The organism is Thermoactinomyces sp. DSM 45891, assembly GCF_900119485.1.
Lineage (GTDB): Bacteria > Bacillota > Bacilli > Thermoactinomycetales > Thermoactinomycetaceae > Baia.
Map to the genome: position 1 here is coordinate 1 of NZ_FPJZ01000008.1, position 55075 is coordinate 55075.

Annotated in this window: 69 protein-coding genes and 1 other annotated feature (1 of these 70 cut by a window edge); of the genes, 47 read left to right on the forward strand and 22 right to left on the reverse strand. The window is 41.9% G+C overall.

Going from position 1 to position 55075, the window contains the following annotated elements; genetic code table 11:
* The 5 genes from BT147_RS08130 to BT147_RS08150 all read left to right on the forward strand — a co-directional run.
* A partial coding sequence (locus BT147_RS08130; protein WP_143187951.1) for an IS3 family transposase occupies nt 1–312 on the forward strand: 312 nt, incomplete at its 5' end.
* Nucleotides 313–347: 35 nt separating this feature from the next.
* Complete coding sequence (locus tag BT147_RS08135; protein ID WP_072333440.1) at nt 348–659, forward strand: nucleoside/nucleotide kinase family protein; 312 nt, start codon at nt 348–350, stop codon at nt 657–659.
* 89 nt (nt 660–748) lie between these two features.
* Nucleotides 749–2371, forward strand: coding sequence for an amidohydrolase (locus BT147_RS08140; protein WP_072333443.1), 1623 nt, complete (start codon nt 749–751; stop codon nt 2369–2371).
* Nucleotides 2372–2445: 74 nt separating this feature from the next.
* A complete protein-coding gene (locus BT147_RS08145) occupies nt 2446–2871 on the forward strand; it encodes a cell wall hydrolase (RefSeq protein ID WP_072333446.1) in 426 nt (141 codons plus the stop codon).
* Nucleotides 2872–2894: 23 nt separating this feature from the next.
* Nucleotides 2895–3224 carry a spore coat protein GerQ gene (locus BT147_RS08150; RefSeq protein ID WP_072333449.1) on the forward strand — a complete coding sequence of 110 codons (330 nt, stop codon included), beginning with the start codon at nt 2895–2897 and terminating at the stop codon, nt 3222–3224.
* 60 nt (nt 3225–3284) lie between these two features.
* Here BT147_RS08150 and BT147_RS08155 read toward each other — a convergent pair whose 3' ends face one another.
* A complete protein-coding gene (locus tag BT147_RS08155) occupies nt 3285–3992 on the reverse strand; it encodes a S1C family serine protease (protein ID WP_083426473.1) in 708 nt (235 codons plus the stop codon).
* Nucleotides 3993–4150: 158 nt separating this feature from the next.
* Here BT147_RS08155 and BT147_RS08160 point away from each other — a divergent pair, with 158 nt between their 5' ends.
* The 8 genes from BT147_RS08160 (at nt 4151) to BT147_RS08195 (ending at nt 9435) form a co-directional block, all read left to right on the forward strand.
* Nucleotides 4151–4615, forward strand: a complete 465-nt coding sequence (locus BT147_RS08160; RefSeq protein ID WP_072333452.1) for a hypothetical protein — start codon at nt 4151–4153, stop codon at nt 4613–4615.
* 132 nt (nt 4616–4747) lie between these two features.
* Complete coding sequence (locus BT147_RS08165) at nt 4748–5338, forward strand: biotin transporter BioY (RefSeq protein WP_083426468.1); 591 nt, start codon at nt 4748–4750, stop codon at nt 5336–5338.
* Between the two features lie 127 nt (nt 5339–5465).
* Nucleotides 5466–6206: a pseudouridine synthase gene (locus BT147_RS08170; RefSeq protein ID WP_072333455.1), complete on the forward strand. Its 741-nt coding sequence runs from the start codon at nt 5466–5468 to the stop codon at nt 6204–6206.
* A gap of 33 nt (nt 6207–6239) precedes the next feature.
* A complete protein-coding gene (locus tag BT147_RS08175; RefSeq protein ID WP_072333460.1) occupies nt 6240–6908 on the forward strand; it encodes a hypothetical protein in 669 nt (222 codons plus the stop codon).
* Between the two features lie 130 nt (nt 6909–7038).
* Nucleotides 7039–7734 carry a tetratricopeptide repeat protein gene (locus BT147_RS08180; RefSeq protein WP_072333463.1) on the forward strand — a complete coding sequence of 232 codons (696 nt, stop codon included), beginning with the start codon at nt 7039–7041 and terminating at the stop codon, nt 7732–7734.
* A gap of 311 nt (nt 7735–8045) precedes the next feature.
* Entirely contained in the window at nt 8046–8441 is a 396-nt protein-coding gene (locus BT147_RS08185) for a DUF309 domain-containing protein (RefSeq protein WP_072333466.1), read from the forward strand.
* Between the two features lie 156 nt (nt 8442–8597).
* Nucleotides 8598–9167, forward strand: coding sequence for a hypothetical protein (locus BT147_RS08190; protein ID WP_072333470.1), 570 nt, complete (start codon nt 8598–8600; stop codon nt 9165–9167).
* A gap of 25 nt (nt 9168–9192) precedes the next feature.
* Complete coding sequence (locus BT147_RS08195; protein WP_072333473.1) at nt 9193–9435, forward strand: hypothetical protein; 243 nt, start codon at nt 9193–9195, stop codon at nt 9433–9435.
* 353 nt (nt 9436–9788) lie between these two features.
* Here the strand turns inward: BT147_RS08195 and BT147_RS15845 are convergent, their stop codons facing one another.
* Nucleotides 9789–9914 carry a hypothetical protein gene (locus BT147_RS15845; protein WP_286119256.1) on the reverse strand — a complete coding sequence of 42 codons (126 nt, stop codon included), beginning with the start codon at nt 9912–9914 and terminating at the stop codon, nt 9789–9791.
* A 38-nt stretch (nt 9915–9952) separates the two neighbouring features.
* Nucleotides 9953–10078 (reverse strand): sporulation protein YjcZ, encoded by a 126-nt coding sequence (locus tag BT147_RS15750; RefSeq protein ID WP_207896825.1) that lies wholly within the window; start codon nt 10076–10078, stop codon nt 9953–9955.
* A gap of 564 nt (nt 10079–10642) precedes the next feature.
* Between BT147_RS15750 and BT147_RS08200 the strand changes: the two genes are divergently transcribed.
* A complete protein-coding gene (locus BT147_RS08200) occupies nt 10643–10930 on the forward strand; it encodes a hypothetical protein (protein ID WP_072333476.1) in 288 nt (95 codons plus the stop codon).
* A gap of 146 nt (nt 10931–11076) precedes the next feature.
* The gene (locus BT147_RS08205) at nt 11077–11838 is read left to right on the forward strand and encodes a hypothetical protein (protein WP_072333479.1); all 762 of its coding nucleotides are present in this window, start codon (nt 11077–11079) and stop codon (nt 11836–11838) included.
* 79 nt (nt 11839–11917) lie between these two features.
* Here the strand turns inward: BT147_RS08205 and BT147_RS08210 are convergent, their stop codons facing one another.
* Nucleotides 11918–12976, reverse strand: coding sequence for an isocitrate/isopropylmalate family dehydrogenase (locus BT147_RS08210; protein ID WP_286119269.1), 1059 nt, complete (start codon nt 12974–12976; stop codon nt 11918–11920).
* Between the two features lie 227 nt (nt 12977–13203).
* On the opposite strand from BT147_RS08210, the gene BT147_RS08215 reads away from it, so the two are divergent.
* The 8 genes from BT147_RS08215 to acsA all read left to right on the forward strand — a co-directional run bounded on the left by BT147_RS08215 (nt 13204) and on the right by acsA (nt 20585).
* Complete coding sequence (locus BT147_RS08215; protein WP_072333485.1) at nt 13204–13635, forward strand: DUF948 domain-containing protein; 432 nt, start codon at nt 13204–13206, stop codon at nt 13633–13635.
* Nucleotides 13636–13650: 15 nt separating this feature from the next.
* Entirely contained in the window at nt 13651–13935 is a 285-nt protein-coding gene (locus BT147_RS08220) for a YtxH domain-containing protein (protein ID WP_072333488.1), read from the forward strand.
* Nucleotides 13936–13986: 51 nt separating this feature from the next.
* Complete coding sequence (locus BT147_RS08225; RefSeq protein ID WP_143187953.1) at nt 13987–15075, forward strand: bifunctional 3-deoxy-7-phosphoheptulonate synthase/chorismate mutase; 1089 nt, start codon at nt 13987–13989, stop codon at nt 15073–15075.
* Between the two features lie 100 nt (nt 15076–15175).
* Complete coding sequence (locus tag BT147_RS08230) at nt 15176–16636, forward strand: hypothetical protein (RefSeq protein ID WP_072333492.1); 1461 nt, start codon at nt 15176–15178, stop codon at nt 16634–16636.
* A gap of 91 nt (nt 16637–16727) precedes the next feature.
* Nucleotides 16728–17756, forward strand: a complete 1029-nt coding sequence (gene ccpA / locus BT147_RS08235) for a catabolite control protein A (RefSeq protein ID WP_072333495.1) — start codon at nt 16728–16730, stop codon at nt 17754–17756.
* A gap of 19 nt (nt 17757–17775) precedes the next feature.
* Nucleotides 17776–18471 carry a 5'-methylthioadenosine/adenosylhomocysteine nucleosidase gene (locus BT147_RS08240; protein ID WP_072333498.1) on the forward strand — a complete coding sequence of 232 codons (696 nt, stop codon included), beginning with the start codon at nt 17776–17778 and terminating at the stop codon, nt 18469–18471.
* Between the two features lie 98 nt (nt 18472–18569).
* Complete coding sequence (locus tag BT147_RS08245; protein WP_072333501.1) at nt 18570–18731, forward strand: DUF1540 domain-containing protein; 162 nt, start codon at nt 18570–18572, stop codon at nt 18729–18731.
* A 135-nt stretch (nt 18732–18866) separates the two neighbouring features.
* On the forward strand, nt 18867–20585 hold the full coding sequence (gene acsA / locus BT147_RS08250) for an acetate--CoA ligase (RefSeq protein ID WP_072333504.1): 1719 nt from the start codon (nt 18867–18869) through the stop codon (nt 20583–20585).
* A 134-nt stretch (nt 20586–20719) separates the two neighbouring features.
* Here acsA and BT147_RS08255 read toward each other — a convergent pair whose 3' ends face one another.
* The 3 genes from BT147_RS08255 to BT147_RS08265 form a co-directional block, all read right to left on the reverse strand.
* Nucleotides 20720–21229, reverse strand: a complete 510-nt coding sequence (locus tag BT147_RS08255; protein ID WP_072333507.1) for a thermonuclease family protein — start codon at nt 21227–21229, stop codon at nt 20720–20722.
* A 153-nt stretch (nt 21230–21382) separates the two neighbouring features.
* Complete coding sequence (locus BT147_RS08260; protein ID WP_072333510.1) at nt 21383–23662, reverse strand: transglycosylase domain-containing protein; 2280 nt, start codon at nt 23660–23662, stop codon at nt 21383–21385.
* Nucleotides 23663–23812: 150 nt separating this feature from the next.
* Nucleotides 23813–26203: a transglycosylase domain-containing protein gene (locus BT147_RS08265; RefSeq protein ID WP_072333513.1), complete on the reverse strand. Its 2391-nt coding sequence runs from the start codon at nt 26201–26203 to the stop codon at nt 23813–23815.
* Between the two features lie 46 nt (nt 26204–26249).
* Nucleotides 26250–26468, forward strand: a binding site (T-box leader).
* 41 nt (nt 26469–26509) lie between these two features.
* Here BT147_RS08265 and tyrS point away from each other — a divergent pair.
* From tyrS to BT147_RS08280, 3 genes are all read left to right on the forward strand, one after another.
* Entirely contained in the window at nt 26510–27778 is a 1269-nt protein-coding gene (gene tyrS / locus BT147_RS08270; RefSeq protein WP_072333516.1) for a tyrosine--tRNA ligase, read from the forward strand.
* A 188-nt stretch (nt 27779–27966) separates the two neighbouring features.
* Nucleotides 27967–28212, forward strand: coding sequence for a hypothetical protein (locus BT147_RS08275; protein WP_072333519.1), 246 nt, complete (start codon nt 27967–27969; stop codon nt 28210–28212).
* Between the two features lie 24 nt (nt 28213–28236).
* Nucleotides 28237–28506: a hypothetical protein gene (locus tag BT147_RS08280; RefSeq protein WP_072333522.1), complete on the forward strand. Its 270-nt coding sequence runs from the start codon at nt 28237–28239 to the stop codon at nt 28504–28506.
* Here the strand turns inward: BT147_RS08280 and BT147_RS08285 are convergent.
* The 3 genes from BT147_RS08285 to BT147_RS15480 are packed head-to-tail and all read right to left on the reverse strand — an operon-like array spanning nt 28492 to nt 29417.
* Nucleotides 28492–28806 (reverse strand): hypothetical protein, encoded by a 315-nt coding sequence (locus BT147_RS08285; protein WP_072333524.1) that lies wholly within the window; start codon nt 28804–28806, stop codon nt 28492–28494. The two genes, BT147_RS08280 and BT147_RS08285, sit on opposite strands and share 15 nt — an antisense overlap.
* Nucleotides 28807–28840: 34 nt before the next feature.
* A complete protein-coding gene (locus BT147_RS08290; RefSeq protein WP_072333526.1) occupies nt 28841–29218 on the reverse strand; it encodes a hypothetical protein in 378 nt (125 codons plus the stop codon).
* A gap of 25 nt (nt 29219–29243) precedes the next feature.
* Nucleotides 29244–29417 (reverse strand): hypothetical protein, encoded by a 174-nt coding sequence (locus BT147_RS15480; protein WP_177239744.1) that lies wholly within the window; start codon nt 29415–29417, stop codon nt 29244–29246.
* A gap of 80 nt (nt 29418–29497) precedes the next feature.
* Here BT147_RS15480 and BT147_RS08295 point away from each other — a divergent pair, with 80 nt between their 5' ends.
* Entirely contained in the window at nt 29498–29947 is a 450-nt protein-coding gene (locus tag BT147_RS08295; protein WP_143187954.1) for an Hsp20/alpha crystallin family protein, read from the forward strand.
* A 111-nt stretch (nt 29948–30058) separates the two neighbouring features.
* On the opposite strand, the gene rpsD is transcribed toward BT147_RS08295, so the two are convergent.
* Both rpsD and trmB read right to left on the reverse strand, forming a co-directional pair.
* Nucleotides 30059–30658 carry a 30S ribosomal protein S4 gene (rpsD, locus tag BT147_RS08300; protein WP_072333530.1) on the reverse strand — a complete coding sequence of 200 codons (600 nt, stop codon included), beginning with the start codon at nt 30656–30658 and terminating at the stop codon, nt 30059–30061.
* Between the two features lie 275 nt (nt 30659–30933).
* Nucleotides 30934–31584 (reverse strand): tRNA (guanosine(46)-N7)-methyltransferase TrmB, encoded by a 651-nt coding sequence (gene trmB / locus BT147_RS08305; protein ID WP_072333533.1) that lies wholly within the window; start codon nt 31582–31584, stop codon nt 30934–30936.
* A 144-nt stretch (nt 31585–31728) separates the two neighbouring features.
* On the opposite strand from trmB, the gene BT147_RS08310 reads away from it, so the two are divergent.
* Nucleotides 31729–32151, forward strand: a complete 423-nt coding sequence (locus BT147_RS08310) for an NUDIX hydrolase (RefSeq protein WP_072333536.1) — start codon at nt 31729–31731, stop codon at nt 32149–32151.
* A 148-nt stretch (nt 32152–32299) separates the two neighbouring features.
* Nucleotides 32300–34093 (forward strand): N,N-dimethylformamidase beta subunit family domain-containing protein, encoded by a 1794-nt coding sequence (locus BT147_RS08315; RefSeq protein WP_072333539.1) that lies wholly within the window; start codon nt 32300–32302, stop codon nt 34091–34093.
* Nucleotides 34094–34152: 59 nt separating this feature from the next.
* On the opposite strand, the gene msrC is transcribed toward BT147_RS08315, so the two are convergent.
* Nucleotides 34153–34650 (reverse strand): free L-methionine (R)-S-oxide reductase MsrC, encoded by a 498-nt coding sequence (gene msrC / locus BT147_RS08320; RefSeq protein WP_072333542.1) that lies wholly within the window; start codon nt 34648–34650, stop codon nt 34153–34155.
* 147 nt (nt 34651–34797) lie between these two features.
* Between msrC and BT147_RS08325 the strand changes: the two genes are divergently transcribed.
* Both BT147_RS08325 and BT147_RS08330 read left to right on the forward strand, forming a co-directional pair.
* Nucleotides 34798–35922, forward strand: coding sequence for an aminopeptidase (locus tag BT147_RS08325; protein ID WP_072333545.1), 1125 nt, complete (start codon nt 34798–34800; stop codon nt 35920–35922).
* A gap of 84 nt (nt 35923–36006) precedes the next feature.
* Complete coding sequence (locus BT147_RS08330; protein ID WP_072333548.1) at nt 36007–37047, forward strand: M42 family metallopeptidase; 1041 nt, start codon at nt 36007–36009, stop codon at nt 37045–37047.
* 15 nt (nt 37048–37062) lie between these two features.
* On the opposite strand, the gene BT147_RS08335 is transcribed toward BT147_RS08330, so the two are convergent.
* Nucleotides 37063–38121 (reverse strand): hypothetical protein, encoded by a 1059-nt coding sequence (locus tag BT147_RS08335; RefSeq protein ID WP_072333551.1) that lies wholly within the window; start codon nt 38119–38121, stop codon nt 37063–37065.
* A 93-nt stretch (nt 38122–38214) separates the two neighbouring features.
* Entirely contained in the window at nt 38215–38571 is a 357-nt protein-coding gene (locus BT147_RS08340) for a molybdopterin-binding protein (protein WP_143187955.1), read from the reverse strand.
* A 170-nt stretch (nt 38572–38741) separates the two neighbouring features.
* Here BT147_RS08340 and BT147_RS08345 point away from each other — a divergent pair, with 170 nt between their 5' ends.
* Nucleotides 38742–39020, forward strand: coding sequence for an Fpa/YlaN family protein (locus BT147_RS08345; RefSeq protein WP_072333558.1), 279 nt, complete (start codon nt 38742–38744; stop codon nt 39018–39020).
* 56 nt (nt 39021–39076) lie between these two features.
* Here BT147_RS08345 and BT147_RS08350 read toward each other — a convergent pair whose 3' ends face one another.
* Nucleotides 39077–39322: a hypothetical protein gene (locus BT147_RS08350; RefSeq protein ID WP_072333561.1), complete on the reverse strand. Its 246-nt coding sequence runs from the start codon at nt 39320–39322 to the stop codon at nt 39077–39079.
* Nucleotides 39323–39478: 156 nt separating this feature from the next.
* Complete coding sequence (gene cax / locus BT147_RS08355; protein WP_072333566.1) at nt 39479–40552, reverse strand: calcium/proton exchanger; 1074 nt, start codon at nt 40550–40552, stop codon at nt 39479–39481.
* A gap of 234 nt (nt 40553–40786) precedes the next feature.
* Here cax and BT147_RS08360 point away from each other — a divergent pair, with 234 nt between their 5' ends.
* Nucleotides 40787–41602 carry an NYN domain-containing protein gene (locus BT147_RS08360; protein ID WP_072333569.1) on the forward strand — a complete coding sequence of 272 codons (816 nt, stop codon included), beginning with the start codon at nt 40787–40789 and terminating at the stop codon, nt 41600–41602.
* A 135-nt stretch (nt 41603–41737) separates the two neighbouring features.
* Complete coding sequence (locus BT147_RS08365; RefSeq protein WP_072333572.1) at nt 41738–42094, forward strand: Asp23/Gls24 family envelope stress response protein; 357 nt, start codon at nt 41738–41740, stop codon at nt 42092–42094.
* A 112-nt stretch (nt 42095–42206) separates the two neighbouring features.
* Here the strand turns inward: BT147_RS08365 and BT147_RS08370 are convergent, their stop codons facing one another.
* On the reverse strand, nt 42207–42554 hold the full coding sequence (locus BT147_RS08370) for a YugN family protein (protein WP_072333575.1): 348 nt from the start codon (nt 42552–42554) through the stop codon (nt 42207–42209).
* 113 nt (nt 42555–42667) lie between these two features.
* Here BT147_RS08370 and BT147_RS08375 point away from each other — a divergent pair, with 113 nt between their 5' ends.
* Together BT147_RS08375 and BT147_RS08380 are read left to right on the forward strand one after the other, a co-directional pair.
* Nucleotides 42668–43867, forward strand: coding sequence for a M20 metallopeptidase family protein (locus BT147_RS08375; protein ID WP_072333579.1), 1200 nt, complete (start codon nt 42668–42670; stop codon nt 43865–43867).
* A gap of 55 nt (nt 43868–43922) precedes the next feature.
* Nucleotides 43923–44360: a CBS domain-containing protein gene (locus tag BT147_RS08380; protein ID WP_072333582.1), complete on the forward strand. Its 438-nt coding sequence runs from the start codon at nt 43923–43925 to the stop codon at nt 44358–44360.
* Between the two features lie 59 nt (nt 44361–44419).
* Here BT147_RS08380 and BT147_RS08385 read toward each other — a convergent pair whose 3' ends face one another.
* A complete protein-coding gene (locus tag BT147_RS08385) occupies nt 44420–45073 on the reverse strand; it encodes a class I SAM-dependent methyltransferase (RefSeq protein ID WP_072333585.1) in 654 nt (217 codons plus the stop codon).
* Between the two features lie 153 nt (nt 45074–45226).
* Between BT147_RS08385 and BT147_RS08390 the strand changes: the two genes are divergently transcribed.
* The 7 genes from BT147_RS08390 (at nt 45227) to BT147_RS08420 (ending at nt 50129) form a co-directional block, all read left to right on the forward strand.
* Entirely contained in the window at nt 45227–45580 is a 354-nt protein-coding gene (locus tag BT147_RS08390) for a YhjD family protein (protein WP_072333588.1), read from the forward strand.
* A 55-nt stretch (nt 45581–45635) separates the two neighbouring features.
* Nucleotides 45636–46103 carry a stage V sporulation protein AC gene (gene spoVAC, locus BT147_RS08395; protein WP_072333591.1) on the forward strand — a complete coding sequence of 156 codons (468 nt, stop codon included), beginning with the start codon at nt 45636–45638 and terminating at the stop codon, nt 46101–46103.
* A 19-nt stretch (nt 46104–46122) separates the two neighbouring features.
* Nucleotides 46123–47142 (forward strand): stage V sporulation protein AD, encoded by a 1020-nt coding sequence (gene spoVAD, locus BT147_RS08400; protein WP_286119262.1) that lies wholly within the window; start codon nt 46123–46125, stop codon nt 47140–47142.
* A gap of 140 nt (nt 47143–47282) precedes the next feature.
* A complete protein-coding gene (locus BT147_RS08405) occupies nt 47283–47816 on the forward strand; it encodes a hypothetical protein (RefSeq protein ID WP_072333597.1) in 534 nt (177 codons plus the stop codon).
* Between the two features lie 71 nt (nt 47817–47887).
* On the forward strand, nt 47888–48763 hold the full coding sequence (locus tag BT147_RS08410; protein ID WP_286119264.1) for an SPFH domain-containing protein: 876 nt from the start codon (nt 47888–47890) through the stop codon (nt 48761–48763).
* On the forward strand, nt 48763–48948 hold the full coding sequence (locus tag BT147_RS08415; RefSeq protein ID WP_072333600.1) for a type II toxin-antitoxin system antitoxin: 186 nt from the start codon (nt 48763–48765) through the stop codon (nt 48946–48948). Before BT147_RS08410 ends, BT147_RS08415 begins: the two co-directional genes overlap by 1 nt.
* A gap of 86 nt (nt 48949–49034) precedes the next feature.
* Complete coding sequence (locus BT147_RS08420; protein WP_072333603.1) at nt 49035–50129, forward strand: S8 family peptidase; 1095 nt, start codon at nt 49035–49037, stop codon at nt 50127–50129.
* 50 nt (nt 50130–50179) lie between these two features.
* Here the strand turns inward: BT147_RS08420 and BT147_RS08425 are convergent, their stop codons facing one another.
* Both BT147_RS08425 and mgtE read right to left on the reverse strand, forming a co-directional pair.
* Nucleotides 50180–51526, reverse strand: coding sequence for a hemolysin family protein (locus BT147_RS08425; RefSeq protein ID WP_083426470.1), 1347 nt, complete (start codon nt 51524–51526; stop codon nt 50180–50182).
* 109 nt (nt 51527–51635) lie between these two features.
* The gene (gene mgtE, locus BT147_RS08430) at nt 51636–52985 is read right to left on the reverse strand and encodes a magnesium transporter (RefSeq protein ID WP_072333606.1); all 1350 of its coding nucleotides are present in this window, start codon (nt 52983–52985) and stop codon (nt 51636–51638) included.
* 84 nt (nt 52986–53069) lie between these two features.
* On the opposite strand from mgtE, the gene BT147_RS08435 reads away from it, so the two are divergent.
* Nucleotides 53070–53285: a hypothetical protein gene (locus BT147_RS08435; protein WP_072333609.1), complete on the forward strand. Its 216-nt coding sequence runs from the start codon at nt 53070–53072 to the stop codon at nt 53283–53285.
* A gap of 177 nt (nt 53286–53462) precedes the next feature.
* Nucleotides 53463–53879, forward strand: coding sequence for a YlbF/YmcA family competence regulator (locus BT147_RS08440; RefSeq protein WP_072333612.1), 417 nt, complete (start codon nt 53463–53465; stop codon nt 53877–53879).
* Between the two features lie 13 nt (nt 53880–53892).
* Here the strand turns inward: BT147_RS08440 and BT147_RS08445 are convergent, their stop codons facing one another.
* Nucleotides 53893–54216, reverse strand: coding sequence for a hypothetical protein (locus BT147_RS08445; RefSeq protein ID WP_072333615.1), 324 nt, complete (start codon nt 54214–54216; stop codon nt 53893–53895).
* A 129-nt stretch (nt 54217–54345) separates the two neighbouring features.
* Between BT147_RS08445 and BT147_RS08450 the strand changes: the two genes are divergently transcribed.
* Nucleotides 54346–54600, forward strand: a complete 255-nt coding sequence (locus BT147_RS08450) for a YlbG family protein (RefSeq protein WP_083426471.1) — start codon at nt 54346–54348, stop codon at nt 54598–54600.
* A gap of 113 nt (nt 54601–54713) precedes the next feature.
* Nucleotides 54714–55075: the 5' portion of a zinc ribbon domain-containing protein gene (locus tag BT147_RS08455; protein WP_072333618.1), read on the forward strand. It continues 100 nt past the right edge of the window; the window shows 362 of its 462 coding nt (coding positions 1–362); it begins with the start codon at nt 54714–54716; its stop codon lies beyond the right edge, outside the window.

Genomic DNA, 55075 nt, shown 5'->3' on the forward strand with positions numbered 1-55075 from the left:
GGCGAAGCTCCTCTCCTCCACTCCGATCAAGGCTGGCATTATCAAATGAAGAAGTACCAACATTCCTTGAAACAAAGAGAAATTACACAGAGCATGTCCCGTAAGGGAAATTGCTTGGATAATGCCGTCATAGAAAACTTTTTTGGTTTGCTCAAAAGTGAGTTGCTTTATCTTCACACATTTGTGAGTATGGATCATTTCAAACAGGAGCTAGAGGATTATATTCACTATTACAACCACAAACGATTGAAGATAAAACTAAAGGGCATGAGTCCGGTTCAATACCGAACACATACCCTACAGGCTGCTTAAATCTTCATGTCTAACTTTTTGGGTTCACTTCACAATTGATCCAGCTCGAATATTACCAAAAAGAGTTGGACGAGTACGTAATTCGAAATGTTTCATTATCTCCACAAAATGTTGTGATTGTGGAAGGGATTTTCTTACAACGAGAAGAATGGCGTTCTTTTTTCGACTATGTGGTTTATATCGATGTTGATCGTACTACTCGCAATGATCGTGTATTGAAACGAGACACGTATATCGGGGATCTGGAAGAAAGACATGCCAAGTACATGCGGCGATATTGGCCAGCAGAAGATTATTATTTAGAACATGTTCAGCCTAAGGCATTGGCTGATATGGTGATATCGTAGTCCCCGCGTTCTTTATAAGTTTTACCACTTGCCACTGCTACGAAGGATGAAGTAGGCTTCATACATTTCAAAGGAGGTAGCCGGTACAAATGGAACGCATAATCCTAGAAAACGGAATCATTACCACGCTCGACCCTAACTTCCCACATGCCGAAGCCATCTATATAGAGAATGGAAAAATTAGCGCAGTCGGGACTAAGAAAGATATCCGTTATAAATACGACGGAGCTGGTGTAAAGAGAATAGACTGCAAAGGAGCCTACATATACCCTGGATTTGTCGATAGCCATATGCACCTTTCATTGGTAGGGCAAAGGCTACAGATGATCGACCTTCGAGAGATTCGTTCGAAGGAAGAGCTGCTTCGGTTGATCCGCGAGAGAGCAGAGGGTCTACTTATCGATGGATGGATCGTAGGGCAAGGATGGCAGGAATCGATGCTGGATGAACTTCCTAGTCTCGAAGAATTAGATGAATTCTCACTAGGAAGACCCGTATTACTTAGTCGAGTCTGCTTCCATAGTTACCTCGCTAACGGGCGGGCAGCTGAGTTAGCAGGAGTTCGTCCCCATCAAGAAGAGCCAGAAAAAGGAGCGTATGGACGAAACGTAGATGGACGGTGGAACGGAAGAATTTATGAAGAGGCATCGCTCCCTTTTCACCAAGTACAGCCGAAGCCAACCTATGAGCAGAAGAAATCCACGATACGGCAAGCGATGGAGTTGGCGTTGCGATACGGACTCACAGCCGTACATACGGAGGATTTGCGTTTTATCGAAAGTGTATCCGACTTAATCCAGATTCACCGCGAATTATGCCGCGAAGGAACTTATCTCCGGACACATCACCTCATTTACCAGCCATACTTTGACCAACTAGAAGATCTGGAATTACATTTTCTGGATGGAGATGAATGGTTCCGTCTCGGGGCGATGAAATTATTTGCGGATGGGTCACTCGGAAGTTGGACTGCTTGGTTACAGGAGCCGTATGCAGATAATCCAACAACAAACGGGATCTCGATTCATACAGATAATCAACTCTTCCACTTCGCAGAGCATGCCACCAAGAGAGGGTATCCCATTGCAGTTCATGCGATCGGTGATGCTGCAGCCGACCAAGTAATCCGTACCATTGAGCAACTTCAGCGAAAATATGGCAGTGTAGATTCCCTTCGGCATCGTCTGATCCATGCCCAAATTTTGCAACTGTCCATGGTAGAAAGAATCAAACAAGCGAAGATTTCCCTCGATTTACAACCTATCTTTGTACAAGGGGATTTTCCGTGGGTAGTGAAGCGAATTGGAGAGCAACGATTAGCTACTTCCTATGCTTGGAAAACATTGATCGAAGCGGGAATTCCGTGTGCTGGAGGAAGCGATGCTCCGATAGAATCATTATCGCCTCTTCTAGGCATGTACTCTGCCATGACACGAAACCATTATCCAACCGATCACTTGCACTATCACGACTCCCAAAAGATAACGACTGAACAAGCGCTTCGATTATACACACTTGGAAGTGCCTACTTAGCAGGCGAAGAAAAAGAGCGTGGATCCATTACGCCTGGAAAATACGCAGACTTTACTATCTTAGATCAAGATCTCCTACAATGTACACCTGAGCAAATTCGAGATGCCACCGTATTGGCTACGATCATAAATGGAAAGGTAGCTTATACAGACCCGTCTTTTACAGGAACAACCGGATGACTTCACGAAGGGAGTCATCTTTTTTATGTTCTAACTGATGGGGTGGAATCATAGGCTATGCATGAGGTGATCACATGGCCGTGATTCGCACTAACTCGGAACAAATTAAATTATTAGCTAGGTTATTACGTGCGGAAGCCGAAGGAGAAGGCGAGCAAGGTATGTTGATGGTAGGAAATGTGGGTGTAAATCGGATTCGAAGTAATTGTTTAGACTTCAAAAATATCCGTACCATTCAACAGATGGTGTTTCAAAGTCCAGGGGGATTTGAATCTACGCAGAAACCGTATTTCTATCAAGCTGCCAGAGACCGTGAAATTCGTCTCGCCCAAGATGTGGTAAATGGAAGGCGAATCGATCCTGCTAGAAATGCGTTATGGTTTTTCCGGCCGGTGGGGGCTTGCCCGCCAACGTGGTATAACCAAGCGAATAGTGGCCGCTTTAAGGCTCATTGCTTTTTTGTTCCTACACAAGCTGATTGTCCTAGAGTATATACTTAGCAAAGGGAAAGGGGTAGGGGGTTATGTACTGGCAATATCCGTATCAACAGTATCAGTATGGTGGTAATGTTTCACAAGCAGGAAATATTCAACAACGAACAGATCGCTATTATTCTGAAGACCTTTTGCAAAAAAACATAGGGAAGACGGTTACCGTGTATCTCACATTTGAAAATAATAAACAATGGAATGCAAGGCAAGTAACTGGAAAATTACGTGAAGTAGGAAGAGATTTTATCCTTGTTAAGGACCGTCAAACGGGGAAAGATCAGATGTATCTAAATATAAATGTCGATTATATCGTATTTGATGATGCACCCGCTACCATCGCAGATGGATATGATCAAGACTGACTAAATGAAATAAAGCAGGCTGAAAGACTAGGATCCTTGTGATCACTAGTCTTTTTCTGGTTAAGCAGTGACGTAGCGTTTAATCAATGGTTTGATATTTTCGGTCGGGATCGCAAAACCGAGACATTGAGAAGGATAGATAATAAGTGTGTTTACGCCTATCACGTGACCATGAAGATTGATAAGAGGACCGCCGCTATTGCCTGGATTGATGGGGGCATCTGTCTGAATCACACTATGATAGTATCGATTCGATAATTGAAGAGGACGATTTTTTCCACTTATGATCCCAGTCGTGGCAGTTTGATCTAATCCAAAAGGATTGCCAACCGCTAAGACCCATTCTCCTACTTGTGTTTGTGTGGAATCGCCTAGTTTTAACGCATGGAGTGGGTGAGAGGTTTTGATTTGTAGTACAGCAAGATCTTTTTTTGGCTCTGACCAAACGACTTGTGCCGTTACTGGACTACGAATGCCATCTAGTTTGATATAAATTCGCCTAGCGTTTTGGATGACGTGATAGTTTGTTAGAATGTATCCTTTACGTGAAATAATGAAACCACTGCCAAATTGTCGTTCCGGTTGTTGCTGCTGATGCCTAGGTTGCTCCATCATAATGCCAAATCGATGGGTTGTAGTCGGAGTATCTTCCGTCTGGATCGCAACAACTCCTTTTCGTACAGAGCGAATGAGCCGCACAAAATAGTTAGAAGGATGATGGGCAGCTAGTCGATTTGTATAGGATCGTTGCATTTTTTTGGATGCCATCTCGATAATCACTCCGTTTCTCTCATGCTACTCCAATCATTTTATGTTCGAAAATCATGACTGGTACAGGCTGATAACTAGAAAATGAGGGATTCATCATAACTTGAAACGTTTGTCCATATATTGAAGTAGAGGAAGATGATACGGGAGGAATGGGGATGAAAAAATTTATTCGTAAAAGCGGAGCAACGTTAGCTTTGATAGCAGTTTCGATTCTAGGTACGTTCCTATATATGAATTATATCGAGGATAAACAGGCAAAAACGTATGTTGAAACCTATATCCAACTAGGTGGTAGCCAGATAGTGAACGAGATGACAGAGACCTATTCCCAAATCATGGAGCAGTATTCTAATTATAAATTGAACCGAGATACAAAAAAGAAGCTGGTTGACCGTCTCCAATTATTAACGAAAAAGCTTCAGCAAGTCGAAAGCCAGCTAAATACAAAAACGGACTCTCAGAAACTAGACTTCGCGTACTTGTATCAAGATGCTAAGTTGGTTTCCTTAAGCTTGTCAGATCCAACCAAAGATGACATTGTTCCTGTAGTCGTGCTTCACGCTTCTGAAGGGGTTGGAGAGTGGAAGAAACAGATTGTGAATATGGAGCAAGGGGATTAGGAGAAGGTACTTTTGAAAGCATGAATATAAGAGAGCGAAACATTGTCAACTTCATCTCATAATTGGTTGACAATGTTTCGCTCTCTTATTATGATTTTATAGAAAAGTTCACCATAAGAAGGAGAAATCATTGTGACTAATAAATCATTCTTATCAATTCGAGAGATGACTTTATGTGCTATGTTTGTAGCGCTTATGACCATTGGAGGGCAGATTAAGCTTGATTTTACAGGTGTTCCCTTTACTCTGCAAACCTTGATTGTGATGTTAGCTGGCTCCTTATTAGGCAAGCGTTTAGGTACGGTTAGTATGTTTGTTTTTATTGCTCTTGTCGCTGTGGGGGCACCTTTATTGGCTGGTTTCAAAGGTGGCATTGGTACCTTGTTTGGTCCGACTGGAGGATATATTTGGTGTTTTCCTCTATCAACGTATCTAATTGGATTCATGATCGAAAAGCTTAAAAGAGGCCAAAAACCGAAGTATTGGCATGTTCTAGGTGCCTATCTGTTAGGAGGGATCGTGGTTGTTCACTTAATCGGATATATCTGGTTTTGTAGTTATATGAATGTGCCTTATGGGAAGAACTTAGTTCTTGGACTGCTTGTTTTTATACCTGGGGATGTGATCAAAGCCCTCGTGGGTACGGTAATTAGCTTGGGTGTGTATAATGCGATTCCTAGTTTGATACCGAGTAATGGGAAACAGAACAAGGTGCTTAGCTAATCAATAGCCCCACGACTGCAAATACTAAAAGCCATCTAGAATACATTTTCTAGATGGCTTTTTCTCTGTTACAATCAAATATACAAGCTAGGCTAAAATTAAGCTAACATGTAGTTAGGAGAACAGTATGAGTAAAACAAAAACCTCCCGTTTAGATAAAATTCTTGCTAACACTGGATTTGGGACCCGCAAGGAGATAAAAAAGCTTTGCAAACAGGAACTAGTCCGCGTAAATGGTCAAACGATAAAAGATCCATCTACCCACGTAAATCCGTATCAAGACGAAATATTTGTGGGGAATGAAAAAGTTTTTTATAGTGAGTGGATCTACTTGTTGATGAATAAACCAGCAGGTGTCATTTCGGCTACGGAAGATCACCAACATGAGACGGTCATTGACATAATCGATGAAAAGTACAAGCATTTTGATCTGTTTCCTGTTGGGCGTCTAGATAAAGATACAGAAGGCTTTCTACTACTAACGAATGATGGAAAACTGGCCCATCAGTTGTTATCGCCTAAGAAGCATGTGACTAAAACGTACTATGCTGAAATCGACGGGGTAGTTACAGAGGCAGATATTGAAGTATTTTCTAAAGGAGTTACGCTAGAAGATGGATATCAGACACTCCCTGGAAAATTAGTTATCCTTACTAGTGGAATGCTATCAGAGATTGAGCTTACGATTACAGAAGGAAAGTTCCACCAGGTAAAACGGATGTTTGAAGCAGTAGGGAAAAAGGTAACGTATCTTAGGCGGATTTCCATGGGACCTCTTCAGTTAGACCCTTCTCTTGATTTGGGAGAATACCGAGAGCTGACCCAGGAGGAAGTTACTCTACTCCAGCAAGCAAATCATAGTGAGTAAATTTGCAGTTGGAGTACATTGTTAGGAGGGACCATGTCCATTACGACCGTGGCCTTATTAAAGAAAGTATCCTTTCGCGTCTTCCAAAAAAACCTACCTGTTACAGATATTCATATTCCACCTGAGCTTAGACTGATAGGTACGGGAACAGATGCTATCGTGGTGCAGGATCCCCGGGATACATCTGTCGTTTACAAACTATTTCATCCTGATCGATTATGGAAAAAAGAAAATGAATGGAAATCTTATCTACAACTAGGTGAATCACCCTATTTCGCTAAATGCTATGGAAATGAAGATCACTATCTTATCTTAAGTTATGAATCTGGATTGACCCTATTAGAATGTTTGGAACAAGGTGTTGAGATTCCAGAACAAGTGCTCAAAGATGTAGATGAAGCTCGTGCATATGCGCGATCTGTTGGATTAAATCCAAGGGACATCCACTTAAAAAATGTTTTTCTTCAAGAAGGACGTGCAAAGCTGATCGACATATCCGAGTATGTGATTCCTGGAAATGATAATCGGTGGGATCACTTGGTAGAAGGGTATCGGCATTTTTATCCACTGATTCGAGGGATGAAAATTCCTAAATGGATGATTGAATACGTCAAAAAATCATATCTTGATCAAAATAGCAAAAAGAACTCTTTCTCTGTATCAGAATTTGGAAAAAGATTGTTTCGGTTGTTTAGTGCATAATGATCTGAAAAAGAAAAACGAAAGGGAGTTTCGTTTTTCTTTTTCTACCTAAATGTTGAATGATACAATAAAAGGGACGATAATAAGCGCGGCTTGTAAAAGTTACAAATGAGACGAGGGGGAATACGTGATGACAAATTCTGTTATAGATTCATCACTGTTATGGATTCGTGGCATTCGGATTCCTGCAAGTCAATACAAACGCATTAAAATGAGACTGGAACAAAGCCTTCAAGGTGAACCATCTCGTACATATTATCTGGAACTAGCCCGATTAGAGTTGCGGAAGCAGAATTATGGACTTGCAATGGAAGCAGTAGAGGAAGCTTTACAATTAGACCCTACCGATGCAGAGAGCCAACTATTATATGCAAATATTCTAGAGCTTACGGGTGAATGGGATCGGGCAAAATCAGTATATCGTACTAATATTATGTTACATCCCGTCTCTGCTCAAGGATATCGAGAGTATGGACGATTTTTGCTGAGTATGGATCATGATGATTCAGTCCTTCACATAAGATCATTGATTTTAAAGGGATTGGAACTAGATCCGAAAGACTCCTATGCACATACGATTTTGGCAGAGATTTACTGGAAGCTAAATCAAAGGAGTCAAGCAGAGCTACACCTAGAAATCGGCCTGCGCTACTTACAAGAAGAACCATGGATTCATCAGCGACGGGCTTCTATCTTAGCAGAATTAGAGCGGTTTGATGAATCAGCCCATCATTATAAACAAGCTTTGAAAGAGGATAAAAAGAATATCTATATAAGGCACCAATTGCAAAAAGTAGAGCGGTTATCGAAACAGAAGACCATATAGACAATGATGTGAGCTGTGGTCAGTTCACGAATCAGTGCAATACGATAGATACATGCTGAACAGGACTTATGGTTAACGAATGATATAGTCTATGATAATTGTCCGAAATATCGACAAAATTCGATATCTATGTTACAATGTTCCCCGTAGGTAAGGTTGACCTTCTTACTTATGTTACTTACCATGCTTCTTTTTAACTCCTTAATCTTGACCCTCTTTCATGTGACCAGGATGGAGACCTGTACCTGGTCTTTTTTATTTGTTACAATAACAAAGGAAATTGCTAATTATAGAATAAGGAGGGGGTAGGGATGTCGTTTCATCCACTCTATCTCCAATTTTTTGACTTATATCATGCAAAAGAGTACTGGGAAGCTCATGAAGCGTTAGAAGAGCTATGGCAGACGGAAAGATCGAATGATTTTTATCATGGATTGATTCAAATTGCTGCTATTCACCACCAGTTAGAGCGAGGCAAAGTTCGCGGAGTACGAAAACTTGCCACCTCGGCATTACGATACTTAATTCCTTATGCCCCAGAAAATGATAGAGTGCAGCTTACATGCATTTTAGAATGGTTACAGATGTGCTTAGATCGTTTACCGGATGACATACAGCAAATACCCGTGGAAGATATGGCCAAATTTGCTATCCCTATTTGCTCTTTGCCTACTTCAAAAGAGTTACAGGAAACAGAAATAAGATAGATAGCGCAACGATTTTTGATATAACAAGTCCTATTTAGGGCTTTTTTTTATTGTTTTCTTACATAATTGAATCACTTTCCGACTAAATACATATATAAGAGCCTAGAAAAGTGATAAGCCTAGGTGGATGATGTTTTATAGAAGGAGAGGACTGAAATGAAAGGAAGACGTTGGACGGCAGAAGAAGATCAATATTTGAGAGAGAGAGTATTACAGTCTATAAGTAGCGGTGGTAGCCAGTTAGATGCATTTGATGAAGTGGGTAAGAAAATGGGCCGTACTGCAGGAGCATGTGGTTTCCGATGGAATGCGGTACTACGCCAACAAGATCCTGAGTCTTATTCGGATGCAAAGAAACAACGGGTATATACGCAGCTCCAGAGGAAGAGACGCCCTCGCTTTGAATCATTGTCTCGTATTGGAGAATCATTAGCTGAAGTGGAAAGACAATGGTTTTATAAGAAGAACCATGTTGAACAATTGAAGAAGAAAATCCAATATATGGATCAGGAGATTCAAGCGTTAGAGAATGTCATGAGAGCCTCGACTGAGACCGAGAGAAAGTCGGAGGAACTTACACAAAAAGAGTTGCAGGAGCGCTATCAGGACTTGTTACATTTGGTAGGTGAGATTCAACAGCAGCCTGCCTTTGCAAAGTTTTTTTCGGAGATGAAATTTGAGCTCCCCGTGACAGATGGGAAGTCAGATAGGGGCACCTCATCATAAGATATAGCAGTGATCGTAGGGAGAGGTGAGAACTATCGCAGAACAAGGTCCATCCAAACGTATGAATAAGCAAGAAATGCTAGAGTATATGGAACAGCTTGAAAAACGTGTCGGATTGGTACAGTCTGAGATTGCACGTTTAAACCATTCCCATGAAAAGATGAAGCAAGATTTACGTTTTTTAGAGTTAATGTTATTAGAAGAATATCATATGCTACTACAAATTATGGATCGGAAGCAAGGTACATTGCGAATTCATGCAAAATAAGACACTGCTATTGGTGTCTTATTTTATTTGTTTTTTGAGAATGAAACCATAGCTGTTCTCCTTAGTAATAAGGTTTGCAATTCGTTTGCAAATCTTATTGCTTTTAGAGTTTGATACCTTGATATGACAGGTTTTAGGGGGTTTCTTAATAGAAAAGCGCCCTCTGCCAGAGAGGACGCAACCTTTTAGTTCTTATTTTATTAGCAACCCCATCCGCAAACGAATACGAATATGGTAGCAATGACTAGCAAGAAAATGAGAAGGCTTCTCCAACCGAATCCACCACCGCCATAGTAGCTTCCACAGCCGCTCATAGATCTCACCTCCCTTATAGGTTGCCAATGATCATAGGATTAGCATTTATAATCATCACAACCCCATCCGCAAACGAATACGAATATGGTAGCAACAACGAGTAAGAAGATCAAAAGACTTCTCCAGCCGAATCCTCCGCCACCATAGTTTCCGCAACCGCTCATAGATTTCACCTCCTACCAGAGGTAATCAGTTCTGGTTATTAGCAACCTCTGTAACCGCCGCCCCATCCACATGCAAAGACGAAGATAGTAGCAACGACGAGCAAGAAGATCAGAAGACTTCTCCAACCGAATCCTCCGCCACCATAGCTTCCACAGCCGCTCATAGATCTCACCTCCCTAAACAGGTAATGTTCTTTTATTTATTTAGCAGTCAAATCCACCGCAAACAAATACGAAGATTGTAGCTGTAACTAATAAGAAGATGAGAAGGCTTCTCCATCCAAATCCACCTGCATATGCACCCATGTAACACCCTCCTATTTGTTTAGATTGCTGAAGAGAACGGTTTGCAGTTGTACCCAATTTGTTTGACAAGTTTTTTCGGTTCTTCATGATCTCTTAAGCTAATTTACTGTATGCGCCTCGAGGTTCTTGTGTACAGGCATGAGCCTGTAGAAAAGAAATTAGGTAGATGCTTAGAGAGAGAATACAAATACGAATATGGTTGGTATCAATAACAGAAATAAAAGAAGTGCGCGCCAGATGCTCATGGATCATCACTCCTGCCTTGAATAGATAGCTGCTTTTTTACGATATGTAAAAATTACTCATCAGGAGTGTCCATTTATTGATTAGATAGAAAAATAGGCTACAGATAGAAAATAGAGTGTGACCGAGCAATGAGCGGATTCATACAGTAAAGAATAATCAGGATAGGAGGGGGACCTATGAATCAAGGGCCAACGATGCAGAGTTTAGTAAAAATGATCAACAATATCATGGGACACAACGTTCTCAGTGAACAGCAATTAAATAAGATTTTAGAAGGAGCGAAGAAGATATACGATAAAGGTGGAATGCCAGCGGTTATTCAGTACCTAATGAAAGTCACACAAGCAGATGTCGACGCCCAAGAACTTACACAATTTGCAGAAAATGTTAAAAACAACCCACAGATTGGAATGGACATTTTAGAAGGCAAAAAAAGCATTCGTCCACAAAAAAAGAAAAGGTAGTAGGCAAAAAAGAAGCAAACAAGGAATATATTGTTTGCTTCTTTTTTGTTTGTCAAAAGGATCAAGAAAAGACCAAAAGGAGAACCAATTAATGCCAACTATTTTGGTTACACTATGTAGCAAGCAAAAGGAAAGGTGGAAAAGACATGTTAAAAAAGAAGTTTTTAGCTGTTACTTTATCAATGGGTCTACTAGCAGGTGGGGTATTTGTATCCAACCAAAAGGCATTTGCAGACGAGCCCAATACGAAAATGGGAGAGCAAAAAGGGCATGAGAAGAAGGAGAAGGTGTCAAAGGAACAGCGTATAGAACAGATTTCAGGAAAGGTTAGTACCTACTTAGGAGTTCCGAAGGCAGAAGTTCAGAAGCTCGCTCAAGATTCTAAAATAGGTGTAAAAAACGTAGTCTTTGGTGCTGTCATTGCGAAGAAGACGAATCAAACATTGGCACAAGCAATAGCCGAAAAGGAGAAGCTGGGTCATTGGAAACAAGTGATGACGGCTCATAAGTTGGAATGGAAAGACATTCATCCTGAGATGAAGAAAATCGCTCCCCATTTTGGTAAAAAGCTTGGATTGATCAAAAATCCAACGATGATGTATAAAGTACTATCCACATACACAGGAGAAAGTACAAGTACCTTAAAAGGATTAAACGAGAAATACAACGTACATCCAAAAGGATTGATAAATGCATCCGTTCTCTCCAAAGCGAGTGGAAAAAAGCTGGAAGATGTATTAAAGCTTAAAACGAGCGATAATAAGTGGAAAGACGTCGCTACTAAGCTAAATGTGGATAAACAAAAACTTGTTGATGCGAAAAAAGAATTATTTACAAAGCTACGAGCTGAAAAAAAGGAACAGAAACTAGAACCAGAACAGAAACAAAATCAAGGATCTAACCAGTAATTTCAATAGCTGAAATCCAAAGAAACAGGCCTACTGCTGCATACAGTTGGCCTGTTTTTTATGAAGATGGAGTCATCGTTTAAAAACCAGTCAATGTTTTCCAAACTTCAATCTTCGTTTGTACTTTACGAATCACTTCATTAGTAAACTCAGTTGTCGTAGCACTTCCGCCTAAGTCCGAGGTGCGGATGCCTTCTTTTACGGTTTCAATTGTGGCTTCATAGATCGCACGGGAAGCATTTGTGGCACGTGGATCATCCATGTAAGTAAGCATTGCTGCCCCTGCTAAAATCATAGCCATCGGATTTGCAAGATTTTTTCCAAATAAGGATGGAGCTGTTCCGTGCGGAGCTTCAGCCATCACAATATCTGGTTCAAAGTTGTCATTGAAGCTCATGAGGATTGATTCAGAACCAGCGATGGTTCCGAACATTTGAAGAACCAAATCACTCAAGCAATCCCCATCGCGGTTTAAAGCAGGAATTACCATCGGATCACCCGAATTATTCAACAATAATGCATAGGTTGCATCAATTAATTGAGGTTCGTATCGAACGCCAGGATAACGTTTTGCTGCTTCATCCATCTCTTCTTTCAACATGCCTTCGTATACAGGGCTAACTGTATATTTTGGACCGCCAAATACTTTCGCTTTGGTTTTCTTTGCATGCATAAAAGCGAACTCAGCTACAGCACGACAGGTTTTGCGATCAATCGTCTCAGTACGACAAGCAATCTCGTCTAAACCGCTTCCTTCACGCCATTCTTTCGCACCGTATGCATCACCGACTGCCATGCGAATAACAGAGATGGGAGAGTAGGTACCTGCTACTGGGCGAACTCCAGGAATACGACGCCCTGTACGAATGATTACTTTGCCATCAATTTCTCGACGTAAAATCGCATTCGGGGAACCCACGTCTCCTTTGATCTCAGGAGTAACAGTAGCTGCTTTTATTCCATAACCAGTCCGTTTCATCGCTTTGGCCGCATCATGGACGACTTGGTTATTGGTTGCCCGTCTATTTTCTAAGCTCAGATCAAACTCTTGGAATTCTAAGTCTAGGCCAATTACATTTGGATCCAGTACACGAAGAGCCTCATCTAACAACTCTTGACCTGTCTGGTCTCCTTTCATTACAACAATCACTTTTTGATCACTCAACATCATTCACCCCATTTTAAAAATACCACTTCCTTATTATACTCGTAGATAATTTCACAAACTAGACAAAGAAAATTAAGAATATTAAAGAGCCTTGTATAGATTTGCGCGAACTGTGGTATGATCAAGATTGAACATATAACCTATATTTAGTTTGTTCCAACCATTATCAAGGTATGTAGAATGAGGGGGAGTTCACGGTGATTTATCAAATTTGTGCGGGTATAGCAACATTTTCCTTCTTACTTCTAGTGATTTACATAATCCGTACACTCATAACTATGAATCGTACATTACGAAGTGCTTCATCTAGTTTGGAAGAGGCGACATTGTCCTTACAAACCATACAAAAAACGATCCAGGATTTACAACCTCAGGTTCAGGCAGTGCTTACCGAAACAGAGAAGGCTCTTCACGTGACCAATGAGCTTGTAGCAGATGTCCAACATAAAGCAGCACAAACACAAGAAGTATTTGACACCATTCAAAATCTCGGAAAATCCATTGATCGTGTTTCACATACGATTGTTGAAAGTGTACAAACTCATAGAGGAACGATTGGCAATGCGGTATCTTATATGGGTTTAGGATTAGAATTAGTACGTAAATGGAAAAATCGAAACCAATCATAGTTGGAGGGTGAAAAGATGAGTGAGAAAAAAGGAATGAATGTAGGCGAATTTGTGGTTGGTGCAGTAATCGGTGGAATCATCGGAGCAACAGTAGCCTTACTAACTACACCCAAGACGGGTAAAGAGATGCGAGAGGATTTAAAAGAAGGACTGGAGGTAGCGAAAGATAAGAGTTGTGAGCTGGTCCATGTTGTAAAGTCCCAGACAGGTGATGCGTTTGAAAAAATGGGTGATGCAGGGACGAAAGTTCAAAGTAAGTGGATCGAAATCAAAGATTCAATGGATAAAGATCCTATTTAGTGGACAAGCGTAGTAGCTCTCACAAACAACTTAGAGAGGGGAGGAGCAGAGTTGAGCGGGAGAGTAGATGAGATTCGAATGCAATTAGATCGGTTAAATTTGCAGATCTTAGAACTTCTAAACGAGCGTGCTAGGTATGTACAAGAGATTGGTGAGATGAAACAGAAGCAAGGGACAAAAAAGTTTGATCCTGAGCGCGAAACTGATATGTTGCACAAAATTATTTACCATAACCACGGTCCTTTTGATGATCAGACCATTCAGCATCTCTTTAAGCAGATCTTTCAAGCATCCTTAACCTTAATTGAAGATAATCATAATAAGGGCTTACTCGTTAGTCGAAAAAGAAAGTCTGATGATACCGTGATCGATTTAGGAACAGTTCAAATTGGGGACGGTATTCCTAAGATTGTGGCGGGCCCTTGTTCGGTGGAATCGGAGGAGCAAGTCTTCCAAGTGGCCGAAGTAATGGCCAGACAAGGAGTGAAGATGATTCGCGGTGGAGCATTTAAACCGCGTACATCCCCTTATGATTTTCAAGGTTTAGGGCTGGAAGGTCTTCAGATTTTACGGCGTGTTGCGGATCATTTTGGATTAAAAGTAATAAGTGAAATTATGAACCCAGCCGATGTCGAAATGGCTACCCGATATGTAGATGTCATTCAAGTCGGTGCTCGAAACATGCAAAATTTCGATCTACTTCGAGCCGTAGGCACTGCTTCTACCCCGGTTCTCTTAAAACGAGGACTTGCCGCTACGATGGAGGAGTTTTTGTTTGCCGCCGAGTACATTGTCGCAAGTGGGAATGATCAAGTGGTTCTATGTGAGCGTGGGATTCGTACATATGAGAAATGGACGCGGAACACACTGGACATATCTGCTGTTCCTTTAATTAAACAAGAGAGCCACTTGCCTGTTATGGTAGATGTAACGCATTCTGCTGGACGTAAGGATCTGCTTCTCCCGCTAGCGAAAGCGGCTTTTGCAGCAGGGGCGGATGCAGTGATGGTGGAGACTCATCCCAACCCAATCGTTGCCTTATCTGATTCACGCCAACAGATTGATTTACCAACGTTTGAGCAATTTATGACCCAACTACGTGAATCGCGTTTTCTTCCAGAATTACTGGGAACTAGATAATTCATTACAGAAAAGCGAACAGATTCGAATCTGTTCGCTTTTCTACGAAAAAGTTTGTTATGATGATTAAATATAGAGAAGTTGATGGGAGGAGTTCCCTATGAATGCAAGGGAATGCTTAGAACTTGCTAGTCAAAATCAGATTAGTCCTGATCGTCTGTATGATTTCTTTTCTCAGAATGTACCTAGACTAACTGTTGTATATCAAAATTCAGAAGCTGGAAGAAAACCTTTATTAGCGAAGAGTAATCACCCGAATGGGAAAAGTGTGATTGCGTTTACAGATGTCGACGTGGCACGATATGTAAGAGCGACGAATCCAGAATATCTAGTGATTCATGAAGAGCCAGCCTTACCCTTTTTACTAAAGGCATTTCGTTCGGATGCAGAAGGCGTTTTATTTAACCCTGGATTGCCCTCTAGGTTGTATATAGATAAAGGACGCCTTATGGCGCTTATTAGTGCATATGCGGTACATATACTATCCCACTCAGCAGGTGCGTGGCTTCCCTCGAGGGGAAATGAATTATTGTTAGCTCCATATGAACCGGGCAAATTTACAGTTGTCATCTATGTGACAGAAAAAGATGCTCGTCATGTAAGTGCACAACAGGGTGGAGAAGTGAGATTGGCTTCATGGGAAGATATTTTTGGGCGTGTAGAAACATTAGGTGCGCCGGCTCCTCTATTTCATTCGGGACTACCTGAGCAGATATTATTAACGCAAAGTCAGGTAGTAGCCATTAAGCAGGGTCCGAAATCAGGCTATATTGAACCTGAAATGACTCAACATCCATTTATTCCTGTAAGTAGTCCAGCCGAGGAAGGGTATGAGGATACAGGTGTAAAGCAAGAAGTGAAGCCAGAAAGTGTGTCCCCGTTCGAAGAAGTTGCGACTACGACTACAACCGATGTGAATGAGGTTATAGATGAAAATAGAGGGGAAGAGCCTTCTTCGGTAGAAGTGGCTCAAACGGAAACCATCGAAAAGGGCAAAGACCCTCAAGAACCCCCCTCTGTTGAAAGTGTCTCATCATCAAATAAAATGGATGTAACACCGGCAACTTCAACCCCAACAACAGAACCAGAACCAACGCCAAATCCTGCTAAAGAGCACGTCGTCCCTGGGAATCTATCCATCCCACCAGAATTAAAAGCTCAGCTAGAACAATTAGAACGGGCTACGATGTCTGGACAAGGTGTAGCGAACGGTTGGGAAGTATGCCGGCTTTTAGCAGATAGCCGCCGGATTTGGGTGATTACGGATCACAACGGAAATATGGTGATCTTGGCTGGGCAAGATCAAAGTCCGATTGTTGATTTCTTTACTTCTGATGCTCATGCAGAGCAGTTAATACTAGAAGCGAAGAAACAAAACTCCAGCCTCCCTGAAATGATGCCGAGGCTTGTATCGACGAAGAAGCTTTTCCGTGCCCTCGCTAGTCGTCAACCTGTCGTGTGGATTAACAGAGGCACATCGGTTGCTTGGACCAGCGTGATGGGAGATACGATTCCCTATATCTTGCAATTAATGGCTCAAAATGAGCGAAATCAGAACTAGCCTAATTAGGTTGGTTCTTTTTTGGTACAATGGAAAGAATAATCTTTGCTATACTAAAAATGAATAATCATAATGGATGTGGGAAAACAACATGAAGAAAAAAGAGACGATCACGATTTATGATGTTGCACGAGAAGCCAATGTATCGATGGCTACTGTTTCCCGGGTTGTAAATGGTAATCCTAATGTAAAACCAGTTACACGTAAAAAAGTGTTAGAGGTGATTCGGAACCTAGGTTACCGTCCGAACGCGGTGGCACGTGGTCTTGCTAGTAAAAAGACAACAACGGTAGGAGTCGTGATCCCTGATATCTCAAATGCTTTTTATGCAGAGGTGGCAAGGGGCATTGAAGATATCGCGACGATGTATAACTACAATATTATCCTGAGTAACTCAGACTTGCGACAAGAAAGAGAGCTTCGGTTGATTGAAACGTTAATGGAGAAGCAAGTGGATGGATTGTTATTTTTGGGTGGAACGATTACACCTGCTCATAAGGAAATTTTTTCGGCATCCTCAATTCCGATTGTGTTGGTGGCGACAGAAGATCTAGAGAGGAAGCTTCCTTTTGTTCATATTGACCAGAAAGAGGCGTCCAAAGAAGCGGTAATGGTTTTACTAGCAGAAGGGCATAAGAAGGTTGGTTATATCTCTAATCCAAATGAAGATAGGGTGCAAGGTGTGCCACGCCTAGAGGGCTATAAGCAAGCGCTTCATGAGACAGGAATGGAGTATGACGACTCGATGGTTCGTTATGGGGATAACGGGTATCGATCCGGGTATCAGGCGATGCAGGATTTACTTAAGGCTGAGCCTGAGATTACCGCAGTAGCATGTGCAAGTGATGAGATGGCAGTTGGGGCGTTACATGCACTGCAAGATGCGGGTAAAAAGGTTCCAGAGGCATTTTCTGTCATTGGTTTCCATAACATTCCTTTGGCTTCGCAAGTACGCCCGTTGCTCAGTACGGTAAGTTATCCGATGTATGATGTGGGAGCCGTATCGATGCGATTATTGACCAAATACATGTTGCATGAAGAAATCGAAGCAGAGCAGGTTTGGTTACCTTTTAGTTTAGAATTACGAAACTCAACGAATCTGAAGCAGTGGCCAGAATAGAGAGAGAGGAATCAATCGGATGAAGATCGGAATCATAGGAGCAATGGATAGTGAGATCGCCCGTTTTTTAGAGGATTTAACAGAAAAACAAGTACATCAGATCCATGGTTTTTCCTACTATGAAGGGATTATGGCAGGTCGTCAAGTGGTGATTACCAAGTCAGGTGTGGGTAAGGTAAATGCCGCCATCTGTGCAACAACATTAATTAGTCATTTTCAAGTGAAATCGGTCCTATTTACCGGAGTAGCAGGGGCTGTGTATCCAGATCTGGAGATTGGGGATATCGTGGTTTCGAGTGAGTGCCAGTATCATGATGTGGACGTAACAGCTCTGGGTTTTGCACGTGGCCAGATTCCATTTCAAGAGACTTCGATCTTCCCAGCTAATCCAGCTTTAGTACAGTGGGCGGAAGAAGCGGGTCTGGAGATGGAGGGAGTTCAAGTGAAAGTAGGAAAGGTTTTATCTGGGGATCAGTTTATATCTAGTAGCGAAGCGGTACATATACTTCGTGAGGAGCTACAAGGCGCTTGTGTGGAGATGGAGGGAGCGGCGGTCGCTCATGTCTGCTTTATGCTTAATACCCCATTTGTTGTGATCCGCTCTATGTCAGATCGAGCCGACCATTCTGCTCATGTCAATTTTGAGGAGTTTACCCTTCTAGCGGCGGATCGTTCCTATACGATGGTCCGATACCTTTTGCATAAGATTGCATAAAAGTATGCATATACGTAGCAAATGATCCCTGTTTCTGTGCGTTTAAAATCCCCTTTTCAGAGCAAAATAAAGTCACAATATGAAAGGGGGTTTTCTAAATGGCACGTGATGTTCGTTGTGAGGTAAACAACTGTACGTATTGGGGATCTGGCGACAAATGTGAGGCCGATGCAATCTATGTAGTGAGTCATAGAGGAAAAGAAGCGGAAGATCAAAAGGAAACCGATTGCCACACCTTTGAACGGAAAGCAAAGCACTAAGTTTGTTTCATGAGACGGTTGTGAAAATCTGACCCATAAAAAGGTCAGGTTTTTTTATATGATGAATGAAGAAAACACTCTATGTTATAATCATACATAAAAGAAAATTTTTATATTTCTTAGGGGGAGAATTATATGCTAGATCACTCGAAATCAGTAGGGATTCAAACAAAAGAAAATAACTTGGTGAACTATGAGGAAGCTTATAAAGATTTTTCTTGGGTGGATGTAGAGAAAGCATTTACTTGGAGCGAGACAGGAAAAGTGAACGCTGCCTACGAGGCGATTGATCGGCATGTAGTAGAAGGAAAAGAGAATAAAACGGCTTTATGGTACAGTGATGAATCGAGAGATGAGAAATATTCATTTGGTGATTTAAAAACATTATCCAATCGATTTGGAAATATACTTAGAAAATACGGAATTTTTAAAGGAGACCGAGTTTTTATCTTTTTGCCACGTACACCTGAGTTATATATCAGTTTCTTAGGAGCTTTAAAAGTGGGAGCAATTATTGGCCCTCTGTTTGAAGCATTTATGACGGTAGCGGTAAAAGACCGTTTGGAAGATAGTGAAGCAATAGCGCTCGTGACCACGCCCTCACTACTGTCGCGTGTGCCACTTGACGAACTCCCGCACCTCAAGCATGTCATCTTAGTAGGAGATGATGCTGACAAAGGAGGGATGATTTCCTATGAAGAGGAGATGGAATCAGCCTCCGAGGATTTAGAGATTGAATGGGTGGATCGAGAAGATCCAATGCTCATTCACTACACGTCGGGTTCAACAGGGAAGCCAAAAGGAGTTGTGCATGTTCACAATGCGATGATTCACCACTACCAAACAGGAAAATGGGTCGTGGATTTACAAGAGGATGATATCTATTGGTGTACAGCAGATCCAGGCTGGGTGACAGGTACTTCTTATGGAATATTTGGCCCCTGGTTGCACGGAGTTACCAGTGTGGTTCGAGGTGGCAGATTCACCCCAGAAGATTGGTATCAGACCATTACTGATAAGAAGGTTACGATCTGGTACAGTGCGCCGACTGCTTTTCGGATGCTGATGGGTGCAGGGGATGAGATTGTAGAGAAGCATGACTTATCTACGGTGCGTCATATTTTAAGTGTAGGAGAACCTTTAAATCCGGAAGTAGTACGTTGGGGATTAAAAGTATACGGCAAGCGGATTCATGATAACTGGTGGATGACCGAGACAGGTGGAACCCTCATTTCCAACTATCCGCAGATGGAGGTGAAGCCTGGCTCGATGGGACGACCTTTTCCGGGAGTCTACGCAGCGATTATCGATGATCATGGAAATGAGCTTCCTCCGTACTCAATGGGGCACTTAGCGATTCGAACTGGCTGGCCTTCGATGATGAGACAGATCTGGAAAAATGAAGCCAAGTATCAAGAGTACTTCCGGATTCCGGGATGGTACCTATCTGGGGACACAGCGTACCAAGATGAGGATGGCTACTTTTGGTTCCAAGGCCGGATTGATGATGTGATTAACACGGCTGGGAAGCGAGTAGGACCATTTGAAGTAGAGAGCGCTCTAGTGGAGCATCCAGCGGTAGCGGAAGCTGGGGTAATAGGGAAACCTGATCCAGTACGAGGAGAGATTATTAAAGCATTTATTTCTTTAAGGCAGGGATATGTTGCGTCTGCTGAGTTGAAAGAAGAGATTCGTCAGTATGTAAAGGATCACATGGCGGCTCATGCGGCTCCTCGTGAGATTGAGTTTATCGAGAAGCTCCCGAAGACGCGGAGTGGTAAAATCATGCGACGTGTGTTAAAAGCCTGGGAATTAGGATTGCCTACGGGTGATTTATCGACAATGGAAGAGTAAGCAATCCTCCGTAGCTCCAGTTGGTATGTGAGTGCATAATAAATTTCTATAAGAAAATCGTTTTTTTACAATGAAAGAAGGAAGCGTTTACTTGTATATAACGGCGCTTCCTTCTTTCATTTGTGTCTATATTCTTAATTATATTTGTACCTTGACTGAGGTACATGTTCAGCAAGTGTTTTATACTTTTTATCGGAACGGAATCCACTCTTTTTCACATAGTTCGGTTGGGACCAGATTCTTAACTTTTCTGTCTTTGCTAGCTGTTCCGCTTTCCGATAGCGTGCCTTGTGTTTATGCCGTGCAAAATCATATGCGTAGCGAGCATAGCCTCTGCGAAGTAGTTCTTCATTTAATAGGCGATCGGTGTTAATCCAAATATGAGCTAAAATTCGCCCGTGCTGATCTCGTAAAGGGTGATCTAACTCGATTTCCAATTTGTTAGCGAAGATTAATTCGTCATAGATATAACTTTTCGCATCTCGTGCAAATGGTTCTGGTGTAGCTCCAAACGGAGCATAATTCATTTCTGGAGTATCAATGAGAAGAAGGCGTACTTTTTCTTTTTGCCCGCGCCATAGGACAATAATCGTGTCCCCATCTACGACTTCTTCTAGGCGCACTTCTTCACGTAGGGTAGACATAGCTTCTCACCTTTCATCAACTTTTTCTGCCTATTTATCAGGAGATCTTATTATAATTTTAAACGATTTGATAGAGCAGGGCAAAGCGAAATCGTGAGAAATCTATGAAAAAATGATAAAAAAAGATCCCGAGATATGCTCTCGGGATTCAAATTAATGATTGTCTCCACCATCGCCAAAATTTATTTGGTTCTTGGTTGGATCATCCGGATTAATATTATCGCCGCCTGGCGGTTTTTGACCGTTATTTCGAGGTGGCTGTTGAGGTGATGGTTGTGGTTGTTTCTCTTTCTTTTGGTTATTGGTATTGGTGTTTGTGTTGGTATTCGGATTCGTTTGCGTTCCAGAAGGTGTATCTGTCTCAACAGGTGATCCTGATTCATACTGGACGTATCTCGAAGTTCCACTTGGGAAGCTAGAACCTTTCTTAATCAAATCAGGTCTAGCAGTAGCAGCGGCTTTAAATAATTTCACCCATGCTTCTTTGGCTAAGGTTTTATCACCCACAGCATTGTAGTCATAACCAGACCAGACACCCATGGTCACTTCTGGTGTATAGCCTACGAACCAGAGGTCATATTCGCTTGTGGTGGTACCTGTTTTACCGACAACATTGTATCCGCCTGTTCCGCTACCAATGATTTTCCCTGTACCGCTTGTCACAACTCCACGTAGCATAGAAGTAAGTTGTCGTGCTGTATTGGTTTCAAACACTCTTACTGGATTTGGTTTGTACTGATAGATGATCTTATCATCCTTATCACGAATTTCACGGATGATATGGGTTTCGTTATATACGCCATCATTAGCAAACATGGAGTAAGCACCTGTCATTTCTTCTACAGTGTAACCAAAAGATGCTCCACCCAGAACCAAACTATCTACCGCTCGGTCTTTCTGAATAATGTCGATGCCCATTTTCTTCACATAGCCATCAAACAAACCGCCTTGTCCGAGTTTCCGTAGGACACTACGATAGATTTTGACAGCAGGTACGTTTTTAGACCACTCCAGAGCGTACGTAGTACTAATTGGTCCTTTGTTTCCGTCATAGTAGCCGCCACTACCACGCTTGGCGAGAGGCTCATCAACGACAATTGAGCTTGGACCGATGATTCCTTTATCTAGTGCTGGACCGTAGGCTAAGATAGGCTTCATCGCTGAACCTGGTTGGTTTCGGGCGGCAAATGCATGATCTTTTTGGTTTTTCTTAAAGTCTGCACCACCTACGAAAGATAGGACTTCACCTGTTTTTTGATCTACCATAACGGCCCCGATTTGCTCGGTAAGCTTTCCGTTACGGCCTTTGACTGATTTGCTATTGTATTTGATCTTAGAGGCAGCTTTTTCCATCTCATCGTACATTTTCTTATCGATGGTTGTGTAGATTTTTAATCCACCACTTCTTACGTAATCGTTGTATTGCTTGTCTTTCCAACCGCGGTCGGGATTTTTTTCTTTATCGATATCTTTGAGAATATCAACTGCTTCTTTTTGAACGGCTGTCATAATGTAAGGGTAGTTTTCCATCCCACCTTCTTCCTTTAGGGCTTCCTCGGAAACAAATGATTCTGAGATATCAGCCTTGATCGCTTCGTCATACTCTTTTTGGGTGATCTTGTTTACGGTAAGCATATTTTTCAGGACCAACTGCATCCGCTTTGTCCCTAACTTAATGGCTTCTTCAGCTTCTTTGGCTGGATTATTAGGGTTGTATCGATTTGGACTTTGTACCATCCCTACGAGATAAGCGGCCTCTGGAAGCGTTAGCTTATCGATATCCTTGTTAAAAAGTCCGTATGCTCCTACCTTAAAGCCATAAAGAAGCTTATTATTAGCACCGTTTCCTAAAAATACACTGTTTAAGTAGCTTACTAAAATCTCTTCTTTGTTGTAGTATTTTTCTATGCGGTTTGCATCGATTAGTTCTTTTGCTTTTCGTTGATAGGACTTTTCAGTGTTTTTGAGGATTTCCCGTTTGACTAATTGTTGAGTGAGGGTACTACCACCACTTGCGTCCTCCATCCCAATAGCGCTTTGCCATGTGGCGCGTAGGATTGCTTTGGGAACAAACCCGCTATGCTGATAAAACTCTCTATCTTCTGTCGCAAACAATGCGTCTAGTAAGTGTTTGCTCACTTCTTTAGAGCTTTTAATTAATTCGCGTGAATCTTTGCGGTGCATTTTTCCAACTGGTGTTTTATCTGTGTCACCGAAATATACATACGAATCCGAGCTAAAGTTAGCGAGTGTTTCTTCGAAGTCTGTCTTTTTACGAATTTTCTCATCTTTGGTGAAAGCTTGAACAGCTCCGAGCCCTACTCCAGCAGCTCCTACAGTTATGGTTAATAGGGATACGGCTACGATAAAAGTAGTCTTACCCAGCTTTTTTAGTATGCGTTTACCTTTTTTAGGTTGTTTTTGTAATTCCATCTTGCTACCTCCTTGTGTAAGAATTATATCACTTAACGGCTGATTTTCTTGTGACAATTCCGTGCTACTACGTTTGTTATGGGCATAAAAAAGGGACTCCTGTATTGTATCAGAAGTCCCAGGTACAGGATATGGTAATTTGGTAGTGAATTATGGCAATCTGTGGATATTTGCATCATTACGGAAGCTGTCTCTCTCGCTCTGTGAATCAAAAGGGAGTGGGATGTTCTGATGTTGAATATCGTCTGGTTTGGCGGGCTTACCTGGCTGAGTCGGTCTACCCGGAGGTGTAATAACAGGTATCGTGATTTCGTTCCCTTCTTCATTCCCTTTTTCTTTTTCCTCTTCCTCTTTTTTCTTTTTCTCTTCCGCTTCTTTTCGCTTTGACTCTTGCCATGCAGAGAAGCGGGCACGGTCAAATGAAGCGACTGCCATTTCAAAGCCTAAGTTTCCAGGATTAGGGAATTTACCTGCGAGCAATTGAGGGTTGACTCGTTCGATCGCTTTAAAGATATTGACCCATGCATTTTTCGCCATGTCCTTATTAGTCATGGACATGTTGTAATCATAGCCAGCCCATACGCCGATGCTGATCTTAGGCGTATACCCTATAAACCATAGGTCGTCATAGTCACTACTGGTTCCTGTTTTACCAGCCACATCATATTTAGGATTAATTTTTCTTCCTATGATCGAGGCTGTGCCCCCTTTTACAACTGTGCGCAACATTTTGGTGATCTTGTAGGAGGTTTGAGGCGAAAAGACTTCGACTGGTTTGCTTTTGTGTTCAAAAATGATATTTCCATCCGTATCTTCGATTTTACTGATGACATATGGGGGGTGATGGGTTCCGCCGTTGGCAAATGTAGCAAACGATGCTGTCATCTTCTCTACGGTAAATCCGTATGTATTCCCTCCGATGGCAGATGATTCTGTATCATGGGGATGCGGATTTAAACCCATTTGACGGATAAAGTTAAATGCTTTCTCCTGTCCAACGGCTCGAAATGTTTTGATGGCAGGGGTATTAAGTGAAAATTTTAAAGCGTGTTCCACTGTGACGGGTCCTTGGAATCTTTCATTCGCATTTTTATAATCGCCGCCACCTCCGCCTTTTTTAATTACTTCATCCACAATTTTGGCTTGAGGGGAGAGAAGACCCAGTTCCAGTGCAGGGCCATAATCAAGGACTGGTTTAATGGCTGAACCTGGCTGATTTTGTACATCGAAACAGTGATCCTTTTGGTTCTTATCAAATTTGTGGGTGCTTGGGACAAAGGCGAGGACGGCTCCTGTCTGATTTTCGATTACACAAGCGCCAAGCTCTTCTTCATATTTCTTGCCTGATTTGGGATATAATCGGGGGCGAAGTGTGATTCCTTTTATGACGTCCTGATTAATTTCGCTGTATAATTGCTCGTTTAACGTTGTGTAAAAACGATATCCTTTCGTCGAGGCAAGCTTTTTGTACTCTTCCAGTGTAGAGCGATATTTACCTTGCTTGTTCAATTCCGCCAGATTTAACCCGTCATTTTCCATCAGGGTCTTGGCCGCTTCATCTTCAATGGTAAACATAATAAATGGATATTTGCTGTAGGCATTTTGAAATTGTTCTGGTTTGGCTAGGGATTCTTCTAGGTTAAAAGAGAGGGCCTCTTGGTACTCTTTTTCATTTAAATACTGATATTCTCTCATTTTAGAAAGAACGAGCTTCATTCTCTTTAGTCCGCGCTCAAGGCCGGTATTGGTCTCTTCTTTAGTAGCCGTAGATGAATCGCTGTAGAAGGGACTAAGTGCATTAGGGCGTTGAACCATTCCAGCAATGTAGGCGGCTTGGGCAGGGTTTAGGTCTTTTACATCCTTTTTAAATAATCCATTTGCTGCGGATTTAACACCATACATTTGTTGGCCGTGGGCACCGGGTCCAAAATGGACGACATTCATGTAGTTACGGATAATTTCATCCTTGTTGTATACTTGTTCAAGGCGCAGAGCTAAAATGATTTCTTTTGACTTTCGCTCTAAATCTTTAGATCGATCATTTAGAATAAGGTTCTTGACTAATTGTTGTGTGATGGTACTGCCGCCCGTTTGAGAAGAGGCGTTTGTGGCAGACTGATAGGCAGCACGTATGATGGAACGTGGCACAATACCTTGATGTTTGTAAAAGTCTCGATCCTCGATAGCGATAAAGGCATTGGTTAAGTTAGGACTTACCTCTTTGATATCGCCTAATAGGGTACGGTCCTGATTTTCGGCACGTAGAGATCCGATGAGGACAGGCTTCCCATCATTGTCTTTATTCTGAAAATAGGCATAACTCGTTTCGAATAGTTTCTTTAAATCTTTGTCCAGATCACTTTTTGATCGAACTTTTTCATCTTTTACGATCGACTGAACAACACCAGCTGCAACACCGACTCCCAACATCACACCAGTAAGAGAAATGGTTACGATGATCATTCCGATATAAAGGAATGTTCTTAGTATTCTTTGGGTGGTTGAATGGGAGTTCTTGTATTTATCGACCCGTTTCTTCATTTTCCTTGATACCCTCCTCGGTTTCGGGTAATATTATACCATATATTTGAAAGTGACGAACAAGTACAGTAGCCAATAAGTTTTTTCGAATTCAGAGAACTGGTGGTAGGTGCAAACCAGTCGAGCCTTTTTGGTGAATTACGCTTGGGAGCTTATGTGGACACGGGTCTGCACGGTTTCAAACCGATATCATGATCGAGTGGGAGATTCATTTGTCATGTGATCTTCAACAAGGGTGGTACCGCGGAATAACTTCGTCCCTTATCGGGAGTGAAGTTTTTTATTTTGCCTAAAAAAGGAGAGAGAATGTTGAGTCATCGAGATGAAAAAAAACCAATGACACCAGAGGTTGAGCAAGAATTACAACGACAGTTAGCTATTTTAGAGAGAGGGACAGTGGAGATTCTACCACTAGATGCCTTTCATAGTAAGTTACGTCGTTCGATTGAACAAAAGAAGCCGCTAAAAGTAAAATTAGGACTGGATCCGACTGCTCCTGATATTCATATAGGGCATACCGTTGTGTTTAATAAACTAAAACAATTTCAGGATCTAGGTCATACGGTTCAATTAGTGATCGGAGATTTCACGGCTCGTGTAGGAGATCCGACAGGGAAGTCGGAGACCCGAAAGCAGTTGACGGAGGAAGAAGTCCTTCATAATGCGAAGACCTATACCACTCAATTATTTAAGAGACTGGATCCAGCTAAGACGGAGATTTCCTTTAATAGTAAGTGGCTAGCTCCTCTGACATTTGCTGATGTAACCAATCTAGCCGCGAAAGTAACGGTTGCTCGGATGCTTGAGCGTGATGATTTCTCAAAACGTTACCAAAGCGGTCAGGCGATTAGTATTCACGAGTTCTTCTACCCGCTCATGCAAGGATACGATTCCGTTGCGTTGCAATCCGATGTGGAACTAGGAGGCACGGACCAAACCTTTAACCTGCTCATGGGGCGTCAATTACAAAAAGAATTTGGCCAGGAAGAACAAGTCATTTTAACGGTGCCACTTCTAGAAGGTCTCGACGGCGTGAAGAAGATGAGTAAAAGCTTGGGCAACTATATTGGAGTGGACGATGAACCAAGTGATATGTACGGGAAGTCGATGTCGATTCCAGATGAGTTGATGTACAAGTACTTCCAGCTTGCCACAGATCTTCCGAATGAGGAATTAACGAATCTGAAAACGGGCATCGAAGCCGGTTCGATTCATCCACGTGATGCCAAGATGCGTTTGGCTTACACCTTTGTTGAGATGTACCATGGGGAAGATGCGGCAAAAGAAGCAGAGCAGCGTTTCCGCACTGTCTTTCAGCAAAATGCACTGCCAGATGATATTCCTGTAGTAGAGATCGCACAGGCTGATCTAGAGACGGAGGGCACATGGGTTGTACCATTGCTGACTCAGTTGAAGCTTTGTCCGTCCAATGGAGAAGCGAGGCGGATGATTCAAAACGGTGGTGTGCGTGTGAATCAGGAGAAGCTATTGGATGTACAGGCGAGGATTCAGTTAGAAGATGGGCTTGTGATTCAGGTTGGAAAGAGGAAGTTTGCTCAGATTAAGTTGGTTTAGGTGATTGTTGATTTAATGAACAAGGGAGACCCTACGATAAAAAGTAGAGTCTCTTTTGTATTTACATGGCAAATTGATTTATAGCTAGTCCATTTTCATGGATGAATAGTTGTAGGCAGTTATCACGCTAATTGGGCTGTATGCATAAGCTAAACTATAAGTTAAGTGTGAACTAAAGGAGAATTAGTATGCCAGTATCGGTGATTATGAATCAAATTAATGTCAATTTGGTTCAGGGGAACGGCGCGGTTTCGACGGGTCAAAATAATTTGTCGGATTGGACCTGTCAGGGTAAAGCGAACATAGCGAATGGGATACAGGCTGGTATATTCTTATCGACAGCACCTATAAACTTCCAAATGGATAGTGACCTACTCGATACTGCTATTACACAGCCTGAATTGTTCGCACCGAATACGAGTATGCAGATATAGGGATGCGATATGGGAGAGAAATAAATGGATGTCACGGTTGGAACGATTCAGGTCCAGTTAATCACCCAAAATGCAGGGATTTTTGTAGGAGAGAATTATCCGATTCAGTGGAGTACGCAGCTAAAGATTAATTCTGCCGGTGGGACGGTTGCGGGGGATGGAAATATTTTGTATCGAGCTATCAATGTTATTGATGATCCTGATATTATCGATTCGTATTGGGTCAAGATTGAAAAGGGTGAGGAAAAAGAGGAAGATGAAGGGCCGGTAGGTCCTCACTCAAGTTGTGGATGAGGGAGATCCATTTTGCTCGTTTTCATCCGGCTTCATTTTTTCTGTTATCAACTTTTGTAGCCAGTCCGGAATTTCTTTTGAGTCTGCAGCCTGTGTAAAGGTGTCTATGAGATCAGAATCCTGTAAAACCGAGTAAAGATCGTGAATCTGATTCTGGTCTCCATGAAATGATCCCAAGCCCTGATTATGCTTTTTTACACTCTCGAAGTCACTTAACCAGTTATTCCCCATATTGACAGAGGAGGCACCCTCCATGACTCCGATCCGGATCGTTCCGAGTAAAAAAGTGGGAGATTTCATCGGTATCACCACTCCCTTTATATATTCGTCTGAGCTAATCCACCGGCTTATTGGGATAGCGAATGGAAAATCCACTCTGGTTCGAACTCACTTTCATTTCAGACAATGGGTCAGTAGAAGATGGATCGGATGGCTGTGAGTGTTTGGATACCGATTTCTTGGAGGCTTGGATACCTAGATTGTTCCCAATATTCAGCGACCCGCTTAGCTCGTCGATATCCAGCTGGTCCAGCCGAAAGGTGAGCTGTTCGAGTACAGGTTGGTGAATATCGAGTTGATGGATATGGATGTGGACTTCTGAGGATCGATTTAGCAGTTCCTTAACACTAGACTCCAATTGGTCGAGTTTGGTGGCTAGTTGTTGGGTCGGATGAGGCGAATGAATACGACGTTTTCGAAACCAAGAGATCATGTAACTCATCCTTTATGGTTAATGGCTAATTCGAGCTTGGATGATGAAAGTCGAAATGGTCTTGATCATGAATGGTTTGGATCGTACGGATCATACAGTTTTGATCTCCTACAACGCTAGAACCCTCGTTCTTTTTAGTAGTGGATCGGATTTGTGTATGAATGTTTTTTCCCGAGAAAATGCCTGCTGATTGTGTCATGGCGTCTACTTTTAGAGAGTCTAATTTAAATTTTATCTGAAAAACCTCCTAAACGAGATGATAAGGAAGGTGTGGATATGATGAATGATATTTGGAGTACAATTCGATCAATACCTTGGCAAGGTGGGGACCCGATTACTCCCGGAAAATTAAATCCTACTCAAATACAAACATTTATTCAAAAAAGCATTCAGCAGTCGCTGGGTGAGGTATTTCAAAGTAATCCGATTGCTACTTCTTTTAGTGGAAATGATTCCGGAATGCAATGGGATTTAGTCGAGTTGATGGATTACGTTATTATTAAGGGTGAGCTACCAAATAGCGTTCGCCCCAGTGAGATTCGATTTTTTTGTACAAAGTCAGAACTCATTATTGAGACGGGGTCGAAAGGAAATAGAACAACTGTTTCGTTACCTTGTTTAGTGAAAGAAAAAGGGATTCGTGCGAAATGTAAAGAGGGAACTTTTGAGATACGGCTACCGAAAGAGCGTGGAGGAAAGGAAACATTAATTGCTGTAGAATGGGAATAGCATTCATAATAGTTCCACTTCTTTTTTATATGATTCATTGCGGCTATATATGATTGGAAGGATAAAAAAACTGCCATGTCTACTAGACATAGCAGTTTACTTACGAAAAGATTAACGAGAGTAAAACTCTACGATCAAGGTTTCGTTGATTTCGGATGGTAATTCACTACGGTCTGGAAGACGAGTGAGAGAACCTTCCATTTTGCTCTCATCAAAAGTGAGATATTCTGGTAAGAAAGAGCGCTCTGCAAGAGCTTCTTTCACGATGGTTAGGTTTTGGCTACGCTCGCGAAGACCGATTACATCACCGATTGAAACAGTGAAAGCTGGGCGGTCTACTTTTTTGCCGTTCACAGTAACGTGACCATGAACTACTAATTGACGTGCTTGAGAACGAGTGCGTGTTAGACCGAGACGGTATACGAGGTTGTCTAGACGTACTTCAAGAGCTTTCATGAAGTTTTCACCATGAATCCCTTGTACTTTACCAGACTTATCGAATAAGTTGCGGAACTGACGCTCGTTTAAGCCGTACATGAGACGTAGTTTTTGTTTTTCTTGCAATTGGATTCCGTACTCGCTCAATTTTTTACGAGCTTGTCCGTGTTGTCCTGGAGCATAAGGACGTTTTGCCAACTCTTTACCAGTACCGGAAAGAGAGATGCCAAGACGACGACTAAGTTTCCAGCGTGGGCCAGTATAACGTGCCATAGTATTAACTCTCCTTTTGTGATCATTTGCGATCAATTGTGTTGTTATCGCACAAACGACAGGGACTATTTCGCTGTAATGGATCTGCCCGCTTCCGGATAGCGACGAAAGCAAGAGATTCCTATCTATAAATGCGATAGGGCGAAGTAGTGAGGGTGATCCCTTCACCTTTTATGAGCTATCCTCATCTCCCTAAGGAGGGATACATTTGAGCCATACAAGGATGAATTATATCATTCTACTAAAAAAAGTCAATGGGGAGCTCGTGGACAGGGTTACCGTCCCTGAGGTGGATATGCACGTACATAGTTGATCGTAAAGCCTCGTCCCGAAAATTTTTCCTCGTATTCAGTGGTGATATTGGTGTTTGCCCATTCGCTTTGATGTAAATCGCGGGACATCTCGACAATCTCCCAACCGTGTGCTTCTAGCTCTTCTAGTGAGAAATCGAATAGGGAAACACTATCTGTTTTTAAGATGAGGTCACCGTCTGGTTTTAATACGTTGCGATATTTGTCTAGAAATGTGTGGTGCGTGAGGCGACGTTTGGCATGACGGGTTTTCGGCCACGGATCGCTAAAATGAAGATAGATCCGGTCGACTTCTTCTCCTGGAGAAAAAATTTCTTCTAATTTGGTAATATCCATCCATATATATCGGAGATTGGTGCACTCTGTTGCTTCCCCTTTTTGGACTGCATGCATGAGAGGTTCTTCGATCTTTTCTACGCCAATCCAATTAATATCAGGGTGAAGCTCCGCTGCCTTGGCTAAAAATTGCCCTTTTCCTGTTCCTAGTTCGATATATAACGGTTGTTTGGAAGGAAAGCGAGTCCCCCATTGACCTTTGCTTTCTTCGGGTTGTTGCACGACGAGTGGGTGAGTAGATAAGATCTGCCGTGCTAATGGATGTCTTCGTAAACGCATAGATTTGTCCCTCATTTGTTCAGAATTAGCTATATTATTATAGCCTAGACTTCGCTTGTCGACAAAATAAGATTGAAAAGCTTGCCTAGATTGCACTAGGTTGAATCGTGCGCTAAGATGGAGGTGAAGTGGGGGATTATGCATATGATGAAGCCATATAAAGTTGTGGCAAAAGCGATTATCTTTGATCAGAATCGCGTGTTGATTTTGCGTAAGTCATTGCAGGAGAGGCTCGCGAAAGATTCTCATGGCTGGGATTTTCCGGGTGGGACACTGGAACCTGATGAATCATTAATGGATGGGCTATCTCGGGAGTTACAAGAGGAAGTGAGTTTATCTGTAAAAGTGGTGGCCCCTGCGTATATTTACGATGAAGTTCAGGAAGAGAAACATATGATGATCATTAAGTTTGCTTGTCACCAACCGAGTGGGGAGGTCATGATCAGCGAGGAGCATGACTCTTATCATTGGTTTGATCTTGATAGCTTACACCAAGCATCGATTCCAGAGTGGATGAAAGAAGAGATTCGTCGAGCCCAGCGTATCTATAAAGAATTCCAAAAATAACTGTTTGCCTTGGAGAATACCTTGTTTTCCAAGGCTTTTCGAGCACAGAATTGCCATAAGGCCGCCTCTTTTTGTAAGTAGCTTCATGATATACTATGGATATATTAGAATGTTTGTTTAAATAATGAAGAAATAAGGTGTTATGATCATGACTAGGAGAAGTGTTATTAAATCCATTGCTTTATTATTTTTGTCCATTATCGCATGGCAATGGAAATGGCTTCTTTCCAAGATACAAGGACTTTTTCCAAATGCGACCTCAACCTCCTCTGTTGCTATGCCAGCAACACCTAAGTCACTACCCAGTTTTCAGGCAAAACAATTATTATACCAGTTCAAGGTAAAAGGACAGGCACCAGCCCAGAGTTTGATTGAATTACGAAATAAAAATAACATTTTGTTCTCCAACACGATTAAGCTAAGTAAAGAAAAAAAAGCGGACTATCCACATGTTGTGTATTCGAAAGAACAAGATGTTTCGATTGTAACAATTGCTTTATCGCCTGAGTATGACTCCTATCCCGATTTAAAAGTGGAAGCAAAAGGAATCCCGATTCACGATCAGAGAGTGGTTCGGCAGACAGAAGTGAAAATGATTGAAAATACTCATCCCATAGAAGGATATACTCCAAAGATTAGTTATCAGCCAGGAGAGAAAGTAGAATTTAAAGTTCATACTAAGAAAAAAGAATTTAATCTAGTAATTAGCCGATTTGGATTAGAAGAGAAAGTTCTATATCAAAAAACAGGAATAAAAGGAGAGGTGCAAAACTATCCGGCTTATGCATATAGGGAAGGATGTCATTGGCAAACTAGCTTTGAATTTACGATCCCAGAGGATTGGGAATCGGGGATGTATGCGGCCAAGGTATGGGATGAGAGTAAACGAGAATTTTATATCACATGGATTGTTCGGCCGAAACCAATGAAGGAGAAGGTAACAGCGGAAGTGAAGAAAAAGCGTATCGCTATGCTTTCTGCTACGAATACATGGCAAGCGTATAATCCTTGGGGCGGAGCTTCGTTATATACATATAAGAGAAATCCGAGGTTCCAACGATATTTACCCGATCAGATAGGCCCGAGGTTTGCGCAGTATGTAACCACACAACGTCCGAATCATGAAGGGCGTCCGGTTCCGATGCTAGGGCAAGAGCCTACCCATTTGGCGAGTGGAGAGAGATATGTGTTTGCTTGGTTTGAGCGTGAGAAGATTCCATTTGATTTATACAGCGATATGGATTTTCATCAAAATCCTCATCTACTGGACTCATATGGCACTCTCTGCATCCAAACTCATAACGAGTACTGGACTAAGGAAATGTATGATCAACTCGAAAAATTTGTAGACCGTGGTGGGAACTTGATTTATCTGTGTGGGAATGGTGTCTATTGGAAGATGGTTATCAATAATGATCTGATGGAAGTGCGTAAGGATAACGAAATGCATATGTTGAATGGTGAAATGGGAGGTACTTGGAGAAGCTTGAAACGGCCAGAGTCAAGGTTATTAGGAGTGCGCTATACAACACCTGGTATCACTACCTTTGCTCCATATCGAGTCTTACATCCAGACCATTGGATTTTTGAAGGAACGGGAGTAAAAAAAGGAGATATTATGGGTAAGGAAGGTCCGAGAGGGCCTGCTTCTGGACACGAAACGGATAAACGAGATAGTCATTCACCTAAAAATGTGATTCTCCTTGCAAAAGGGCTTAATCCGGATGAAGACCCACTTCAACGGAGTGATGGAAGTCTGCCTGTCGACACAGAAAAGGGCATGGAAGTGGGCAAGGGTGGTGGTGAAATTGTTTACTACGATCACGCTAAAGGCGGAGGCGTGTACTCAGTTGGCTCGACCACGTATGGGACTTCTATGTGGGTAGATCCCGTTTTATCAAAAATGTTGCGTAATGTGCTAAAACGCTTTACCGGATTGTAAAAATGAAGCGATTGATTAGGTTTCATTACCTAAATCAATCGCTTCATTTTTTGAATGGATTAGTTAGGCGATATTAGGCCTGTGTGGCTCACCAAATATTCTACATACTGTTCCAAATAAGTTTGATCTTCTTCGTTGAACCGCTCTAATTCAGGACTATCAATATCCAAAACCCCGATTATTTCTCCTTGAAATCTCAGGGGAATTACGATTTCTGATTTCGTTTCAGCATCACAAGCGATATGTCCCGGAAATTGATGTACGTTTGGTACGAGGATGGTTTTATTCTCGGCTACTGCTGTACCACAGACCCCTTTTCCAACTGGGATTCGTACACAGGCTGGTTTTCCTTGAAAAGGCCCTAATACGAGTTGATCTTGCTTTCGTAAGTAGAACCCGACCCAGTTAACTTGTCCGAGGGTGTGAAAGAGATGAGCAGCACTATTCGAAAGGTTTGCTAACCAATCGGTCTCTTCCTCGATCAGATGTTGAAGTTGTTTTAGAATAAGGGGATACTGATTTTTTCGATCATGGGCTGTGATTTCAAAGGAAAACATCTTCCATTCCTCCGTTTTGAGTTTGTATGCGAAAATATTTTAGCTTGACAGAAAAAAATTAATCTGTTCCCTTGTGAATACAGGGAATGATCGTTACAATATCTTTATCATATAGGACTTATTTAAACAATAGAGAAGGGGATTATGATGCGCGACGAACGTATTACAAAACTAGCTGATATTTTAGTCAATCACTCCTGTCGAGTGAAGAAGGGCGATAACGTCTTTATTGATATGTTTGGAGACGACCGCAATCTGATTCGAGAAATTATTCAGAAAGTGTATGAGGCAGGTGGGTTTCCACATGTCCAATTAAACGACCACACTGTTACACGTGCCGTACTAATGGGGACAAGTAAAGACCACATGACACAGGTAACCGAGATACAAAAGACAATCATGAGTAAGATGGATTGTTACATAGGAATTCGTGGAGCCAATAATATCAATGAGCTTAGTGATGTGCCAGCGGAAAACATGTCATTGTATATGCGTTTGTTTAACCAACAGGTACATTCTGAAATTCGTGTGAAGAAAACTCGCTGGGTCGTACTTCGTTATCCAAATGAATCCATGGCACAACTTGCTGGTATGAGTACAGAGCAGTTTGAGGACTTCTACTTCGAAGTATGTAATGTGGACTATAAGAAGATGGATCAGGCGATGAATCCGCTTCAAAAACGTATGGAAGACGCTGATTTGGTTGAAATTAAAGGACAAGGTACGGATTTGCGTTTCTCCATTAAAGGAATTCCGGTTATCAAGTGTGCCGGTGAATGCAATGTTCCAGATGGCGAAGTGTATACCGCTCCTATCAAAGATTCGGTCAATGGATACATCACTTTTACAGCACCAACTCTCTATCAAGGCACGGTATTTGAAAATGTGCGCCTAGAATTTGAGAACGGAAAAATTGTAAAAGCGACAGCTAATTCTGATGCGAATACGCTGAAGCTTAATGAAATTTTAGATACAGATGAAGGCTCTCGTTTCATTGGAGAATTCGCGATTGGAGTAAATCCATCCATCTCACATCCAATGAAAGATATCTTATTTGATGAGAAGATCAATGGTAGTTTCCACTTTACACCAGGTCAAGCTTATGAGGAGGCCGATAACACGAATCGTTCTGCGATTCACTGGGATATGGTTTGTATCCAACGTCCGGAGTACGGTGGGGGAGAAATCTATTTTGATGGTGAGTTAATCCGCAAAGATGGATTATTTGTGGTCGAAGATTTAGAAGGTCTAAATCCAAATAACTTAAAGTAAAGTAAATCGTTATCAACGACAAAGAGAATCCTCAGTTGGAGAGATTCTCTTTGTCGTATCTATTTTCATAAGGAGAGAGACAAAATGACAGCTCCAATCGATCAAATTGTATCAACGATAAAAGACCTAGTACATATTCCAAGCCCAACAGGGTGGTCTACTTCTGCAATCGATTATGTAGAGAAGCGATGGCAGCAGACCCATTGGGAGATGAGACGGAATGCAAAGGGTGCACTTACCATAACCATCCCCGGAAAGGATCAAGAAGTCCATCGATTCGTAACGGCACATGTGGACACCCTTGGTGCCATGGTGAAAGAAATCAAAAGCGATGGTAAGCTCGCTTTTATGAGGATCGGAGGCTTTGGATGGTTCGCTATCGATGGAGTCTATTGCACCGTTCATACAGAAGATGGAAAAGAAGTCCGTGGTACCATTCTTGCAACCAATCCTTCCGTACATGTAAATCCAGAAGCAGATACAAAAAGAGAGCAACACACGATGGCTGTCCGTCTAGATGCGAAGGTTCGGAGTAGAGAGGATGTTGAACAGTTAGGGATTCAGGTGGGAGACTTTATTACATTTGATCCAAATTATGAGGAGTCTGAGACTGGATTTATCAAAACGAGGCATTTGGATGATAAAGCGAGTGTGGCGGTGTTGATTGAATTAGTGCTCGAGATGAAGAAGCAAGGAATCGTGCTACCTCATACGACTCATATTCAAATCGGTACCTTTGAAGAAGTTGGCTTCGGTGCTAATTCCAATATTCCGGCTCAAGTGAGGGAGTTCTTGGCTGTTGATATGGGAGCAATTGGAGAAGGACAGAGTACAGATGAGTTTACCGTGTCGATTTGTGCTATGGATGGTGTAGGGCCGTATAACTACGAACTTCGTAAGAAATTAGTGAGGTTGGCAAAAGAGTACAAGATTCCGTATCAGATTGATCTGTATCCATTCTATGGTTCAGATGCAGGAGCAGCTTTAAAAGCAGGAGAAGATGTTATGCATGCCCTCATCGGCCCAGGTGTTGATGCTTCCCATGCATTTGAGCGTACTCATAGAGATTCCTTACAAGCTACCTATCAACTATTAAACAAGTATCTGGAAACAGAGTCGTTGTAAAAGGCGTCGAGATTTTTAGGAAGCATTTATAACTTGAATTTGGTTTAGCTGAGCTTTTGTGAGAGGGCGAGTACAGTCAGGCCGATTCATTCTTCCTTTTGTTACACCAGCCCGAAATCCTCCGTCTGGAGTCGGTACGGCCACCCTGATTCCAAATACTTGGCTCACCCAATGGAAAGGGAAGCAAACGGAAATTCTGCCATCCGTCGTTCCTGCGTATTCTACAGCGGCAGCATAGTGATTCTGATCTTGTAGCCAGACAGAGCCTGAATCTCCCGCTTTTCCAACTACTCGTCGATGTCTGGTTACAATGATTTGATCCACAAATACATCCTCTCCATCTACGAGTACATCTGTATGGACAGATCGGATGTTGCCTCTTCGAAAGCCCGTTGTCCGGCCTGTTTTGATCAAATTCATCCCTACACAACAAGAAATGAGATGCCCAGGTACAATTATTTTTTGGCCTGTATTTCCTAAAAGATACCTTGGATCTAGAAGTCTATTTCGTCTAGGTTTTGCTAGCGCAGCATCTACATAGTTAATATCTGTTGCCGGTTCTGCGTATTGAAATAATTTTCCGATTCTGTTGATTCTTGCTCTTCCTCGATCGTAAACTCCTGGTTGATAGGTAGAGTTAGTGGCTCCTGGTCTTTCAGGAACGAGTACATGTTTATTGCTAAAAACATATAACTGTTTTGGATTAGGGAAGTTGGTAACGATAATCCCGGCTGTTCCGGCAATGGGTTCGTCTGAACTTATGCTTACTCCTCCAGGAACGGGGCGGATTCTCGTTTGATTCAGAGGCTTGGCAGCATGATGTTGAAATCTCCCGACTCGTTCGAAGAGCACAGGAATACGAGCGGGCACACCTAGCTTCGCTCTGATGGAAGATGCCATCGAGGACTGTTTCCGTGTGGAGAGGCTCTTGTCGATATAGGTAATAATACAAGCCCCCTGGGATGGCTTTTGTGGGTTGGCGTATCCGACTCCAATCGCATGCACACCCTCATTCCGTAAAATGGCCGGGGAAATCTGTTTTTTGTGTCTGATGCAGTCCATAAAAGTGGCCATGTAGCATTCTCCCTTCTAAAAAAACATTAAGAATGCTACAGCCTATGCGTAATCCTTTTCTCCGCCTGTGCGTTCGCCTATCATCTGTAAATGTTAAGAGCTTACAATTTCAATGGTCTGTATGGAATCGATTGGTTGGCTCTTATGATCTTGATCTCTTAGATAGAGGAGAGCAGGCCCACCTTGTTTTTCTCCCAGAGGCTTTCCATCAATCGCAAAGCATAAATAGGAATGAAGAATTTCTTCGTATGAAAGGCATATTTTCTCGCCATCTCGTCGATGGATAAGGGCAGTATGTGCACCTTCTTTTGGTTCGGCATTGATCAGAAATGGACGAAGAGCCATTCCAAGGCTACTTGGTTCGATCGTAAATCGGCGTTCGTCAAAGATCCAAACTCCCGGGTCTATATTTATAGTGAAGTTGGTATCTCCCTTTATTTGTATAATCATCTCTTCATCACCCAATCTCTATGGTACGTATCTCCCTATTATATATATAAATTCTTCCTTTCTTCCAACTCCATTTTGCAAATCTACCACTTTTCGTGATAAACTAGTTTTAGCATGCACGTTGAAGAAGTACCGTACCCCGTGTGGAACGGTCGATGGGGGGCGTAGAAATGACCACACCGACACAGACCGATTTAAATGCAAAGGCGCTCGAAATCCTTAGAAGTGACGCTTCTAAGATTGAGCAGCTGATTGCGGTTCAGTTAGAACACCTAGCTCTGCCTAAGTGTCCACTTTACGAAGAAGTGATGAATATGCAGATGTTCGGGCTTTCCCGTCAAATCGATTTTGCTGTTCGCGCTGGTATGATCAATCGTGAACAAGGTCAGCAAATCATCAATGATTTAGAACGGAAATTAGCGGATTTATTTAGTCTCATTATGCCGTAATGAAATTAAGTATAGAAAATATCAGCCTTTGAGTATCGAACTCATAGGCTGTTTTTTTAATTAATTTGTTCCATCTGCTGTGCTTTCCATAATGCCCGTTCGGTTTGGATTAACTCGCTTTTTAATTGGCGAATTTGATCATTTAAACGTAATTGCTCTTGGCGTGTTTGACGTGCTAACGGCTCATCTCCACGATGAGTGGCCATTTGAAAATCGTTTTGTTTTTCTCGTTCTTTTTTTTCGAGTCGTTCGATTTCGATGTGTAGGTCTTCGATTTGACGCTGATAGATCCAAACGGTCATATTGTCATCCCTTTCCAAATTATGTATTTTATATGTTTTTCCGTGGGGGGTGTTATTTCCTGCTAAGGTCTTATAGAAAAGAAAAAGGAACCGTTTCACACATCAGGGATCAAGTGTGAAACGGTTTCTTTTTGAATCTCTTTTATTTGTTTCACTCTAAACAATAAAAAATACAGTCCCTAAAATCACATATACGAGTAACAATAAAGTGCCTTCGTACCAGTTGGTAGAGCCATCTCGTGATACGGATGAGGCAATGAAGGCAGATACGGCAACAGCAGCCACTTCGTAGTTGGTAAAGACGAGATCCATAGGCCGGTTGAATAGTAGGCTGACGAATACAAGCATAGGGGCGACGAATAAGGCAATTTGTAAACTACTGCCGATAGCGATTTCTACAGCAGCTCCCATACGGTTTTTCATTGCTAAAAAGATGGCTGCACTATGTTCAGCGGCATTCCCGATGATGGCAATGAGGAATGCACCAACAAACATCTCGGTCCAGCCCAGCGCATGTGCGACAGATTGGACGCTATGTACTAGCCATTCGGATTGAATGGCAACAAAGGTAGTGGAGATGACGAGTACAAGGATCGAGCCCCGTTTTGACCAGATCGCATGCTCTTTATCTTCAATCCCATCCACCATACCGTCAATGGATGCACCTAGCTCGTTCCGATGAGTGATCAAGGAAAAGATGAGCCACAAAATATAGGCGAGAATGAGGGCCACGGCGATGATCACACTAACTGTGATATCTTCCTCCGCTGTAACACGCTGGGGATCTGTTAGAAAAGCCGCTGGGACAAAGAGTGCGATGACGGCAAGCATCATGAGAGAGGCATTATGTCCAGCCAAGACAGGGTTGAAATTTTGTGTTTTGTATTTTACACCACCCATGAACATAGATAATCCTAGTACAAGTAATAGGTTTCCGATGATTGAACCCGTTATGCTCGCCTTTACCATATCAAATAGGCCCTCTTTTACGAGGAAGATGGCGATAATCAGTTCAGCAGCATTCCCAAACGTTGCATTGAGAAAGCCTCCAATTCTTTCACCCGCATAGTGTGCTACACTTTCGGTTGCTTTTCCTAGAAGAGCTGCCCATATAAGTAATGATAAACAAGCTGTACCAAATTGTAATGGTTGAATGGAGGTATAAAAATGAGCCCAAGCACTCAATAATGTAAAGACAGCTAGTAATGGGTACCAAATTTTTTTGTTCACAAAATCCACACCTTTCTATGTTAGAATGAGCGATTTATCTACAAATTAGACATGTATGAATCTGGATTTTGTCATAATCTGTTGAAGTTAGTTCAAACTAAAGATGCGGATGACAGAAAATTTGTCAAAGACACAAGAAGGCTGTAGGCTTGATGTGCCTAGTATTTAAGCAGGAAAATCCAATTTTTAAGCGAAATATTGCATCATGCTAAAATTTGGAAAGGAGGGGGACAAATGGAGTTTACAAGGGATACCGCCATATTTATAGATTTAGAGAATGTGTACTATGGATTAAAGAAATATCACATGGATCCAGATCATCCTGAGATACATCATAATTTATTTTTGCGCCTACAAGAGTATTATGGGAAGGATTCCATTCGTATGATGGAAGCATATGCCGACTTTGAACAGATGGATCTGTCAATGATGAGCTTGCAGAAGAAACGAGTACACGTAAACCAAGTTTATGGAAATGGTCGTGAAGGCAAGGAAAGAAAAAATGCAGCAGATATCCAACTTTGTTTAGATGCGATGGAGGTGCTGTACCAAATTCCTGAGATCACAACCTTTGTAATTGTCAGTGCGGATCAGGATATGATTCCACTCTTAGATCGTCTATGGTCAAAAGGGAAAAAAGTGGAGTTGTTTAGTTTGTGGGATGAGAGTTTATCGAAATCATCACAGATTCAAGAGTTCTGTGATCAGTCACACAATATCCTGGAGTTCATTAATATTGAAAAGATGAATGACTACACGCAAATCGATCGTATTATGCACAATGCCGTATTGCAAATTTACGAGTGGTATCGAGATCCAAATAATATCGGCAAGAGTTATGGTAGTACTTGGATTAAGAACGACTTAGCCAGAAAGTTTAGTCTGAGTGAATTAGAATCGAACCACTTATTTACTCGATTAGTAAAAGGGAAATATCTTCTTCCTTATGAAATTGAGATTGATGAAAAGATCTTTTACGGGTATAAAGTAAATCTTACACATCCACAGGTTCAGATGATTGTAAAGATCGCAGGATATAAAGTTAGTTAAGAAGATTTTTGTAGAAATAACATGAAATGGTTCTCTCTTCTTTTCAAAGACCCTGTATGCTACAATAAAGAAACGAGAGTGAAAACTCTAACTTGTTATGGTTACTATCTATGTATGGTCACAGGGGTGTCTTTTATGACTGAAGCTAACGGTGGAATCATTCGAATCGCCGATGATGTAGTGGCGGTCATAGCTGGGATGACAGCTAGTAAAGTTCCTGGAATTTCCAGTATGTCCGCAGGTATGACAGAGGGGCTTGCTAAACGAGTAAGTGGTAAAAACCTGACCAAAGGGGTACATGTGGAAGTTGGGGAGCGAGAGACAGTAGTCGACTTACGCGTAATCGTTGAATATGGAAAAGAGATTCCCGCTGTATGTCGTGAGTTACAATATGAAGTAAAAGAAGCGGTAGAGAACATGACAGGACTCCATGTTGTTCAGGTGAATGTTAAGGTGGAAGGCGTAGATTATCAAAACCAGACTATCTTATAATACTGGGCAAATGGACTTTGAAACAACAAATAACAAAGGAGATGCGCTTTCAAAAAAGCATCTCCTTTGTTATTTGTTCTAAATGGATGTGGATATGTAGATGAGTAGCAGCCTACGCACTGGCAAGAGCGTTTTCGAGTTCGGCTACTTTTTGGTGAACTTCTTCAGTTAACTCTGCTGGAATTTCGGAATTTTCATCCATTCCATGTGGGAAGAAGTGACGTACGAAGTAGGGGACGTCTAATTCTAGACGGGCTTTTGGGCTCTCTAATTGTTTTTTGTTCACCACGACAGCACGAAGACGTAGGTAGTAATCCACCTCATCAACCGTATACTTTATATCGTACGTTGCTTTCGTATAATCCCAAGCTCCGCGGAAGAAGCCGAGCCCAGACATGATGGCTTCTAAGTCTTTGAACTCCTTTTGGACTCCTTTTGTTTTCGAATCACGAAAAAACATAGTGTGTGCCTCCTTTGCAATGCACTACTGACATCCTCAATGATAATATGAAGAAGATCATCGTGCAACCGAATACCATTTTAGCTGGAAAATATCTGGAGGGGAAATAGATTATGAAACAGATGATAGAGAAAATATATCCAAAAATCGTAGGAATACGTAGATATTTACATCAACACCCTGAGCTTTCTTATCATGAGGAGCAAACAGCAGCACTTGTAACCAAACATTTAACGGAGCTGGGTTTAGAAGTGAAAACGCGGGTGGGTGGTTTACATGGCGTGACAGGTTTCTTGAGAGGATCGAAACCGGGACCTACTGTGGCGCTTCGAGCGGATATGGATGCTTTGCCCATTGAAGATGCAAAAAATTCCGTGTATCGATCGACCGTACCGGGAGTGATGCATGCTTGCGGCCATGATGGGCATACAGCTACCTTGCTGGGAGTAGCTGAGATCTTGTCCGAGATGAGAGACGAAATAGAGGGACAAGTCTTATTCATTTTCCAACCAGCTGAGGAAGTTCCACCAGGCGGGGCGTTTGCAATGGTGCAAGAAGGGGTTGTGGATCAGGTGGCCGGCATATTTGCCCTACATCTGTGGGCGACTAGTCCAACAGGGACAATTGGAACGCGATCGGGTGAGTTGATGGCAGCGGCTGATAATTTTACGATTGAAATTCAGGGAAAGGGTGGACACGCTGGAATCCCTCATCAATGTGTCGATCCGATCGTGATTGCCTCCCATCTTGTTATTCAATTACAGAGTATTGTAAGTAGACAGATTGATCCGCAAAAAGCAGCTGTGATATCGGTTTGTAAGATAGAGGCGGGCGATTCTCATAATGTAATTCCTGATAGTTGCCTGATTTTAGGAACCGTTCGGACGTTTGATATGGCTGTTCGCGACTCGATTGTAGAAAAGTTGGATCATATGTGCCAAGGCATAGGAAAATCATTTGGAGCAGAGTGCAAACTTACCTATGTAAATGGTTACCCAGCCGTTGTAAATCATCCAGAGGCGACAGAGTTAGTCCGGAGTATAGCACTGGATGTAGTGGGTCAGCAGGGATTAGTCGAAACGGAACCGATAGCTCCTGGTGAAGACTTTTCTTATTTCCTCCAAAAGGTACCCGGTGCCTTCTGCTTTGTGGGTTGTGGTAATCCTGAGCAATATTTTGGGTCCCATCACCACCCTCATTTTGATATCGATGAAGAAAGTATGAAAATCGGGATGGAATTACTCGCAAACCTAGCGCTTCGGTTTTTGGACAAGGAAAGCAGTCGTGCTGAGCTTGCGGAGTGCATGGAATAAGTAGGGACTGGAGAGACTACTGAGGAATATTCAACGATAAAAGGAGTTTTTTCCTATGAGTAGTCCAGTTCGAGAGATCATGTCAACAGATCTTCAAGTTCTTTCACCGGATGATAATATCTATGAAGCAGCCCTCATGATGAGACAAAAAGATGTGGGGATCATCCCCGTCTGTGAAAATGGAAAGATTTGTGGAGTGGTTACGGATCGAGATTTAGTCATTCGTGGTATTGCAGAGAAGCGTCCGAATTCAAGCCAGATTGGGGAAGTGATGTCGGATGAACTTGTAACGGGGAGTCCAGATATGACTGTCGACGATGTAGCATTGCTAATGGCTGATTACCAAGTCCGACGCTTACCTATTGTGGAGAATGAGATGCTAGTTGGTGTGGTTTCATTAGGAGACTTAGCAGTCCACATGCCGTATATGAACGAAGCAAGTGAAGCATTAAATGAGATTTCACATAATACGGATCACGGATATGTCCAATAACCAAAAGCGATTCCTTTTACGGGAATCGCTTTTGGTTATTGGACATATCAGAGTATTTCTTACGTAAATGTCATCGTAGGGACTCCTGATTTGATTGTAAAAGGTTTTTGCCTAGGCTCTTTTTCGATCACTAACATGCTGTCGTAGTAGGTCATGGAGCCAATCGAAGTGGTGTATTGATCCACTTCTTCGTTATGCCATCCATATAGGGAATCCACTATATTTTTGGTGTAGTTAATAAAGTTTTCCTTACTATTCTTACCACCTCCATAGGGTGTAAGATAGCTGGTGTGCATATCTTCTATGAGATATACACCATTAGGGGAAACCTCTGAAAACATTTCTTCAAATGTGATTTTTTGTTGATGCATATGATGGCCCCCATCATCAATGATGATATCGAATTTAGGGAGGTGTGGTTTTATTTGCTTCCAAAAATTTCGATCTCCTTGATCGCCTATGATGATATTAATTCGCTCTTCTACCAGTTCTTTGCACTTTTCATAAATATCTAAGCCGTATATCGTGGCTTGTGGACCAAAATAATTTTTCCACATTTGAAGAGACCCGCCGTGATAAACTCCAATTTCTAATACATTTATTTTTTTATTTACAAATCGACTGAAATGCCGCTCGTAAATATTTAAATAATGATCCCATTTATCAACCAAATGATTGTTATTCGAAAAAAAGTATTCCCGTAGTCTACTCATTTGAGTTCTCCTTTGCCTGGGTTTTCTACTCTTAAATGTATTATGGTTCAACCAATTTAGACCCTTGAAAGAGCGATTCTACTTAAAAAGGAATCACTTTTTTTGTTTGTGTAAAAACTAATGATGACGATAGATAAGAAAGGATGGTTTATGATGATTTTTACAACGATTGGACATCAGCAATTGGTTCATCAACATGTTGTGTATGAAGTATTTCTATGCACCCTTCAATCGGATCAACAGAAGATGACGAGATTTTCACTGAAATTCAGGGATGTATATCACGGATGGTTAAAGCGTTTAGAGGAACATGCTATTCAGCAGAAGGAGTTTGTAGAGCGTGAATTAGAGCAATATGGGGTGCGAATCCTAGCTACAAGACTGAAGTTAGGATATCGAGAAGTAAGGTATCTCCATCAAGATGCTACATACACAGATAAGCTTTTAAATGAATGGTTGAAGAAAGAGTGTGAGCAGCTATTTTGTTCGTACACGTATTTGATGTAGGAATAAAATTGTACTTCGGGTGCAGGCTAAAGAAGATGGAAGGAGTGTACATAAGTTGGATAAACAATCAAAGAAAAAGAAGAAATTAGAAGATGAATATCAACAAATAGCTGATAAATATCGACCGAAACCAAAGGTATTTATGAATTGCCTCAAAGCATTTTTAGTAGGTGGATTTATCTGTGTGATCGGCCAAGGTCTAGGAAAATTATACGCTCATTTTGGCATGGATCCAGTAACTGCTGCTAATACGACTGTAGCCACTTTGGTATTTCTGTCCTGCCTATTAACAGGGCTTGGAGTATATGACACGATTGGTCAGTGGGCGGGAGCAGGGACTGCTGTTCCTGTAACCGGTTTTGCCAATTCGATGGCATCTGCGGCATTGGAACATAAATCAGAAGGCTGGGTATTGGGAGTTGGAGGGAATATGTTTAAGATAGCAGGTGCCGTCATTACATTTGGAGTGGTTTCTGCGTTTTTAGTGAGTCTTATTCAAATGATCGTAAAGATGTTTATCTAGGAAAAGAGGAGGGAGAATGGTGCATCGACGCTGTATTGGATCAAGTACATTTCAATTTTTAAATGATGTACGCTTACAATCAAGTGCTGCTGTAGTGGGACCTAAAGAAGGAGCAGGACTTCTAGGTAGAGAGTTTGACCTGATTCACAATGATTTATATGCAGGGCAGGAGACGTGGGAGAAGGCCGAGCGGAAAATATTAGAGGATGCTGTAAACATAGCGATTGAGAAGGCGGGACTTAAGACAAAGCAAATCGGAGCGTATCTCGCTGGAGATTTGTTGAATCAAAATATTACAGCCTCTTTTTCTGCTCAGACGACACAAATCCCATTTATGGGTGTTTATGGAGCTTGTTCGACTTCGATGCTATCTTTGCTTTTAGCCACCTCATTAGTAGATGCAGGATTTGTGCAGTATGCAGTAGCAGGGGTAAGTAGTCATAACTGTACAGCAGAGAAACAGTATCGTTTCCCAACAGAGTTTGGTGGTCAGAAGCCTGATACAGCCCAGTGGACTGTAACGGGAGCAGGAGCAGGAGTTGTGGGGATCGGGGGGGATGGCCCCTGTATCACACATGCTACAGTAGGTAAAGTAATGGACCTAGGTGTAAAAAATCCATTTGATATGGGCTCAGCCATGGCCCCCGCTGCCGCAAATACCATTGCAACTCACTTTCAAGATACTGGGAGAAAACCAAGTGATTATGATCTCATCGTAACAGGCGATTTGGCTACTGTGGGCCATCCGATTGCTAGAGAATTACTGATGAATGAAGGATATCAAATGGGGGAGCGATTCCGAGATTGTGGCATGATGATCTACAGTGAGGAACAAGAACAGTTTGCTGGAGCAAGCGGATGTGCTTCCAGCGCCTGTGTAACCTATGGACACCTTATGAAAGAAATAGAAAGAGGCAAACTTCACCGTATCCTAGTCGTTGCAACGGGTGCCCTATTATCACCTATTTCTTACCAACAAGGGGAGCCCATCCCTTGTGTAGCCCATGCTGTTGCGTTTGAGTCGGATACGCATAAATGAAAATAAACTAAGGGCGATATGTCTGATCTCCGCGATGTTAGTGTAAATATCGTTGTTCACATCTACAGGAAATCGCCCCTTCATCACGAACATATCTCTAGCTAGTTGCACCACGACTCAGACTTGAAGGAGAATGCTCGATGAATGCGATTTTGTCCTATTTACCTGCAATAGAAGAAAAGCGAATTCAACAAATCTGGCTGGAAGCGACGTACCGATGTCAAATTGAAGATGCTGATACGTTTCCACCTCAACTAGTTTATCAAGTTGCCAATGGATACGAAGTGAAAGGCTTGCAGGTTGCCTTGGAAAGGGTGATTCCACAGCAAACATCATTTTGTATCCATTGTTTTGGAGTGGGTATGACGGGAGTTAGGAACCCGCGATTCTACATTCCCATTGTGAAGAGCTATCCCCTTGTTCAACTTCAGCAAACCATTTGGGAAGAGACAAGATTGATTCGGATGGGGATCTGCCCTACATATCAACCGAATGAATGGATACCACGTATCTATTTTCCGTTTGTTAGGGTGACCCCATATCAAGCTTCTAAACTGTACAACGATTTAAAACAGATGATGACACAAGATCATATTTTTATTCAACAAGTATCTTGGGTCTCATCGAAAGCCACTGGAGCGGGACAAAAGAGGGATTTTTCATTTTTATCATAAAAATTAGGTTTCACCAGGAAGATAGGAGGTATTATAATAATAACAAAGTGATATCACTTTGATAACAAAATATGAAATGGGTGATAAGTTTGGAGCGGATGAAAGAGCAAAATGCTTGGCATGTGAATGGATTTCTTGCTATGTCTGTTCAGTTGCTTATATTGTTTGTTGGTGCAGTTGTGCTAGGCACTTCTGAAGACGGGGGTCAAGTGTTCGGTATCATTTTATTTGTGATAGGTCTGCTGCCATCTGGTGGGTATGTCGTGATCCAGCCGAATGAGTCGCGTGTATTTACGTTTATGGGGAAGTATATAGGTGAGCTTCGGGAAGAAGGATTCCATTTCGTAAACCCGTTCTCTCAACGTACAAAGATTAGCTTACGGGTACGGAATTTTCATACAGATCGAATAAAGGTGAATGATGCAGACGGAAATCCTATCGAGGTTGCAGCGGTTATCGTGTGGAGAGTAAAGAGACCAACCCATTCTACGTTTCATGTGGATGATTATAAGAAATTCGCCGATATTCAGAGCGAAACGGCTCTTCGCTCCCTAGCAAGCCATTTCCCCTATGATGCTCCACAGGATGGATTGTCTTTACGTGGGAATCCAACTGAGATTATGAATACCTTTGAGAAGGAACTTCATGAGCGTTTAGAGATTGCTGGGATCGAAGTAATGGAAGCGAGAATTAGTCACCTTGCCTATGCACCTGAGATTGCGCAAGTGATGTTACGTAGACAACAAGCCTCTGCTGTAATTGCTGCTCGAAAGCAAATTGTGGAAGGTGCTATGGGCATGGTAGAGACGGTACTGGCGAAATTAGAGAAGAAGGGCTTTGAATTAGATGATGAGAAAAAGGCAGCTATGGTGAATAATTTACTCGTCGCCTTGGTCTCAGAAGGTAATGTAAACCCTGTGATTAATACAGGTACCCTTTATCAATAATGAACTCTAAAAAGAAATTCCTACTTCGTCTAGATCCAGACCTCTATCAGGACCTTGAAAAATGGGCAGCGGATGAGTTTCGAAGTGTGAATGCTCAAATCGAATTCATTCTACGCTCGTCTGTTTCAAAACATCGAAAGCCGGGGCAATCAAAGGATAAACAAAATACAGAAGGGGATCTCTAAGATCCCAGGTAGAGTAAGTATATTTTTATAGAAGTCCAAGCCATAACACCTCATTCTTCATATCTAGGAGAAAGAGGTGATTTTTTATGGAAAGTCATCAAGGGGGTCAGCGGTTTACCTTTCTCTATCAAAATGAATCCAGAGTAGAGCGTTTCTTAGAGCTAGGTTGTCAGATGGAGTATGTCGGTTGCTACACGCCGATGATAACAGCAACTGTGTCATCTTGGAAACAAATGAGAGAAATAGAGAAGGACTCTGAATTAGTTCATGTAGAGTCAGAAAGTTCCCTCCAGCTACTTCCATACGAATTAAAAAAAGTTTATACAAAGAAACGCCCTGTAAAAACAAGACAAAAAGGTGAAGTATTACCTTGGAATATCCGTAGAGTTCTTCGAGGAAAAAGCCGAACTTTTACAGGAAAAGGAATTAAAGTTGGGATTATTGATACGGGTATTGATTTTAGTCACCCCGATTTGAGTCAAAACGTCCATGGTGGAGTTAATATTATTGAGCCAGGAAAACCCCCTCATGACTTAAATGGTCATGGAACACACGTGTCGGGAGTAATTGGGGCAGCCGTCAATCAATTAGGTATTATTGGGGTGGCTCCGGATGTATCTCTGTATGCGATTAAAGTGTTAAATAAGAAAGGAGTTGGATCTCTATCTGATCTCGTTCGCGGGATTGAATGGGGAATTTCTAATAATATGGATATCCTTAATATTAGCATTAGTGGTGGCAAGGTGAGTCCAGTTGCATTAGAAAAAGCAATTCAAGTAGCGACGCGTAGAGGTATTTTTGTCGTTGCGGCTGCAGGAAATGCAGGACAGTTATCGGGCAAAGGGGATACAGTGGAAGTCCCTGCTAGAGTATCCAATGCAATTGCAGTGGCTGCACTTAGTAAAAGTAATAAGCGTGCCTCTTTCTCGGCAACTGGATCTACGGTAGATGTGGCCGCTCCAGGAGTGAAAGTAGTCAGCACATATCCGGGTATGAAATATGCTGCTTTAAGTGGAACCTCAATGGCAGCAGCTCATGTATCAGGGGTGCTGGCTCTTTTCAAACAGAAGCATCCAAAAGCAAGTCATGCGACGATTCTAAAGAAATTATTTGCTTCAACGAAAGTGCTTAGTTCATCAGGGCGAAACTCATTGACAGGACGTGGCTTGGTACAATTTTAGAAATGAAAAAACACGCTTTCTCTAGAAGGAAAGGCGTGTTTTTTCAATGTCTACATATGTAAGAGTGCGTCGTCGTGATCCTGTACTATATCGCTTTTATCGGATTTCCGAACGAGTAAACGAGTGATGCTACGAGAGTCCATCTCTTGTACGGTAAAGGTGAAATCTAGGAAATGAACCGAAACCCCGACTTTAGGTAGAGCTTGTAGTTGAGAGAAGACCCAACCACCAATAGTGTCATTGTTGTCATCTTCAATTCCAATGTGAAAGTGCTCGTTAACCTCTTCGATTAGCAGTCTAGCATCAATAGAAGTTCCGCTCGATTTTTCTTGGAAGAAAGGACGCTCATCGTCGAACTCATCTTGGATCTCCCCAACGATTTCTTCAATAATGTCTTCTAAGGTGACGATTCCAGAGGTGCCGCCATATTCATCGATTACAATGGCCATTTCTGTTCTATTTTTTTGGAGTGTCCGTAATATATCTTTAATTTCCATCGTTTCGGGTACCTGGACAGATGGGCGAGCAATCTCAATTAAATCGGGAGTTCCGCCCTCAATCAGGCATTCATATAGGTCCCTGATATGTACCACACCTAGAATTTCATCTTTATCTTTCCCGCATAATGGGAAACGTGTAAATTGACTTTTCTTAGCGACATCAATGTTTTCTTCTATAGAGTCCGTTGCATAAAGACATATCATATTGATTCGGGGAACCATCACTTCACGACCCACTCGGTCTGCAAACTCAAAGATGTTATCAAATAGAGAAAGCTCTGTTTGATCAATGATCCCGCTTTTATGGCTTTGTTCTACTAGCATTCGGATCTCTTCTTCTGTGTGAGCGGCTTGGTGCTCAGCATCTATGCCTACTCCTAGCCATTGCAAGAGTTTATTTGCTGAAGAGTTTAATAACCAGATGGGGGCACGGAAGAGCATAAAGAACCAGTGTAGGGGTCTTGATATGACAAGTGTAACTCGCTCAGCTTGACGAATGGCTAGTGATTTTGGTGCCATTTCACCAATGACAATATGTAAAAATGTAATAATCGAAAAGCCTATGGCAAACGAGATGATATGCACTACATTTTCGGGCAAATGAAGGTATTGAATGAGCGGTGTAATCAATTTTGCAACAAACGGTTCACCAACCCAACCAAGTCCAAGTGATGCCAGAGTAATTCCAAGTTGTGTAGCGGATAGATATGCATCTAGATTAGCAATTAGTTTTTGTGCTGCTAGAGCGCGAAAATTACCTTCTTCAGTTAATTGGGCGATCCGTGTGGAGCGCACCTTTACCAAGGCAAACTCTGAAGCTACGAAAAAACCATTTAGAAGCACAAGAAATACAACTAATCCAAAATTCCAAAACGTACTTACCAGATCGCTATCCAACGATTGAGACCCCCTATGTGTAGAAAATGTTACCTATTTTGAACAACATTATACCTTAGGAACTGCCTTGTTATAAAGGAATATTAGTCCTCTGAAAATTGTATGACAGTCAGCTGCTGATTAGTTGGACAAATAAGGTGGCTAAACCAAAATAAATCATCAATGAGACGACATCGTTAATCGTGGTAATGAGTGGCCCGGATGCAACAGTAGGATCGATCTTAAAGACTTGTAGGACCATCGGGATCACCGTGCCTACAATCGTCCCGATAATGAGTGTGAAAAATAAGCAAACTGCTACTAAAATTCCTAATCGTCCATCGTAAGAAAGACTAATAAATCCTAAAATAAACAAGCTACAAAAAAATCCTATGAGCATGGCAATGGTACTTTCTTGGCGTAGTAGTTTTCCGTAATTCTCTCTCGTTAATTCTCCATTTGAGATCAGTCGAATCACGGTTGCTAAGGATTGCGTTGCGGCATTTCCAGTCATCCCAGCGATCATAGGCATAAAGATTAATAAAATCGGTAGTTTTTGAGTGGTTTCTTGAAACAGATTAATGAGATTAGCCGTGATTAACCCTATGAGAAGTAGTAAGATCAGCCAAGGAATCCGCTTACGGACCGCTTGTAGTGGAGAGACAAATAGTCCTTGGTCACCTCCGCCCCCGGAGAAGTTAGCAAAGTCTTCTTGAGCCTCCTCAATTAATACATCCATTACATCATCCACTGTAACAATCCCACGTAGTGTGTGATGGTGATCCACCACAGGAACAGCGAGCAGATCATATCTCGTAAAGACTTTCGCTACTTCTTCTTGGTCCAAGTCCACAGGTACCGAGATAATTCGCTCATACATGATGTCATGAATTTTAACTTCAGGCTTTGCGACTAATAACTCCCGTAGTGAGACGACCCCTAGCAGGTGCCCGCTCACATCGACTACATATAGATAATAGATGGTTTCAGCATTGGGGGCTTTTTGACGTAGTTGCTCGATTGCTTCGGAAGCGGTGATCTCACTCATAATATGAACGTACTCAGTCGTCATTAATCCGCCTGCTGTATCTTCAGGGTAGTGAAGGAGGTCTCGAACATTTTCTGCTTCCGGTTGATCTAGTTTGGTAAGAATGGATTCTGCTTCATTTTGACTAATCTCTCCAAGGAAGTCGGCTAGGTCATCTGAAGAGATTTCACGAAAAATCTTTGATTTTAGCGCATCGGGAATCAGACTCATAAATTTCCTTTTCTGCTCAAGATGTTCCATCTCTTCAAAAAGGTGAGCCGTCTTAGAGACAGATAGATAGGAGAGCAACTCTTTCTGCTGTTCTTCATCAATGAAAAAGAAAAATTGGCGTAGATCATAAGGTGGTAGCTCTTCTAATATCTCTCGAATAACATCTGGGTCATTCATTTCTAATTTAGACTGTAATTCAGCTAATTCTGTAAGAGAGATCATGTTTCTCTCCTTTCTGACTGAACAACTGTATGGGTGATGGCATACAATAGATCATCTAAGTTGGCGGAAGGGGAGGAAATGTGCATGGAAATGGAAAAATCAACTATGAATGATAAAATCCATACCAACCTTGTCTCGATTCAATCATGGATGCAATTTCGAAGCCAATATTTCTACAATTGGCGTCCATCTCGATTTGTGTCACCTGTTAGTCTGCACCGAAATGAGGAACGTTATCATAGTTTGTGGGAATCACCTGAATCACCACAGTCTCCTTGGATTGAAGTGAAAGACGAGTAAGGATGAACCCGAAGAATGCTTCTTACCTAAGAGGCATACATAGTAGGGGAAGCAGTTTGCTTCCACCCTTCCTTGCTATTTCCCTCCACTGGCACTCTTGGAGGGATTTTTTTCGTACATCTTCCAGAACACGGAAGGGAAAAGTTTGTTAAAATATATAGGGAGGGTGAGATCGGAATGAAGACGATTGATATGACTGAATTACTATCAGATGCCTATGACTTGGCTGATGAGATCAATAAATCGCACGAAGTGCAATGTTACCTTAATAGTCAGGCGGAGTTACAAGAGGATGCTGAGGCTCAAAAATTAATAAGGGAGTTTCAGAAGCAGAAAGAGCTATACGAAGAAACAAAGAGATTTGGTATTTTTCATCCAAATTATCATGAAGCCAAGCAGAAGATAGAAGAAGTACAGACGCAATTACGAAATAACTTAGTGATTCGCCAGTTCCTAGAAGCAGAAGAGAGATTGGATCAACTTTTATACCAAATCTCGTCTACAATTGCAAAATCTGTCTCACACCAAATTCATATTCCGATTCCAGAGTCAAGCACACCACGGGAACAGAGACGAGGAATGTGTCAATCATAAGCATCACTTACTACTAGGTGGATCGTAAGCGGACACAATCCGGACACCCGTTGCCACAGCAAAAACTTTTTTCCATGGGTGCAACAAACTGGGCGCGATATACATAGGCATGTGTTGAGGTGCGAATAAAAAGGTATGTGAAGTTCCAGATGGTCCCGATGATCAGTTCTTGAGCTATGTCTTGCAACTCATTTTCAAATGTTTCCCTTGTCGGATAGTGCTCTTTATTTGCATATAGAAAGGCCACCCCTGCATAGGGGCGTACGGTTAGTGCTAAGTCAGAATGATTTTTTTGGTTTATTTGTTCTTGTAGTTTTTGGTATAGTGGGTTTCTCAATTCAGTTCTCCTTCTTTCTATAGAGTTGAATGAAGTACCTTCACATGGTACGATAAAGGTAGTTCTCCCCGCGTTTCCTAACCAAATATGAAAGGAAAGCTACGAAATATATTGTAGTGGTACCTTGTTATGAATATGGTCGAACGTTTAGGGCTCGTAGTGTGGGTGAAAGATCTAAAATCGGCTAAATCCCTTTCACGTATGGGGAACATTCATTATATCTCCAAACGATTTAAGTATGTGATTCTATATATTGATCGAAAATCAGCAGATCAATGGATAAAGCGAATTGAGCGCCTTCCGTATGTAGAAAGAGTGGAACGTTCTTATCGAAGTAGCATTTCACTGGATTTTGGAAAAAAAGTAGATCTTCCTACGACCTAACGAAATTTGTACAAACAATAATCAGATCTGTCGCTATCATTCTAGTGGCGGATCTTTTTTAGTTCCCGTACAATTAGAGAATAGAAAGCTTTATAAGAAAGGATGATCACGTTTTGAATAACTTTTTACAAGATATCAAGCAAAAAATAGGAAAAAGTGTCGAACAGGTTAGTAAATCTTCGCAGAGAATGCTTGAGGTGAATCGCCTAAACCAAAAATTGAATGGAAAGAAGCAGGAATTAGGTCAATTGATGAGTCAACTTGGACAGTATACCCTTCAGCAGTGGGAACAAACGCAAACCGTCCAGATGAATTCAGAATTAGAAGCTCAGTTTCATAAAGCAACGGCATTAAAAGATGAAATTCAATCAATTGAAAAGATGATTCAACCGTTAAAAGAAGAGACAAATCAACCCAGAACGGATTATTTTCAAAGTATGTCCAAAGCACCACAAGCAGGTGAGAGGCCGATTGC

Bases quoted from the DNA above. Each gene is read 5' to 3' on its own strand.
- BT147_RS08140 (WP_072333443.1), top strand. From the start codon at position 749: ATGGAACGCATAATCCTAGAAAACGGAATCATTACCACGCTCGACCCT.
- BT147_RS08145 (WP_072333446.1), top strand. From the start codon at position 2,446: ATGGCCGTGATTCGCACTAACTCGGAACAAATTAAATTATTAGCTAGG.
- BT147_RS08150 (WP_072333449.1), top strand. From the start codon at position 2,895: ATGTACTGGCAATATCCGTATCAACAGTATCAGTATGGTGGTAATGTT.
- BT147_RS08155 (WP_083426473.1), bottom strand. From the start codon at position 3,992: ATGGCATCCAAAAAAATGCAACGATCCTATACAAATCGACTAGCTGCC.
- BT147_RS08160 (WP_072333452.1), top strand. From the start codon at position 4,151: ATGAAAAAATTTATTCGTAAAAGCGGAGCAACGTTAGCTTTGATAGCA.
- BT147_RS08170 (WP_072333455.1), top strand. From the start codon at position 5,466: ATGAGTAAAACAAAAACCTCCCGTTTAGATAAAATTCTTGCTAACACT.
- BT147_RS08175 (WP_072333460.1), top strand. From the start codon at position 6,240: ATGTCCATTACGACCGTGGCCTTATTAAAGAAAGTATCCTTTCGCGTC.
- BT147_RS08180 (WP_072333463.1), top strand. From the start codon at position 7,039: ATGACAAATTCTGTTATAGATTCATCACTGTTATGGATTCGTGGCATT.
- BT147_RS08185 (WP_072333466.1), top strand. From the start codon at position 8,046: ATGTCGTTTCATCCACTCTATCTCCAATTTTTTGACTTATATCATGCA.
- BT147_RS08190 (WP_072333470.1), top strand. From the start codon at position 8,598: ATGAAAGGAAGACGTTGGACGGCAGAAGAAGATCAATATTTGAGAGAG.
- BT147_RS15845 (WP_286119256.1), bottom strand. From the start codon at position 9,914: ATGAGCGGTTGCGGAAACTATGGTGGCGGAGGATTCGGCTGGAGAAGT.
- BT147_RS15750 (WP_207896825.1), bottom strand. From the start codon at position 10,078: ATGAGCGGCTGTGGAAGCTATGGTGGCGGAGGATTCGGTTGGAGAAGT.
- BT147_RS08200 (WP_072333476.1), top strand. From the start codon at position 10,643: ATGAATCAAGGGCCAACGATGCAGAGTTTAGTAAAAATGATCAACAAT.
- BT147_RS08205 (WP_072333479.1), top strand. From the start codon at position 11,077: ATGTTAAAAAAGAAGTTTTTAGCTGTTACTTTATCAATGGGTCTACTA.
- BT147_RS08210 (WP_286119269.1), bottom strand. From the start codon at position 12,976: ATGAAAGGAGACCAGACAGGTCAAGAGTTGTTAGATGAGGCTCTTCGT.
- BT147_RS08220 (WP_072333488.1), top strand. From the start codon at position 13,651: ATGAGTGAGAAAAAAGGAATGAATGTAGGCGAATTTGTGGTTGGTGCA.
- BT147_RS08230 (WP_072333492.1), top strand. From the start codon at position 15,176: ATGAATGCAAGGGAATGCTTAGAACTTGCTAGTCAAAATCAGATTAGT.
- ccpA (WP_072333495.1), top strand. From the start codon at position 16,728: ATGAAGAAAAAAGAGACGATCACGATTTATGATGTTGCACGAGAAGCC.
- BT147_RS08240 (WP_072333498.1), top strand. From the start codon at position 17,776: ATGAAGATCGGAATCATAGGAGCAATGGATAGTGAGATCGCCCGTTTT.
- BT147_RS08245 (WP_072333501.1), top strand. From the start codon at position 18,570: ATGGCACGTGATGTTCGTTGTGAGGTAAACAACTGTACGTATTGGGGA.
- acsA (WP_072333504.1), top strand. From the start codon at position 18,867: ATGCTAGATCACTCGAAATCAGTAGGGATTCAAACAAAAGAAAATAAC.
- BT147_RS08255 (WP_072333507.1), bottom strand. From the start codon at position 21,229: ATGTCTACCCTACGTGAAGAAGTGCGCCTAGAAGAAGTCGTAGATGGG.
- BT147_RS08260 (WP_072333510.1), bottom strand. From the start codon at position 23,662: ATGGAATTACAAAAACAACCTAAAAAAGGTAAACGCATACTAAAAAAG.
- BT147_RS08265 (WP_072333513.1), bottom strand. From the start codon at position 26,203: ATGAAGAAACGGGTCGATAAATACAAGAACTCCCATTCAACCACCCAA.
- tyrS (WP_072333516.1), top strand. From the start codon at position 26,510: ATGTTGAGTCATCGAGATGAAAAAAAACCAATGACACCAGAGGTTGAG.
- BT147_RS08275 (WP_072333519.1), top strand. From the start codon at position 27,967: ATGCCAGTATCGGTGATTATGAATCAAATTAATGTCAATTTGGTTCAG.
- BT147_RS08280 (WP_072333522.1), top strand. From the start codon at position 28,237: ATGGATGTCACGGTTGGAACGATTCAGGTCCAGTTAATCACCCAAAAT.
- BT147_RS08285 (WP_072333524.1), bottom strand. From the start codon at position 28,806: ATGAAATCTCCCACTTTTTTACTCGGAACGATCCGGATCGGAGTCATG.
- BT147_RS08290 (WP_072333526.1), bottom strand. From the start codon at position 29,218: ATGATCTCTTGGTTTCGAAAACGTCGTATTCATTCGCCTCATCCGACC.
- BT147_RS15480 (WP_177239744.1), bottom strand. From the start codon at position 29,417: ATGACACAATCAGCAGGCATTTTCTCGGGAAAAAACATTCATACACAA.
- BT147_RS08295 (WP_143187954.1), top strand. From the start codon at position 29,498: ATGAATGATATTTGGAGTACAATTCGATCAATACCTTGGCAAGGTGGG.
- rpsD (WP_072333530.1), bottom strand. From the start codon at position 30,658: ATGGCACGTTATACTGGCCCACGCTGGAAACTTAGTCGTCGTCTTGGC.
- trmB (WP_072333533.1), bottom strand. From the start codon at position 31,584: ATGCGTTTACGAAGACATCCATTAGCACGGCAGATCTTATCTACTCAC.
- BT147_RS08310 (WP_072333536.1), top strand. From the start codon at position 31,729: ATGATGAAGCCATATAAAGTTGTGGCAAAAGCGATTATCTTTGATCAG.
- BT147_RS08315 (WP_072333539.1), top strand. From the start codon at position 32,300: ATGACTAGGAGAAGTGTTATTAAATCCATTGCTTTATTATTTTTGTCC.
- msrC (WP_072333542.1), bottom strand. From the start codon at position 34,650: ATGTTTTCCTTTGAAATCACAGCCCATGATCGAAAAAATCAGTATCCC.
- BT147_RS08325 (WP_072333545.1), top strand. From the start codon at position 34,798: ATGCGCGACGAACGTATTACAAAACTAGCTGATATTTTAGTCAATCAC.
- BT147_RS08330 (WP_072333548.1), top strand. From the start codon at position 36,007: ATGACAGCTCCAATCGATCAAATTGTATCAACGATAAAAGACCTAGTA.
- BT147_RS08335 (WP_072333551.1), bottom strand. From the start codon at position 38,121: ATGGCCACTTTTATGGACTGCATCAGACACAAAAAACAGATTTCCCCG.
- BT147_RS08340 (WP_143187955.1), bottom strand. From the start codon at position 38,571: ATGATTATACAAATAAAGGGAGATACCAACTTCACTATAAATATAGAC.
- BT147_RS08345 (WP_072333558.1), top strand. From the start codon at position 38,742: ATGACCACACCGACACAGACCGATTTAAATGCAAAGGCGCTCGAAATC.
- BT147_RS08350 (WP_072333561.1), bottom strand. From the start codon at position 39,322: ATGACCGTTTGGATCTATCAGCGTCAAATCGAAGACCTACACATCGAA.
- BT147_RS08360 (WP_072333569.1), top strand. From the start codon at position 40,787: ATGGAGTTTACAAGGGATACCGCCATATTTATAGATTTAGAGAATGTG.
- BT147_RS08365 (WP_072333572.1), top strand. From the start codon at position 41,738: ATGACTGAAGCTAACGGTGGAATCATTCGAATCGCCGATGATGTAGTG.
- BT147_RS08370 (WP_072333575.1), bottom strand. From the start codon at position 42,554: ATGTTTTTTCGTGATTCGAAAACAAAAGGAGTCCAAAAGGAGTTCAAA.
- BT147_RS08375 (WP_072333579.1), top strand. From the start codon at position 42,668: ATGAAACAGATGATAGAGAAAATATATCCAAAAATCGTAGGAATACGT.
- BT147_RS08380 (WP_072333582.1), top strand. From the start codon at position 43,923: ATGAGTAGTCCAGTTCGAGAGATCATGTCAACAGATCTTCAAGTTCTT.
- BT147_RS08385 (WP_072333585.1), bottom strand. From the start codon at position 45,073: ATGAGTAGACTACGGGAATACTTTTTTTCGAATAACAATCATTTGGTT.
- BT147_RS08390 (WP_072333588.1), top strand. From the start codon at position 45,227: ATGATTTTTACAACGATTGGACATCAGCAATTGGTTCATCAACATGTT.
- BT147_RS08405 (WP_072333597.1), top strand. From the start codon at position 47,283: ATGAATGCGATTTTGTCCTATTTACCTGCAATAGAAGAAAAGCGAATT.
- BT147_RS08410 (WP_286119264.1), top strand. From the start codon at position 47,888: ATGAAATGGGTGATAAGTTTGGAGCGGATGAAAGAGCAAAATGCTTGG.
- BT147_RS08415 (WP_072333600.1), top strand. From the start codon at position 48,763: ATGAACTCTAAAAAGAAATTCCTACTTCGTCTAGATCCAGACCTCTAT.
- BT147_RS08420 (WP_072333603.1), top strand. From the start codon at position 49,035: ATGGAAAGTCATCAAGGGGGTCAGCGGTTTACCTTTCTCTATCAAAAT.
- mgtE (WP_072333606.1), bottom strand. From the start codon at position 52,985: ATGATCTCTCTTACAGAATTAGCTGAATTACAGTCTAAATTAGAAATG.
- BT147_RS08435 (WP_072333609.1), top strand. From the start codon at position 53,070: ATGGAAATGGAAAAATCAACTATGAATGATAAAATCCATACCAACCTT.
- BT147_RS08440 (WP_072333612.1), top strand. From the start codon at position 53,463: ATGAAGACGATTGATATGACTGAATTACTATCAGATGCCTATGACTTG.
- BT147_RS08450 (WP_083426471.1), top strand. From the start codon at position 54,346: ATGAATATGGTCGAACGTTTAGGGCTCGTAGTGTGGGTGAAAGATCTA.